This is a genomic window from Streptomyces sp. NPDC052773, from assembly GCF_044547145.1.
In the GTDB taxonomy this organism is placed as follows: Bacteria; Actinomycetota; Actinomycetes; order Streptomycetales; family Streptomycetaceae; genus Streptomyces.
In genome coordinates this window covers 55,832-112,868 of record NZ_JBITZX010000010.1, presented here as the reverse complement: position 1 = coordinate 112,868, position 57,037 = coordinate 55,832, and the positions used below count along the sequence as shown (strand labels likewise).

The 57,037-nt window shown below is 70.8% G+C and carries 53 protein-coding genes and 5 pseudogenes (2 of these 58 cut by a window edge); 22 read left to right on the top strand and 36 right to left on the bottom strand.

Annotation, left to right across the window (positions count from 1 at the left end; genetic code table 11):
• The 5 genes from ACIG0D_RS22630 to ACIG0D_RS22610 all read left to right on the top strand — a co-directional run.
• Positions 1-945: the 3' end of an iron ABC transporter permease gene (locus tag ACIG0D_RS22630; RefSeq protein ID WP_399803659.1), read on the top strand. It extends 1,122 nt beyond the left edge of the window; only the last 945 of its 2,067 coding nucleotides appear in the window; its start codon lies beyond the left edge, outside the window; its stop codon occupies positions 943-945.
• Positions 946-1,220: 275 nt separating this feature from the next.
• Positions 1,221-2,648, top strand: a complete 1,428-nt coding sequence (locus ACIG0D_RS22625; RefSeq protein ID WP_399803656.1) for a phosphatase PAP2 family protein — start codon at positions 1,221-1,223, stop codon at positions 2,646-2,648.
• 104 nt (positions 2,649-2,752) lie between these two features.
• Complete coding sequence (locus ACIG0D_RS22620; RefSeq protein WP_399803653.1) at positions 2,753-3,364, top strand: hypothetical protein; 612 nt, start codon at positions 2,753-2,755, stop codon at positions 3,362-3,364.
• Between the two features lie 119 nt (positions 3,365-3,483).
• Positions 3,484-4,734 carry an NAD(P)/FAD-dependent oxidoreductase gene (locus ACIG0D_RS22615; protein ID WP_399803650.1) on the top strand — a complete coding sequence of 417 codons (1,251 nt, stop codon included), beginning with the start codon at positions 3,484-3,486 and terminating at the stop codon, positions 4,732-4,734.
• A gap of 167 nt (positions 4,735-4,901) precedes the next feature.
• Positions 4,902-5,855: a sigma-70 family RNA polymerase sigma factor gene (locus tag ACIG0D_RS22610; protein ID WP_399804135.1), complete on the top strand. Its 954-nt coding sequence runs from the start codon at positions 4,902-4,904 to the stop codon at positions 5,853-5,855.
• Between the two features lie 103 nt (positions 5,856-5,958).
• Here the strand turns inward: ACIG0D_RS22610 and ACIG0D_RS22605 are convergent, their stop codons facing one another.
• On the bottom strand, positions 5,959-6,537 hold the full coding sequence (locus ACIG0D_RS22605) for a helix-turn-helix domain-containing protein (protein ID WP_399803647.1): 579 nt from the start codon (positions 6,535-6,537) through the stop codon (positions 5,959-5,961).
• Between the two features lie 129 nt (positions 6,538-6,666).
• Between ACIG0D_RS22605 and ACIG0D_RS22600 the strand changes: the two genes are divergently transcribed.
• The 4 genes from ACIG0D_RS22600 to ACIG0D_RS22585 all read left to right on the top strand — a co-directional run bounded on the left by ACIG0D_RS22600 (position 6,667) and on the right by ACIG0D_RS22585 (position 10,193).
• Complete coding sequence (locus ACIG0D_RS22600) at positions 6,667-7,503, top strand: EamA family transporter (RefSeq protein WP_399803644.1); 837 nt, start codon at positions 6,667-6,669, stop codon at positions 7,501-7,503.
• Positions 7,504-7,606: 103 nt separating this feature from the next.
• Positions 7,607-8,257: an FMN-binding negative transcriptional regulator gene (locus ACIG0D_RS22595; RefSeq protein WP_399803642.1), complete on the top strand. Its 651-nt coding sequence runs from the start codon at positions 7,607-7,609 to the stop codon at positions 8,255-8,257.
• A gap of 80 nt (positions 8,258-8,337) precedes the next feature.
• Complete coding sequence (locus ACIG0D_RS22590; protein ID WP_399803639.1) at positions 8,338-9,045, top strand: B3/4 domain-containing protein; 708 nt, start codon at positions 8,338-8,340, stop codon at positions 9,043-9,045.
• 266 nt (positions 9,046-9,311) lie between these two features.
• Positions 9,312-10,193, top strand: a complete 882-nt coding sequence (locus tag ACIG0D_RS22585; RefSeq protein WP_399803636.1) for an SDR family oxidoreductase — start codon at positions 9,312-9,314, stop codon at positions 10,191-10,193.
• 115 nt (positions 10,194-10,308) lie between these two features.
• On the opposite strand, the gene ACIG0D_RS22580 is transcribed toward ACIG0D_RS22585, so the two are convergent.
• From ACIG0D_RS22580 to ACIG0D_RS22485, 20 genes and pseudogenes are all read right to left on the bottom strand, one after another.
• The gene (locus tag ACIG0D_RS22580) at positions 10,309-11,784 is read right to left on the bottom strand and encodes a DUF6882 domain-containing protein (protein ID WP_399803633.1); all 1,476 of its coding nucleotides are present in this window, start codon (positions 11,782-11,784) and stop codon (positions 10,309-10,311) included.
• Positions 11,785-12,674: 890 nt separating this feature from the next.
• Positions 12,675-13,091 (bottom strand): lasso peptide biosynthesis B2 protein, encoded by a 417-nt coding sequence (locus ACIG0D_RS22575; protein WP_365762455.1) that lies wholly within the window; start codon positions 13,089-13,091, stop codon positions 12,675-12,677.
• Positions 13,092-13,208: 117 nt separating this feature from the next.
• On the bottom strand, positions 13,209-13,466 hold the full coding sequence (locus ACIG0D_RS22570; RefSeq protein ID WP_365762457.1) for a lasso peptide biosynthesis PqqD family chaperone: 258 nt from the start codon (positions 13,464-13,466) through the stop codon (positions 13,209-13,211).
• A complete protein-coding gene (locus ACIG0D_RS22565) occupies positions 13,463-15,334 on the bottom strand; it encodes an asparagine synthase-related protein (protein ID WP_399803629.1) in 1,872 nt (623 codons plus the stop codon). Before ACIG0D_RS22565 ends, ACIG0D_RS22570 begins: the two co-directional genes overlap by 4 nt.
• A 134-nt stretch (positions 15,335-15,468) precedes the next feature.
• Positions 15,469-15,576, bottom strand: coding sequence for a keywimysin-related RiPP (locus ACIG0D_RS22560; RefSeq protein ID WP_110635242.1), 108 nt, complete (start codon positions 15,574-15,576; stop codon positions 15,469-15,471).
• A 481-nt stretch (positions 15,577-16,057) separates the two neighbouring features.
• On the bottom strand, positions 16,058-17,386 hold the full coding sequence (locus tag ACIG0D_RS22555; protein ID WP_399803625.1) for a hypothetical protein: 1,329 nt from the start codon (positions 17,384-17,386) through the stop codon (positions 16,058-16,060).
• Positions 17,387-17,421: 35 nt separating this feature from the next.
• Positions 17,422-18,642 carry a gluconolaconase gene (locus ACIG0D_RS22550; RefSeq protein ID WP_399803622.1) on the bottom strand — a complete coding sequence of 407 codons (1,221 nt, stop codon included), beginning with the start codon at positions 18,640-18,642 and terminating at the stop codon, positions 17,422-17,424.
• A gap of 313 nt (positions 18,643-18,955) precedes the next feature.
• A pseudogene (locus ACIG0D_RS22545) lies at positions 18,956-19,165 on the bottom strand (IS5/IS1182 family transposase); the annotation flags it as partial.
• Positions 19,166-19,206: 41 nt separating this feature from the next.
• Positions 19,207-19,866 carry a hypothetical protein gene (locus ACIG0D_RS22540; RefSeq protein WP_399803619.1) on the bottom strand — a complete coding sequence of 220 codons (660 nt, stop codon included), beginning with the start codon at positions 19,864-19,866 and terminating at the stop codon, positions 19,207-19,209.
• 427 nt (positions 19,867-20,293) lie between these two features.
• A pseudogene (locus ACIG0D_RS22535) lies at positions 20,294-20,707 on the bottom strand (EF-hand domain-containing protein); the annotation flags it as partial.
• A 226-nt stretch (positions 20,708-20,933) separates the two neighbouring features.
• The gene (locus ACIG0D_RS22530) at positions 20,934-22,409 is read right to left on the bottom strand and encodes a serine/threonine-protein kinase (protein ID WP_399803616.1); all 1,476 of its coding nucleotides are present in this window, start codon (positions 22,407-22,409) and stop codon (positions 20,934-20,936) included.
• A gap of 264 nt (positions 22,410-22,673) precedes the next feature.
• Complete coding sequence (locus ACIG0D_RS22525) at positions 22,674-23,084, bottom strand: hypothetical protein (RefSeq protein WP_399803613.1); 411 nt, start codon at positions 23,082-23,084, stop codon at positions 22,674-22,676.
• 69 nt (positions 23,085-23,153) lie between these two features.
• Positions 23,154-23,921 (bottom strand): PIG-L deacetylase family protein, encoded by a 768-nt coding sequence (locus tag ACIG0D_RS22520; RefSeq protein ID WP_399804132.1) that lies wholly within the window; start codon positions 23,919-23,921, stop codon positions 23,154-23,156.
• Positions 23,922-23,932: 11 nt separating this feature from the next.
• Complete coding sequence (locus ACIG0D_RS22515) at positions 23,933-24,508, bottom strand: hypothetical protein (protein WP_399803610.1); 576 nt, start codon at positions 24,506-24,508, stop codon at positions 23,933-23,935.
• A 975-nt stretch (positions 24,509-25,483) separates the two neighbouring features.
• Positions 25,484-27,853: a methyltransferase, FxLD system gene (fxlM, locus tag ACIG0D_RS22510; protein ID WP_399803608.1), complete on the bottom strand. Its 2,370-nt coding sequence runs from the start codon at positions 27,851-27,853 to the stop codon at positions 25,484-25,486.
• 31 nt (positions 27,854-27,884) lie between these two features.
• A pseudogene (locus ACIG0D_RS22505) lies at positions 27,885-28,025 on the bottom strand (NUDIX hydrolase); the annotation flags it as partial.
• Positions 28,026-28,146: 121 nt separating this feature from the next.
• Entirely contained in the window at positions 28,147-28,578 is a 432-nt protein-coding gene (locus ACIG0D_RS22500; protein ID WP_399804150.1) for a hypothetical protein, read from the bottom strand.
• Positions 28,579-28,746: 168 nt separating this feature from the next.
• A pseudogene (locus tag ACIG0D_RS22495) lies at positions 28,747-29,030 on the bottom strand (methyltransferase); the annotation flags it as partial.
• 646 nt (positions 29,031-29,676) lie between these two features.
• Positions 29,677-31,713, bottom strand: a complete 2,037-nt coding sequence (locus ACIG0D_RS22490; protein ID WP_399803605.1) for an ATP-binding cassette domain-containing protein — start codon at positions 31,711-31,713, stop codon at positions 29,677-29,679.
• A gap of 948 nt (positions 31,714-32,661) precedes the next feature.
• Positions 32,662-34,383 carry a SpoIIE family protein phosphatase gene (locus ACIG0D_RS22485; protein WP_399803602.1) on the bottom strand — a complete coding sequence of 574 codons (1,722 nt, stop codon included), beginning with the start codon at positions 34,381-34,383 and terminating at the stop codon, positions 32,662-32,664.
• 731 nt (positions 34,384-35,114) lie between these two features.
• On the opposite strand from ACIG0D_RS22485, the gene ACIG0D_RS22480 reads away from it, so the two are divergent.
• Both ACIG0D_RS22480 and ACIG0D_RS22475 read left to right on the top strand, forming a co-directional pair.
• Positions 35,115-35,822, top strand: coding sequence for a hypothetical protein (locus ACIG0D_RS22480; protein ID WP_399803600.1), 708 nt, complete (start codon positions 35,115-35,117; stop codon positions 35,820-35,822).
• Entirely contained in the window at positions 35,819-36,469 is a 651-nt protein-coding gene (locus tag ACIG0D_RS22475; protein ID WP_399803597.1) for a WD40 repeat domain-containing protein, read from the top strand. The genes ACIG0D_RS22480 and ACIG0D_RS22475 overlap by 4 nt, the downstream gene beginning before the upstream one ends.
• Before the next feature lie 133 nt (positions 36,470-36,602).
• On the opposite strand, the gene ACIG0D_RS22470 is transcribed toward ACIG0D_RS22475, so the two are convergent.
• Positions 36,603-37,052: a winged helix-turn-helix transcriptional regulator gene (locus ACIG0D_RS22470; protein WP_399803594.1), complete on the bottom strand. Its 450-nt coding sequence runs from the start codon at positions 37,050-37,052 to the stop codon at positions 36,603-36,605.
• Positions 37,053-37,173: 121 nt separating this feature from the next.
• Between ACIG0D_RS22470 and ACIG0D_RS22465 the strand changes: the two genes are divergently transcribed.
• From ACIG0D_RS22465 to ACIG0D_RS22455, 3 genes are all read left to right on the top strand, one after another.
• Positions 37,174-38,091, top strand: coding sequence for an NADP-dependent oxidoreductase (locus ACIG0D_RS22465; protein ID WP_399803592.1), 918 nt, complete (start codon positions 37,174-37,176; stop codon positions 38,089-38,091).
• Positions 38,092-38,422: 331 nt separating this feature from the next.
• Positions 38,423-38,815: a DUF4267 domain-containing protein gene (locus ACIG0D_RS22460; protein WP_399803589.1), complete on the top strand. Its 393-nt coding sequence runs from the start codon at positions 38,423-38,425 to the stop codon at positions 38,813-38,815.
• A gap of 906 nt (positions 38,816-39,721) precedes the next feature.
• Complete coding sequence (locus ACIG0D_RS22455) at positions 39,722-40,255, top strand: hypothetical protein (protein ID WP_399803586.1); 534 nt, start codon at positions 39,722-39,724, stop codon at positions 40,253-40,255.
• 309 nt (positions 40,256-40,564) lie between these two features.
• Here ACIG0D_RS22455 and ACIG0D_RS22450 read toward each other — a convergent pair whose 3' ends face one another.
• On the bottom strand, positions 40,565-41,101 hold the full coding sequence (locus tag ACIG0D_RS22450) for a hypothetical protein (protein ID WP_399803583.1): 537 nt from the start codon (positions 41,099-41,101) through the stop codon (positions 40,565-40,567).
• 325 nt (positions 41,102-41,426) lie between these two features.
• Between ACIG0D_RS22450 and ACIG0D_RS22445 the strand changes: the two genes are divergently transcribed.
• The gene (locus tag ACIG0D_RS22445; protein WP_399803580.1) at positions 41,427-41,567 is read left to right on the top strand and encodes a hypothetical protein; all 141 of its coding nucleotides are present in this window, start codon (positions 41,427-41,429) and stop codon (positions 41,565-41,567) included.
• 920 nt (positions 41,568-42,487) lie between these two features.
• Here ACIG0D_RS22445 and ACIG0D_RS22440 read toward each other — a convergent pair.
• The 6 genes from ACIG0D_RS22440 to ACIG0D_RS22415 form a co-directional block, all read right to left on the bottom strand.
• Entirely contained in the window at positions 42,488-42,799 is a 312-nt protein-coding gene (locus ACIG0D_RS22440) for a hypothetical protein (RefSeq protein ID WP_399803577.1), read from the bottom strand.
• A complete protein-coding gene (locus tag ACIG0D_RS22435; protein WP_399803574.1) occupies positions 42,796-43,191 on the bottom strand; it encodes a hypothetical protein in 396 nt (131 codons plus the stop codon). The genes ACIG0D_RS22440 and ACIG0D_RS22435 overlap by 4 nt, the downstream gene beginning before the upstream one ends.
• Positions 43,192-43,299: 108 nt before the next feature.
• Positions 43,300-43,779 (bottom strand): MarR family winged helix-turn-helix transcriptional regulator, encoded by a 480-nt coding sequence (locus tag ACIG0D_RS22430; RefSeq protein ID WP_399803571.1) that lies wholly within the window; start codon positions 43,777-43,779, stop codon positions 43,300-43,302.
• 8 nt (positions 43,780-43,787) lie between these two features.
• Positions 43,788-44,849, bottom strand: coding sequence for an alkene reductase (locus ACIG0D_RS22425; protein ID WP_399803568.1), 1,062 nt, complete (start codon positions 44,847-44,849; stop codon positions 43,788-43,790).
• 79 nt (positions 44,850-44,928) lie between these two features.
• Positions 44,929-45,834 (bottom strand): NADP-dependent oxidoreductase, encoded by a 906-nt coding sequence (locus ACIG0D_RS22420; RefSeq protein WP_399803565.1) that lies wholly within the window; start codon positions 45,832-45,834, stop codon positions 44,929-44,931.
• 179 nt (positions 45,835-46,013) lie between these two features.
• Positions 46,014-46,151, bottom strand: coding sequence for a DUF6233 domain-containing protein (locus ACIG0D_RS22415; protein ID WP_399803562.1), 138 nt, complete (start codon positions 46,149-46,151; stop codon positions 46,014-46,016).
• A 265-nt stretch (positions 46,152-46,416) separates the two neighbouring features.
• Here ACIG0D_RS22415 and ACIG0D_RS22410 point away from each other — a divergent pair, with 265 nt between their 5' ends.
• The 4 genes from ACIG0D_RS22410 to ACIG0D_RS22395 all read left to right on the top strand — a co-directional run bounded on the left by ACIG0D_RS22410 (position 46,417) and on the right by ACIG0D_RS22395 (position 49,175).
• Complete coding sequence (locus ACIG0D_RS22410; protein ID WP_399803559.1) at positions 46,417-46,878, top strand: hypothetical protein; 462 nt, start codon at positions 46,417-46,419, stop codon at positions 46,876-46,878.
• A gap of 84 nt (positions 46,879-46,962) precedes the next feature.
• Entirely contained in the window at positions 46,963-47,529 is a 567-nt protein-coding gene (locus ACIG0D_RS22405) for a hypothetical protein (protein WP_399804129.1), read from the top strand.
• Positions 47,530-47,866: 337 nt separating this feature from the next.
• Complete coding sequence (locus ACIG0D_RS22400) at positions 47,867-48,292, top strand: hypothetical protein (RefSeq protein ID WP_399803556.1); 426 nt, start codon at positions 47,867-47,869, stop codon at positions 48,290-48,292.
• A gap of 610 nt (positions 48,293-48,902) precedes the next feature.
• Positions 48,903-49,175 (top strand): hypothetical protein, encoded by a 273-nt coding sequence (locus tag ACIG0D_RS22395; RefSeq protein WP_399803554.1) that lies wholly within the window; start codon positions 48,903-48,905, stop codon positions 49,173-49,175.
• 221 nt (positions 49,176-49,396) lie between these two features.
• On the opposite strand, the gene ACIG0D_RS22390 is transcribed toward ACIG0D_RS22395, so the two are convergent.
• Positions 49,397-49,540, bottom strand: a complete 144-nt coding sequence (locus tag ACIG0D_RS22390) for a hypothetical protein (RefSeq protein ID WP_399803552.1) — start codon at positions 49,538-49,540, stop codon at positions 49,397-49,399.
• A gap of 120 nt (positions 49,541-49,660) precedes the next feature.
• Here ACIG0D_RS22390 and ACIG0D_RS22385 point away from each other — a divergent pair, with 120 nt between their 5' ends.
• From ACIG0D_RS22385 to ACIG0D_RS22375, 3 genes are all read left to right on the top strand, one after another.
• Positions 49,661-51,145 (top strand): PP2C family protein-serine/threonine phosphatase, encoded by a 1,485-nt coding sequence (locus ACIG0D_RS22385; protein ID WP_399803549.1) that lies wholly within the window; start codon positions 49,661-49,663, stop codon positions 51,143-51,145.
• Positions 51,142-51,531: an STAS domain-containing protein gene (locus tag ACIG0D_RS22380; protein ID WP_399803546.1), complete on the top strand. Its 390-nt coding sequence runs from the start codon at positions 51,142-51,144 to the stop codon at positions 51,529-51,531. Before ACIG0D_RS22385 ends, ACIG0D_RS22380 begins: the two co-directional genes overlap by 4 nt.
• A 336-nt stretch (positions 51,532-51,867) precedes the next feature.
• Positions 51,868-52,233 carry a DUF4440 domain-containing protein gene (locus ACIG0D_RS22375; protein ID WP_399803543.1) on the top strand — a complete coding sequence of 122 codons (366 nt, stop codon included), beginning with the start codon at positions 51,868-51,870 and terminating at the stop codon, positions 52,231-52,233.
• 28 nt (positions 52,234-52,261) lie between these two features.
• Here ACIG0D_RS22375 and ACIG0D_RS22370 read toward each other — a convergent pair.
• The 6 genes and pseudogenes from ACIG0D_RS22370 to ACIG0D_RS22345 form a co-directional block, all read right to left on the bottom strand.
• A pseudogene (locus tag ACIG0D_RS22370) lies at positions 52,262-52,387 on the bottom strand (AAA family ATPase); the annotation flags it as partial.
• Between the two features lie 543 nt (positions 52,388-52,930).
• Positions 52,931-53,209: a GlsB/YeaQ/YmgE family stress response membrane protein gene (locus ACIG0D_RS22365; RefSeq protein WP_399803451.1), complete on the bottom strand. Its 279-nt coding sequence runs from the start codon at positions 53,207-53,209 to the stop codon at positions 52,931-52,933.
• Positions 53,210-54,211: 1,002 nt separating this feature from the next.
• Positions 54,212-55,020, bottom strand: a protein-coding gene (locus tag ACIG0D_RS22360; RefSeq protein ID WP_399803540.1) for an IS5 family transposase whose coding sequence is annotated in 2 segments (ribosomal slippage) — positions 54,212-54,681 and positions 54,681-55,020 — 810 coding nt in all. Because the reading frame shifts where the segments join, the coding sequence is not laid out codon by codon here.
• 98 nt (positions 55,021-55,118) lie between these two features.
• Entirely contained in the window at positions 55,119-55,607 is a 489-nt protein-coding gene (locus ACIG0D_RS22355; protein ID WP_399803538.1) for a hypothetical protein, read from the bottom strand.
• A gap of 436 nt (positions 55,608-56,043) precedes the next feature.
• Positions 56,044-56,499: a hypothetical protein gene (locus ACIG0D_RS22350; protein WP_399803535.1), complete on the bottom strand. Its 456-nt coding sequence runs from the start codon at positions 56,497-56,499 to the stop codon at positions 56,044-56,046.
• Between the two features lie 299 nt (positions 56,500-56,798).
• Positions 56,799-57,037: the final stretch of a hypothetical protein gene (locus ACIG0D_RS22345; RefSeq protein ID WP_399803533.1), read on the bottom strand. The gene runs 493 nt beyond the window's last position; only the last 239 of its 732 coding nucleotides appear in the window; its start codon lies beyond the right edge, outside the window — the gene reads right to left on this strand; it ends in the stop codon at positions 56,799-56,801.

Sequence of the window (57,037 nt, the reverse complement as noted above, 5' to 3'; positions counted from 1 at the left end):
GCCGTCTGCCTCGTCGGCGTGACCGTCGCCGCCGTCCTGCTGGGAGACGCCAAGCTGCTCCTGGGCGACGTGGTGAACTGGGCGCAGGGCCGGGCCGGGCAGACCGTCGCGTTCGTCCTCGACACCCGGGTGCCCCGCGTCCTCGCCGCCCTCCTCGCGGGCGCGGCCCTCGCCCTGGCCGGCACGCTCGTCCAGGCCGTCACCCGCAACCCGCTCGCGGAACCCGGCATCCTCGGCGTCTCCGGCGGCGCCGCGGTCGGTGCCGTACTGCTCGTGACGACCGTGCCGTCGGCCGGCTCGTGGAGCGTCGCGGGGGCGGCGTTCGCGGGCGCCGCGATCAGCTCGGCCCTCGTCTTCGGCCTCTCCGCACGCGGCGGCTTCCGGCAGAACCGCCTCGTCCTGGTCGGATTCGGCGTGGCGACCGGCGCAGCCGCCCTGATCAGCCTGCTCATCATCCTCACCGACCCGTTCAACGCGACCAAGGCCCTCACCTGGCTCTCCGGCTCCACCTACGGCCGCTCGCTGCCCGACGTGGTCCCGCTCGCGATCGCTCTCGCCCTGGGCCTGCTCCTCGCCGTCGCCCGGCGTACGGAACTCGACCTCGTCTCGCTCGACGAGGACACCCCGAGACTCCTCGGGCTCGACCTGGGCCGCGGGCGCCTCGGCTTCCTCCTGCTGAGCGTCCTGCTCAGCGCCACCGCCGTGGCCGCAGCCGGCACGATCGGCTTCGTCGGACTCGTGGCCCCGCACGCCGCCCGCGCCCTCGTGGGCCGGCGGCACGTCCGCGCCGTCCCGGTGGCGGTGCTCCTCGGCGCCACCCTCGTGTGCACCGCCGACCTGCTGGGCCGCACGGTGATCGCACCGGCCCAGCTCGGCGCCGGCCTGATGACCGCGGTGATCGGCACGCCGTACTTCCTCCACCTCCTGCTGCGCAGCCGCCGGTAAGGGGTCGGCAGGGGGGCATGGCGGAGGGGGGACGTGCCGCGCGGGGGCCCGCCGGTTTCCCTCGACTTCGTCGGAGGTGGCACCTCCGAAGGGCGGGAACCGTCTTCCCTGGCGGCCCGAGCCGTTTCCCGGAACGTCCCCCGAACGTTCCGGGGACGGCCCGGATCGTTCCCCGCACCGCTCCGCTAACATGTTCGAGCTCGCGAGGACACCCCCAATTGCCCACCCCTGACCGGAAAAAATTGGCCGAAGAATTGATATCCAGAGCATCGCGGGTGTTTTCGCGAACAAAAGGCAGAAACACCTCTCCCGCCCCGCGCCGGTCCCGAACGCTCCTGTGGGCCGCCGCCGGCGCGCTGACCCTCGGATTCCTCGTCGCCCTGGAGATCGCCGCCCGCCGCTACGGCGTGGCCGGACCGATCACCAACCAGGCGCGAGAGGTGCTTTATCCACCCAAATCGGGCGGACTGCTCTACGCCAGCATGGCGCTGATGATGGTGGTCCTCACCTGGCGGCAGCGACTGCTCGCACTCGCCGCCGCGATCGGCATCGACCTCGCCTTCCTCCTCGTCCGCTGGGCGGCCGGCATCGAGGTCACCGGGGGCCACCCCTTCGGCAACGGCGCGCTGTGGGTGGTGCTGGGCTGCGCGGTCATCGCCCTCACCCGCCGCACCGGCTCCGAGCGCGCCCTGCTGCTGAAGGGCGTCGGACTGGGCCTGCTGCTCATCACCGGCCGCAAGACCGGCGACACCTGGCTGCTCATCACCGCCGAGACCCGCCCGGACGTCCTCGACCCGTACGTCGCGATCGCCGACCACGCCCTGGGCGACCCGTCCTGGCTGGTGGGCCGGGTCGTCGAGGCCACCGGAGCCGTCGGCTACAACCTCCTCGACTTCGTCTACGGCCAACTCCCCGTCGCCGCCGTCATCGTCGCCCTGTACCAACTGCGCAACGTCGCGACCGAGCGCCGCTTCCCCCGCCACCACCTGGTGCGCAGCTTCCTGCTGATCGGCCTTCTCGGCCCCGCCGTCTACATGATCTACCCCGTCGTCGGGCCGATCTTCGCCTACGGCACCGGCACCGAGCACTGGGCCTCGGTCAGCATCTGGTCCGACACCTGGCCCACCCGTCAGTGGGCGGTGGCCGAACTCTGGCCGACCACACCCCCGCCGCTCACCACCCCCCACCCCATCCCGTTCGACGAGATCACCCCCCGCAACTGCATGCCCAGCCTCCACACGGCCTGGGCCACCGCCATCTTCATCCACACCCGCGACAGCCCGCGCCTCCTGCGTCACGCCGGCGCCTTCTGGCTGGTGGCCACGCTCTGCGCCACCCTCGGATTCGGCTACCACTACGGCGTCGACCTCATCGCCGGCGTCGTCTTCGTCCTCACCATCGAGGCGGGTCTCCGCTCGTTCGACCGCGGCTGGGACCGAGCGGGACTCCAGCTGGTCGCCTACGGCACCACCGTCTTCGCCGCGCTCCTGGCGTCGTACTTCTACCTGCCGACGGAACTGGCGCGGTATCCCTGGCTGTCCGGCCCCGTCCTGCTGCTGGCGATGGCCTCGGTCGTCTACGGCTACGTCCGGACCAACGCCGCCCGGGAAGCCGAAGCCGCATCGACTCAGGGCGGGGGACTCGCGATCGCTCAGGAGACACCCCGACCGCCCCTCGCCGACACCGCCGACGCCGGCCGTTGACGACCGTGGGCCGGACCGCGTACAGCTCGACCACGGGCGTACTCAGAGCACTCTGAGTACGCCCACTCATGATCGGCAAGCGGTCCACGCCTACCGTCGCCCTCATGGAAACGTCCCCGACCTCCACCGGCACCACCACCGCGACACGTACGTCGGTATGGCCCATCGGCTGCACGATCGCGGTGCTCGTCCTCACCGTCCTGGCCGGGCTGGGGGCCTGGGCGCTGGCCGAGCTGGAGAAGGGACTTGACGGGTACGGGCAACTGGAGCAGAGCGGAGCCTCGGGAAGCGTCGCGGACCCGCTCGGCCCCGGCATGACGGCGCGGTACGAAGACGGCCTGGAGATCACCGTCGGCGCACCGCGGCGGGAGCCCGACGGCACCTACCGCTTCACCGTCACCTACGACAACGGCACCGACGAGGACCTGCACCTGGGCGACGAGACGCCCCAGGGCAGCGTCTCCGCCTACGGTCCCGCACCGCTCGTCGTCCGCCCCGGAAAGTCCCTCGACGCCTACGTCACCGGCTTCGACCTGACGTGGCTCAACGAGGAGGCATCCGCCCGGGCGCTCATGCCCCCGCTCGCCGCGGACGACAAGCGCACGGTGCCCGTCCACATCAGTGCCACCCGCCCCGGAATCCCCGTCACGGTGGAAGTGGCCGTCCCCGACGCCGGCTACCGCGAGACCGCCTACTTCCAGCTCACCGCCGGTTGACCCCGCCCCGGCGCCCCTCCTGTCGCGCTGTGACACACGCCACACGCGCTTCCTGTCAGGAATCGAGGCGCTGTCCCGCTCAAGTGACCGGGAACAAGCGAACCGACAGGGAGCGACACATGAAGCACCGCATCGTCGTCCTCGGCGCCGGCTATGCCGGGGCCTACGCGGCAGGGAACCTGGCCCGGCGGCTGTCCCCGGCGGACACCGAGATCACCGTGGTCAACGCCGATCCGGACTTCGTCGAGCGCCTGCGGCTGCACCAGCTCGCGGCCGGCCGGGAGATCGAACCCCGCAAGCTCGCCGACGTCTTCGCGGGCACGGGGATACGCCTGCGCCTGGCCCGTGTCACCGCCATCGACCCCGACCGCCGGATCGTCACCGTGGCCGACGCCGACGGCACCGACGGCACCGACGGCACCGACGGCACCGACGGCGGCGTCGACGGGGGCGGCGAACTCGGCTACGACACGCTGCTGTACACGCTCGGCAGCCACGTCGCCGACCACGGCGTCCCGGGCGTGGCCGAACACGCCTTCGACGTCACCGGCCGCCCCTCGGCGCTGCGCCTGCGCGAGCACCTGGACAGCATGAGCGGGCGGGGCCGAGGCGGGAACGTCCTGGTCGTCGGCGACGGGCTCACCGGCATCGAGACCGCCACCGAGATCGCCGATTCCCGGCCCGGCCTGTCGGTGACGCTGATCGCCCGCGGCGAACTGGGCGCCCCGCTCTCCGCCGGAGCCCGCGGCCACCTGCGCCGGGCCTGCGACCGGCTGGGCATCACCGTCCTGGAGCACACCACCGTCGAAGCCGTCGAAGCGACCCGGGTGCTGTGCGCCGACGGCACCGCCCTCGCGTCCGACGCGACCGTGTGGACGGCCGGCTTCTCGGTCGACCCCATCGCCGCCGCGGGCGGGCTGGAGGTCACCGAGAACGGCCGGATCGTCGTCGACCGCACCATGCGGTCGGTCTCGCACCCGAATGTCTACGCCGCCGGCGACAGCGCCTACGTCATCGGCGACAACGGCCGCCCAATGCCGATGTCCTGCGCTTCGGCCGGCGACACCGCCCGCCAGGCCACGGAGGCGATCGTCGGACACCTGACGGGCCGTAAGGCCGCGACCGTCAGACTGACCTACGTGGGCAACCACATCAGCCTCGGACGGCGGGACGGAATCCTGCAGATGGTCGACGACGAAGGGCGGGCGAAGCCGAAGTACATGGGAGGCCCGAAAGCCGCACGCATCAAGGCGGGCATCCTCGCGATCTCCCTGTGGGCCGTCTCGCACCCGACCTTCGGCCTGCCCAGGCGCAGGCACCGCTGCCTGACCACCGCGCAGGTCGCGTCCACCGAGAAGGCGGTCGCGTAGCGGCACCGTCCGACGACAGACACCCACACGCACACACCCACCAGCCACTACGAGCGACGCGGACGCGGCCCATGACCCTGCCCAGTGCCCAGCCCGGTACCCCGCCCGACAACCCTTGCACGACCAGGGTGTTGCGCGCGGACACCACAGCGCCCGATCGCCTCGACATCGATCGCTTCGACACCGATCGCTTCGACACCGAACGGTTCGAGGCCGGCCGGAACCGGCTGGCCTCGCTGGCGTACCGGCTGCTGGGCTCCGCCACGGACGCCGAGGACGCCGTGCAGGACGCGTTCCTGCACTGGCAGTCCGCCGACCGGCAGCGCATCAAGGTGCCCGAAGCGTGGCTGACCAAAGTGGTCACCAACCTCTGCCTCGACCGGCTCCGCTCGGCCCGGGCCCGCCGCGAACGCGCCGTCGGCACCTGGTTGCCCGAACCGCTCCTCGACGGCGACCCGATGCTCGGCCCCGCCGACACCTTCGAGCAACGCGAGTCCGTCTCCCTGGCCGTGCTGACCCTCATGGAGCGTCTGTCACCCCTGGAGCGGGCCGTCTACGTCCTGCGCGAAGCGTTCTCCTACGGCCACGCCGAGATCGCCCGGATCCTCGACATCACCGAGTCCGCGAGCCAGCAGCACCTCCACCGGGCCCGGCGCCGCATCACCGCCGCGCGCCGCGACGGCGGCGAAGTCGACCCGGCGTCCGCCCGCAGGATCGTCGAGGAGTTCTTCGCCGCCGCCTCATCGGGCCGCACCGAACGCCTGGTGGCCCTGCTCACCGACGACGTGACCGCGGTCTCCGACGGCGCCGGCCTGACCAGGACGCTGCTGCGGTACGACACCCCGCAGCGCGTCGCCGCCGTCGCACGGGCCGGCTTCAAGTCCACACCCGCGAAACGGCGACTCGCGGGCGGCACCCTCGCCGTCCACTACGCGCACGTCAACGGCGCCCCCGCGATCCTCTTCGTGCTGGGCGACCAGGTCGTCGGCGCCGTGACGTTCGACATCACCGACGACAGGATCGCAACGGTACGCGGCATCGCCGCCCCGACCCGCCTGACCCGCCTCACCGAAGCCTGGCGCCGGCACGAACCCGGACCCCCGCTCACCTCCCAATGGTGACCCGCCTCCGCCCTCAGGCGCTCTTCTCGGCGGTCCGGCCGCGGCGGTCCGACCACGGCGGTCCGACCACGGCGGTCCGTCCGCGACGGCAAGGCCGCGACGCTCAGGCCGTGGGGCCGGGCGGCAGGTGGACGGTCATGATGAGGTGGCAGGTGTCGTGGCCGGCACCGCGGTAGGTGTGCGGCACGTTGGCGTCGAAGGTGGCGGTCTGCCCGGCCTGAATGGGATGTTCGGTGCCGTCGGCGACAAGGACCATCTGCCCTGAGGTGACGCTGATGGTCTCGACGACCCCGGCCTGGTGCGGGTGACTGGGGTATTCCTCACCGGGCTGGAGCCGCCACCGCCAGACCTCGACAGGGGCCGCGCCGGACGTGGTCAGCATGAGCCGGGCCTCGCTGCCCTGCTCACCGACCCACAGCGGCTCCACGGTGTCGGCGGTCACAACGCGTACGCGGCCCTCGGGCGGCCCTTCCAAGAGGGCGGACACGGAGACGCCGAGGGTGTCGGCGAGCCGGACCAGGGTGGCGAAATTCGGGTTCCCCTGCGCTCGCTCCAGGGCGACCAGCGCCCCTTTGCTGACGTTGGCACGTCGGCCGAGCTCGTCGAGGGACAGGCCCGCGCGGGTACGGGCGGCTCTGACGTTGTGCGCGAGCGTGCGCAGGGCCGCCTCTGTCTCGGCCACCTGATCACCGTCCTCCTGATCGATTCCTGACCCACTCCACTGCACCGTCCGGTCGTTTGGTTGACACAGGATGGTCGGTTCAATGTACGGTCTGGTCGTTCGGTTGCAATAGTAAGGGATGTACGTGCCGTGATCGCTGTGCTTCTTGCCCTGGGCAGCTCTCTCGCCTACGGCTGTGCCGACTTCCTCGGCGGCCTGGGCGCCCGCAAGGCCCACGTGCTGCGCACCGTGATGATCGCGGCCCCGGCCTCGCTAGCGGTCGAGCTGCTGCTCTGGCCCGTCCTCGGTGCCTCGTTCGATGCCGGCGCGCTCGGCTGGGGTGCCGCCTCCGGTGTCGCCTCGGCCGCCGCCTTCGCCCTGCTCTACCGCACGCTGGCGATCGGCCCGATGAACGTCCTCTCGCCCGTAACCGCCCTCGTCTCCGCCGCCCTCCCGGTCGGCGTCGGCCTTCTCCAGGGCGAGCACCTCGGTCTTGCCGGTCTGCTGGGCCTGCCGCTCGCGCTGACGGCGGTGGTGCTGGTCAGCGCCGGGCACGGCGCCGGCTCGGCCCGCCCGTCGAACACGGCGCTGCTGCTCGCGCTGGGCGCGGGCGCCGCCATCGCCCTCCAACTGGTCTGCCTGGACCACGCGCCGTCGGACAGCGGCGTGGCTCCGCTGATCGTCGGCCGGGCGGTCTCCTCGGCCGTCACCCTGGCCGCGGCCGGCCTGATGTACCGCAGGCTCGGACCGGAAAGGCCCGCGTACGCCGTGTCCGCCGCGGCCGGCGTGCTGGACTCGGTGGCGAACCTGCTGTTCCTCCTCGCCGCCCGCAGCGGTGACCTCGCCGTCGTCGCCGTGATCACGGCGCTCTACCCGGCCGGCACCGTCCTCCTCGCCCGCAGCGTCCTCGCCGAACGCGTCCACCGAGGCCAGCTCGCCGGCCTGGCCACCGCAGCCGTCGCCGTCAGCCTCCTGGCCCTCTCCTGACCGCCCCCTCCCGCAGATCCGCGTCCCCGCGCCCCACCCCCTCCCTCAGCACCGCGCCCCCGCGCCCCGCCCCCTTCCTCACCACCCGCCACAAGGAGCCCCCATGTTCATCCACCCCTGGGACGCGAGCCTGGACGAAGCCGAATGGCAATCCTGGATCGCCGAGGGCCACGACTTCGGCATCCTCAGCGTCAACGGCCCGGCGGGCCGGCCACCGCTGGCGGTACCCACCCACTTCACCGGCGCGAGCGGCCGTCTCCTGATCCACCTCGCCCGGCCGAACCCCGTCTGGAAGGCGATCGAGAACGACCCGAACGTCCTGTTCACCGTCTTCGGCGACTACGCCTTCATCCCCGGCCCCTGGCGCGCCCAGCCGGACATCCCGCCCACCGACGGCGTCCCCACCAGCTACTACACCGCCGTGCAGTTCACCTGCCACGCCACGATCGTCGACGACCCCGAGGCCAAGGCCGAACTGCTGCGCCACCAGATGGCCCACTTCCAGCCCGACGGCGACCACGCACCCATCGCCGCGGACCAACCCCCGTACGGACGCATGCTGCCCGGCATCCGCGGCCTGTACCTGGACGTCACCGAGGTACGGGCCAAGTTCAAGTACGACGACCACAAGCCGGTCGAACACCGGGCCGCCGTCGCGGGCCACCTCACCGAGCGCGCCCAGGGCCTCGACCTCCCCGCCGCGGCCCAGCAGCGCCGCCGCCTGGACCGCGTCGGCCCCTTCAGGCAACCCTGACACCCACCCAGGTACGCCCGCGGAACCAAGAGCACACCCCCTTCCCGCGCCCGCCCGAGGAACGAGAAAGCCCCCCTCCCATGACCGTCTTCCGCATCAGCCCCGCCGTCGCGGACGCCTTCCCCGACACCCTCATCGCCCTCGTCACCGCCACCGGCCTCGACGGCCGCGAGCCCTGGCCCGAGACCGCCGCCGCAGCGGAGAACCTGGAGCGGCAACTCGCCGACGGCGCCTGGCAGCCCGCCGACGAGACCGATCCGCGCATCGAGGCCTGGCACACCGCCTACCGCTCCTTCGGCACCAACCCCCGCCGCATCCGCCCCAGCGTCGACGCCCTCGGCCGCAGAATGGCCAAGAAGGGCACGCTGCCGCGCGTCAACCCCGCCGTCGACGCCTACAACACGGTCTCCGTCCGCCACGGCCTGCCCGCCGGCGCCTTCGACCTCGACCACGTCACCGGCGACGTCGCCATCCGGTACGCGGACGGCAGCGAGGAGTTCACGCCGCTCGGCGAACCCGGCACCGTGGAGAACCCCAAGCCCGGCGAGATCATCTACGCCGACACCACCGGCGTCCTCACCCGCCACTGGAACCACCGCGACGCCCACCGCACCCGCGTCACCGAGGACTCCGCCCGCGTCGCCTTCGTCCTCGAAACCCTCCGCTCGTCCCACGACGGCCACCTCCTGAAGACGGCGGCCGAGGAACTGCGCGCCCTGCTCACCCCGCACGCCGCCCACACCCAGGTGGTCCATCTCACCGCGGAGCAGCCTGAGGCCACCGTCTGAGAACGGGGGAGGGCGCGCCGTACCACCGACGACCGCCCCGAGGCGGACGGACCGATTCACCCTGCCGGGCGTGCCGACCAGCGTGGCGGCACTCGCAACGAGCAGCCGCGGTGATTGGCTTCACCACACGCCGGACGGCACAGCCCGCACCCGCGCGCCGGCCTCGGCAGGCCTGATCGACATCGCGGTGTCGTGGGTACTCGACCGCAGGCCGACGAACACCGGGAACCACACCGGTCGTACCCGCCGACAAGGAGGCTGACCCCGTGACCGAACAGCAGCAGGACCCCACCGAGCAGCACGCGCAGCCGGACTTCCCCGACCAGGAACAGCCGCACCCCGGCTGGACCGGGCCCATGGACCCGCCGCCGGACCACGGCGAGGAGTCGTACCGCGGCAGCGGCCGGCTGACCGACCGCAAGGCCGTGATCACCGGCGGCGACTCGGGCATCGGACGAGCGGTGGCGCTGGCCTTCGCCCGGGAGGGCGCCGACGTCCTCCTCACCCACCTCGAGGACGAGAAGGACGACGCCGCCGAGACCGTCCGGCTGGTCGAGGAGGCCGGGCGGCGGGCCGTGGCCGTCTCGTGCGACGTGCGCGAGGAGGACAACTGCCGGGCCCTGATCGAGCGCGCCGTGGACGAGTTCGGCCGGATCGACATCCTGGTCAACAACGCGGCGTACCAGATGTCGCAGCCGGACGGCATCGAGGCGATCTCCACGGAGCAGTTCGACCGCGTGATGCGGACCAACCTGTACGGCATGTTCTGGCTGTGCAAGTTCGCCCTGCCGCACATGCCCGAGGGCGGCAGCATCATCAACTCGACCTCGGTGCAGGCCTACAAGCCCAGTCCTCACCTGCTGGACTACGCGATGACCAAGGGCGCGATCGTCACGTTCACGCAAGGGCTCGCGCAGATGGTGATCGACCGGGGCGTACGGGTCAACGCGGTGGCCCCGGGCCCGGTCTGGACACCGCTGATCCCGGCGACCATGCCGGACACGCGTGAGTTCGGCAAGCAGGCGCCGATCGGCCGCCCCGCCCAGCCCGCCGAGATGGCCCCCGCGTACGTCTTCCTCGCCTCCCAGGAGGCGTCGTACATCACCGCGGAGATCGTCAACGCGACGGGCGGCATGCCCCTGCCGTAGCCGCGACGCCGCCCACACGCTCCCGGGCCGCCTGCCGATACGGACATCGGCAGGCGGCCCGTAACGTGCCCCGGCGGCCAGCGCCCCGGGAGGCCCCGGCCGTGCGGACAGCACGTCACATGGGCGCGCCCATCAGCACTCCGGGCGTGACCTGCGTGATGGTCCCGTCCGGCGCGAAGTACACCCGCACCTCGTACAGCCCCATCACGCCGCTGACGAAGTCCGGCTGCCCGTAGTGCCACACCTGCAGCCCGAGCCGCTCGAAGTACGACTGGGCCAGCGACCGCATGGTCTCGTCCCGGGTCTCCTGCTCCACCAGACCCTGAAGCCGGCTCGCACCGCCACGGATGTCCGTCACCGCCGCGTCGAGGTCGGTGATCCCGGTGTCGGAGAGGCGCTCGTCGGTGACGGCGAAGAAGTGGTTCCCGAGCGAGGTGAAGGTGTGGCCCGCCACGTTCGCCGCGGTACGGGCCAGCGCGACCGCGACCGCCTCCCGCGGCCCGTACACGGTCAAGTCCAGCTGCTCACCGCACAGTTCGGGCAGATTCCCGGCCTCCTCGGGGGCAAGCCCGGCCGCCTCCCGCAACCGGTCACGGATGTCCTCCGTCGCCGGTGCCCACCGGAACCAGCCCGCCTCGGCGTCGTAAGAGCCCAGCCGGCGTGCCTTCAAGCCCCCGCCGGGGAACCGCAACTCCCCGGCCTGTTCGTCCCACAGCGGCGGACGACCGTCGAACCCGAGGTGGTCGTCCGCGTACTGGACCATCGCCCGGGTCCGCAGGATCGAGAACGCCATCTCCCGCGCCGCCACGGCCAGCAACGGCCGCGGGAACGTCCGGTGCGGCGCGTCGGGGGAGAGCCGCGCCCCCTGCAACTCCTGTTCACCGGCCGTACCGCAGCGGGGCGCGCCCCCGCCGTCACCGGTCACCTCCACACCGACGACCCGCTCACCGCCCAGGGCCACCACGACCCGGTCGCCCCCGTCGAGCACGCCCTCCACCCGCCCGGGCCCGTACACCGGCTTGATCCCATGTCGTGCGAACCACCCCTGCACCGGCTTCAGCGCCGGACCGGGAAGCAGCGCGGCGCCGTTGCGCAGAGCCGTGGTGAGCCGGGGGACGCGCGGCTCGGCCCGCGGTACGGCGGGATCGTCGACAACCAGGAACAGCCGCCCGCGTTCGTTCACGGCACAGATCACCCCGCCCCGCGCGTCGAGCAACCCCATGCACATCAGCAGCAGATGATCGGCGGCCAGCCGTGGATCGGGGAAGTGGTTGAGGTCCGGCATCGGCTCGGTCAGCTCCGGCACACCGGCGCGCTCACCCAGCTCACGCAGCTCCCGCGACCGGACCGCGATGGCGCTGTCCCGGTACGACTCGTTGGCCCACGCCCACATCCAGGTGCCGTCCAGGGCGTACGTGCCGACGACGTGGGCGCGCAAGGTGATGCCCGAGCGCGTGACGGACGGCTCGTCCCGGTCGAACGACACCACCCCGGCCGGCACCAGGGAGTCGAAGAGGTCGAGCTGCTCGCACACCCAGGCGAGGTTCGGCCGGGCGAGGGCGAGGAGCTGGTCACTGAAGGAGGCGGTCATGAACGCTTTCCGGTAGTCGGTGGGGGCGGGCCGGCGATCGAACAGCCACGCGGCATACGCCCTGATGACTCCCGCACCGCCCCTCGCGGTTCCAGCCCGACGGCACAGCCGCCGTACGACACGGCACGCGGACGCCCGCACCTTGTGATGACCGCACAAAAGAGACGAGATTATACGTGTTAAATCGAGGTGGTCCGGCTGGAATTAGCTATTATTTCCGGAATCCAGTCGTTGTTTCCATCGGTGCGAGTCACCTTTCCAAGGGAGTGGGTAGCCGAGCAGTAGAAGGGGTGAAGATGGGTAACGCAAGAGTGGTCCGTTTGCTGGCGACCGGCTTCGTGGTGCTTCTGTCCGCCCTGGTCGCCCTGGTCGCCGCATGGGCGGCGCGGTCAACGGGAGCCAACTGGCCCGATGTTCTGCAGCGCGCGGGAACCACATTCGGGGGCAGCATCGGGGTGTGCGCTGCTCTGACCGCCCTGTACCGGGCCATCGGCGGTGGGGCTGATGAGTAGACGCAGACGCTGCGGCGCAACCTCGACGGCGAGCTGAGCACTCACCGGAGCCTGCACACCACCTGACGCCCCACGCGGGCGCCACGACGGGCGACGACTCCAGCATTCGAACGCGGGGACGCCATATGGGCGGGTGTTCTGATTGCGCGCTGTTTTCGACCCTCGAATCATCATCCGATTGTGTGAGCGCCGTATGCGGACAGCATGTCGTTTCGGAAGGCGGCCACACGAGCTGCATGAGCCGCGCCGAACCGCCGCGCGGCACGAATTCCAGGAGATGACCGATGCGTCGTGACTGCGGGGCCGGGAACACAGGGTTCCCGGCCCCGCGGCGTCGACCGATCGCGAAGGCCGTCGCCCACGCCGACGCGCTGCCGCTCAGTCCACCGTGATGAACCGCTGGAAGTAGTCGGCGGGAGCACCTTCGCCGACCAGGACGCCGTCCGCCTCCACCCAGGCGTGCGCGGCGAACGGCGGCTGGGTGCGGACACCGACACACCAGGTCGGCCACTGGCCGCGCAGCCGGCACAGCAGCACGGTGGCCAGGGACCGCGGCAGGCAACCCTGCTGCCCGCCGGCGGCCAGGCTGACGGCGAGCACGGTCTCCCGTGCCCGGGCGGCCTCGGCGAGGGTGGCGGGCCGGGCCCCCGGGCGCAGCCGCAGCAGGACCTTGCGGATGCGGGCAGGGGGCTGCCGGGCGAGCAGGTGGGCGCAGCCGACGACCAGCCGGGTCACCAGCCGCGGACCGAGGGGCACCGAACGGGGGTCGTGCGGGACGACTTGCGAGGTGGACATGGCGGCAATGCCTCCGTGACGGACATGACGGTGACGGGAGGGGACGGAGCGGACGGGGGAGGGGACGGAGCGGACGGGGGAGGGGACGGCGGCTCGCACGCAGTGCCCGGGCAGGGATCAGTCGGTCAGGAGCCTCGCGGCGCGCAGCTCGTGGAGGATGCGCGTGATGTCCTCCTCGACCTGCTCGGCGGTCACGTCGTACCGGTCGGTGAGCGCCGTCACCGCCTGCTCCCTGCTCGTGCCGTCCAGCAGGGTCCGTACGATCAGCGCGGCGGTGGGGTTGAGGGTGAAGTACTCGCCGCTGTTCTGGTCGAGCAGCGCCATGCCGTACTCGGTGTCGGCCGTCACCACTCCGGAGCGCAGGGTCATCGTCATGCCGTGATACCTCCTGTGTCGGTCTTGGCCGGCCGCAACGGGCCGCGGGTTCGTTCGCGGGCGCGCAGCCACACCTCGCAGCCGACGGTCGGATGCAGCAACGCGCTCTCCAGGTCGGCGGCGAGCGGCCGAACGCACCAGTCGCGCAGCGCCACCACGTCGACGAGCCCGAGCTCGGACAGCCGGGAGTCCTCCCAGAGGGCGAGCAGAGCGGAGCGGTGGCGGCGCAGCCCGGTCTCCTCCTCCAAGGCGGCGTGCGCCTTGGTGGTCCGGTGCCGGACGGCCTCGGGGACGACGCCTCGCATGGCCTCCTCGATCAGCGGCTTGTACCGCCACGGCGTCACCCGTTCCGCGGGGCGGACGGAGAGGGCGGCCTCGACGAGCAGATCGTCGTAGTAGGGCGCGGCGAAGGTCACGCCGAGGGGTTCGGACATCTGCTGGACGTGCCGGGCGAAGCGGGCCAGGGTGCGCAGGGTGGCCAACTCCCGGTGTCCGCCGTGGCCGTGGCCGAGCGGCTCGGCGTCCTGGATCTGCTCGTGGACCAGCGCGCGCACGGCCTCGACGGCTGACGGGGTGGCCCACGACGGCAGTCGCGGCGGGGTGCCCCAGGTGAAGAGCGGGACGGAGAGGGCGGGTTGCGGGAGGGTGAGGTCGCGCGCGACCTGGGCCAGCCAGGTGCCGTACGACCGGCGGTCCAGGAGCTGGGCCGCGGCGGTACGGCGGGACCAGCGGTGCCGGGACGTGAAGCCGCGGGCGAGCCGCCAGGCCGTACGGGGATGGCGTGGCAGCAGACCGTGGACGTGCGCCGAGGCACCGCTGAACAGCTCGTCGCCGCCCATTCCGCTCAGGTGCAGCGGGGAGCCGCGCTCCGCGGCCCGCTCGATGATGTGCATCCGCCGGTGGCGGTTGACCGCGTACAGCGACGGAGTGTCGAGATCGTCGTCGAGCGCGTCGACGCGGTCGAAGGTCAGGGGTACGGCGCTCGCGGGCACCACATGGTGCTCCACCGCGTCCAGCGCCTCCACCGTACGGCGCGCATAGAGGACATCATCGCCGAGGACATCGTGGACGGCGGCCGTGTAAGCGACAGTCTTCGCGCCGGCGCGGGCGGCGGTGGCGACCACCGCGGTCGAGTCGACGCCGCCCAGATCGGCACTGATCAGCTCACGTCCCGTGGTCCGTACGGCGACCGCGTCGGCGAGGCGTTCCCGGACCAGCCGGGCGCCTTCGGCGAGCGGCAGTTCGGCCGGTGGCGGGCTCCAGCAGCGGCTCGTACGGAGCCGGCCCTCGCGGTCGAGCAGGACGCGCCGGTCACCGGGGACGACATCGACCCCGCGCCAGACCGTCTGGGTGGTCAGCGGGTGCAGGATCCCGGGACTGAGCAACTGCACGGCCAGACGGCCCCCGTCCAGGTCCGCACCCGTCAGGTCGGCCAGGACGTCGGCCCGGTCGGAGACGACACGGGCGCCCTGGGCGCCGGGCACCCGGGTGACGAAGACGCTGCGGACTCCGGTGACGGTGCCACGGACCAGCGTCCTGCCGTCGAGAGCGGCGATCAGATGATGACTGCCAGGCCACTTCCTCGCGTACGCGTCGGCGGCCTCGGGGGATCCGGCGCGTGCCGCGCGCGCCGCCTCCTCCTCGGTCACCGCGTGCTGCCCGAGCACGGCCAGCCGGGCAGGTCCGCACACCGCTGTCGTCAGGACGCGGTCCGGCCAGCGGCCGATCAGCCAGGGTCGTCCGGACGCGTGCGGGATCTCCCGGGCCCCGCACGACCGGGCTCGCGCGGCGAGGGCCGCGACGGCATCGGTGTCCGGGAAGACCAGGAACCAACAGGCCCCGGCGGTGGACGACGGGCCGGTCACCATGGGCGGGTCCTTCCGGTCGGGGGACGGTAGCGGTGTACGACAGCGCGTGGGCGGCACCGACGGCACCACCCACGCACCTGACGAACCCTCTCGATTACATGGACATGCCAATCAGAGAGGATGGGGAAGGAAGGTCAGAGCAGGCTGTGGCCGCCCAGCAGGTCCGGGCTGCCCGTCCCGGCCAGGCCCGTGACCTTCTGGAAGTCGCCGACCTTGGTGAGAGTGGGACGCTCGTAAGCCATCGTCATATCCCTTCGTCGATGAACGTGCCGTCGATGAACGCGGGTCACCCCGCCTGTACCCGAGCCGGCGTGCCCCACCATCGAGCGGGGCGCCGACGCAGTGCACAAACCTAGGCGCGCCGTCTCACCCGTCACAACGGCCTCCACAAGCCATCAGCGACCCACCCGAGCACCGGCCCTCCCGTCACACCCGCCTCACTTTTCCCAACCTGCGAGCGACCGGTCATGTTCTGCGCGGCACGGGGTACCCACGACGACCGCACTGGGCAGCGGCATGTCTTTCGGCCAGGACGCGTCGCCCGTACGACCGGGCGATCGGCTACGACACGGCCCCCACCTGGGAGGACGCGGCAACCAGAATCCCGGAGAGCGGCATCAATCGGCCAACGACCGTCCTGCTGGCCGGGACGCCGTCCTTGCGGCGTCGATATCCAGTGCGCTGAGCAGGAGGCCGCACGCCTGCACAGGCAAACGCGCGCGCCTACACCCCTGTCGTGATTTCGATCAGCTCGGGACTCTGGAGAACGCGCAGGGAGAACCGCCACAACTGGCCCTCCCAGGTGCTGACGTAGACCACGCCATGGACGCTGTCCAGCGTGACGCCGAGCGGGGAGAAGCTGCCGCTGCGGGCCTTGACGGCGTCGCGCTCCTTGCCGCTGGCCAGGTCGACCCTGTACAGCATGTCGACCCAGTGGTCAGCGACGTATGCCGCGCCCGCGCCGTCCAGCGCGATGCCACCGCTCCGCCGCACGGAAGTCCTGGCCACCCAACGCGGCTCGCTGGGTGGAGTGGCCGAGAGGTCGACCTCCCGCAGGCTCCCCGTCTCGTCAGTGTTGCCGGTGTACGCCTTGCCCCTCCCGTCCAGGGCTACCGCCGAGGTGGACGTCCCCAAGCGCTCGACGAGCTGCCTGGGTTCCGCCTCCTTCGACTGCAGGTCGACCTCGAACAGTTTCCCGTCCCACGCAGTGACATAGGCCTTCGTGCCGGTCTCGTCCAGCCTGATGCCGCAGGCCTGCGTGACCCTGGCGATCTTTTCGGTGTGACCGGTCGACAAACGCACCCGGAGCACCCGACCGCCGCTCCTGTCGGTGACATAGGCGTTGCCGTTCCCGTCCAGCGCCACACCGCCGGGCGTGCCGAGGCTGCCGTCCAGGTCACCGATCGTCATCACCTGGCGCTTGGTGTGGGTGGCGAGATCCACCGCATACAGCTTGCCGCCTTCTGTGACGACGTACGCCTTGTCGAGCGACGGGTCCACCGCGACGTCCGGGGAACTCCCCATCCCGCCGGCAACCAGGACGGCGCCCTCGATCTGGTAGGACGTCCCCTTCAATCCCCGCTGGACGTCTTCGCTGATGCTCGGCTGGTCTTCGTCACTGATCTTCGCCGATTTCCTGAACGCCTCATCCCCGGCCGTGGATTGGGCAGCCGACGTTGCCATGCCGGACGTCGCCCCGGGATCCTCGCTGACTTTGCGCTGACCATCGGCGACCGTCTGGAAGTTCTTGAAATGAGGGCCGAGGAAGCCCTCCATGACATCCAGCGCACCATGTGCCGTCTGGCGCGGATGCCACGGGTCGCGGCCACTCTCCAGCCCGCGCACAAACGCTGAGACGTCTCCTGAGACACATTCCTCTTCCTCGTCCCAGTACCCGTCCCCGGCGCCGGGGGTACCTTTCCCGATCTCCTCGGCGGACCTTTCGGCGTCACCGGCTCGATCTTTTCCGCTGCTGAAGACGTTGCCAAAACCAGAGCTTTTGGCGGCACCGCCTTCACTCTTACGCCCGCTGGGGCCGTTGTCACCAGACATGAGCTTCCCTCCTCGTTCCCCCGCTGGACGTCAGATCAGCTCTTGTAGAAGGGTGCCTCCTTCTTTTCGATGCCGTCGCTGAGCTCAAGTTTCTCGAGTTCGAAGACCTCGGCCTCCCCGGCGAGAACGGAGACAATCTCAGCCTCTCCCTTTTGGGTGAAGTATTTCTTGCCGTCCTTGATCAGTTCGAGAACGTCGACCGCCCGCGCAACGACTTGACAGTATTTTTCAGGTTCAGTGCTGCCGCTCTGATCCCGAGTCTGCGCACGTTTCCGTGTCTCGGCGTCCTCCACCCCCTCGATATTCTGAATACTGGCGTACTCGACCGGCTCATCGTAATAGAGCGCGACAAACCCACCGAAGGTGATGGGAAGCTCATAGTCGAACTTGCTGACCTTGCGTCGTTGTGTGGCCCTGACGACTGATCGGCTGTCCACTGTTCCGCTGAGCGAGAACGAACCCTTGAACTGGGTTGTGAACGAACCGCTGACGGAAGCACTGATCCCGAGCATCAGTTGCGCCGACAATTCCCCGGTGCCTGTGGCGGTGCCCGTGGCTGACGTCGTGCTTGTCGCCTGAGCCTGAGACTCGACGTCGACGCCCTGATTGTCTTTGCTGTTCTTCAGAGTGGTCTTGTGCGACTTGTTCATCGCCATGCTCTGCTGCAGTTGCTGCTGCAGTGACGCGGTGGTCTTGGCCCCGAACGTGAGCTGCACCTGCCCTTGGAGCGACCAGCTGATCGTGTTCGAAACGGAGAACTCGAAACCGGCGGTCCATGTAACCGGCCGAGGGTCGGTTCGGTTCACGAACGTATTCTCATAGATCACGTCGGGAGGGGGTTGCTGAATGTCGCTTCGTTCCTCGATCAGCGGTACACCCATGTTCATATAGGTGTTCCACCCGCGCTTGTGTGCCGAGTCCCCTGGGAAGGTGCCATACGTCACCTTGTTGATGGAGAACCCCACCGGGGCGATCCATCGGTCAGGCTCGCTGGGTGAGTCCTTCTTGACCTTGGCCTTCACTTTATTCCATTTTTGCTCTACCGTGCTCCACTCCTGCGGCTTTTCCTCCATCCGACTCATGTCTTCCCACTCTTTCCACTTCCTCAAAATGGCAGGGGGCTCGCTGGTCAGAATATTGAGCTCCCTTTGGTTTTTCCGTGTCAGCGGGTGACGCATGAACCGTGTCGGCTTGTAGGTCTTACCGACTACGTGCTCGCTGCCGGCGTCGGTCCCGGTTGCCGAAGAGGTGCCCATGACTCCATGCCTCCTTGTGTCGCAGTGGTCGCGATAGCACAAATGGGAAGAATGAGAAAATGAATCACAGCAGCCTGCTGTCCCGATCCGCAGAGCTTGCTGCAGTGATCTGTTCCGGCGCATTGCGCTCGACTCAAACGGCCCTTGTTTCGGGCTCTGCGCCTTTATCACCAGCTCGTCGAATACGGGCTACCCGGCCGCACGAGGTGCCATTCGCCAACGCCCGTCATGTCGAGGGGCGCGCAGAAGCGGGAAGGTGTATCGGCAGCACTCAGGAAGTTTTCAGATTGTCTGAAATGCTATTGAGTCTGCAGTCCGGGAGTTCGCTCCGGCCGCGCTGTCGGCGGTGCGGGATGACGAGTCCGGTTCCCGGGTAGCCGCCGTCGGCGATCGTGAGGGTCTTTCGGATGGCGGCATCGGACCGCTCGGCGATGGTGTGGTCGCGGGTGAGAACCAGGGTGCCGTCAACGATGAGAACGGTGTCCTTGGCGAACCGCTTGCGAGGCCGGAGCGCGAGCAGGGGGCGACCAGGGCAGGAGCCAGTCTCATGTGCGGGGCAGACGGTCAGCCCGGGGCGATGAGGACGCCGGGAAGGTCGCCGGCCTTCACGGCGTCCTGGTCGATGGCCACGCCCGTGTAGGCGCCCACGGCGGCGAACACCAGCTCGGGCAGACGCTGGCCATACTCCTCGAAGTACGCGACGACCTCGGCCTCACTGGCCTCAGGCATCGACGGGAACACCGCGCCGGCGGCGCCGAGGGCGGCATCGAGGGCCGACCCCTGCCCGGTGTCGGTGCCGAAGTCAGCCCGGTACGCGGAGGCACCGGGCGCATGGATGATCACAGCCGGGGGGCTGAAACGGTTGGCGGTCAGGCAGAGGATCTCCTCGCCCTCGCAGGGAAGCATCGAGTCGACCTTGCCTTGGTAGCCGGTCGCCCAGGTTGCCATGCCCCAGTCCTCCAGCACGTACGTCCACTCACCCCACGAGCCGTACATGGCGCGGTTGACGTGGGAGGAGGGCCGGCCCGGCTGCCCGACCGGTGCGCGCAGCTCCCTGCACGGCGTGCGCGCGGCCGGCTCGTCGAGGTCGGCGCCCAGTTTGATGAGGAACTCGTCCGTCTCCACGCCGCGGGCCAGGGTCAGCGAGATACCGCCGAGCATGCCGGGCACGGCCGACGGAGGGGTGTGGTGGTGTGTGCCTATCCACGCGATGCCGTCACCCATGCCGGTCAGACTATCGGCCGGTACTCGCTTCCCCGGCAGCTCGCTGGAAGCCGACCCCCTCGACGACGCCAGAACTCCAGGGCAGAGCGAGGCTGGCGAACCCGTACCCGGGAACTGGCCTGGCACTCCTCTTGAGCACTGCGCGGGCTTGCTCTGCTGAATGTGCGATCTTCGCCCGTCTGGCTCATGGTGGAGTTTGTCCTTCTGCTTCACGCCACGTCTGTGGCACCGGTGTCAGGGGGCGTCATGGTGCTGTTGGCACTGCTCGTCCCTCTGGTGCTCGGGGGCGTGATGTTCGCGCTGGATGCGTTCGAGGGGTTTCTGTTCCCTCCTTTGGCCTCGGATCCCGATACTCCGTCGGGGGAACGTGGCAGCTCGCCTGATTCGGAAGGGTGACACCTGGGACAACCGCTCTCACCCGGCCGGGTCATGCTTCGGCGAGGAGGGGGTCGTAGGGGGTGGTGCGCAGGCGTCCGGACATGAAGGTGAGGAAGTCGTCGGTGAACGCGCTGCGGCTGTACGTTCCGCCGGTGCTGGTGGTGTCGCGGTGGAACGCGGTGCGGAACAGGGCCCGGTACTCGTCGGCGTCGATCTGCTGGTTGCCGTCCTTGTCGGTGACGTCGAAGAGGACTTCGGCGACCCTGATCAAAGCGGGGCCTGCCAGGGAGGCGACCGCGCTCGCGTACTCGTCGGCGCTGACGCGGCCGTCCCCGTCGGCGTCGAGGGCGGCCTGGAGCTCGCGCCACCAGCTGGCGTAGGCGTTGTACAGCCGGGTCTCCTCGGGCTCGTCCAGGTCGCGACGGCTGGACAGCTCCCGGGCCATGGCGGCGAGGTCGGGCCAGGTCGTAGCTGATCGAGCCAGTGGCCGACTGCGTCACCTCGACGACGAACAACAGGAAGTCAGGCTTGGTCCGAACGTCCTGGAATCCGTCAGGGAACAGCTCATGGGCGGTCGGGTCGGGCTGCGGCTCGCTGATGACGGAGAGGCAGAAGGCGGCCGTGGTGATGGCATCCGCCATCGCAGCCCAGTGGCCCTGTGATCCGCCGGACAGACACGCATGGACGTCCTAGTCCGAGTTCCAGTTCTCCTTGGGGCCCTTGCTCCGGTGGGGCTTTTCCGTCGTGCGGGACTTCTCGGGGTGTTCACCGGAGGTCTGCGGAGCCGTCTTGGCAGGCCCCTGGGTCTTGGACGGCTCCGTCGAGGCGGATGTGGACGTGAAGGCGGCCCGACCGTGCGGTGTGCCGGTTGCGGTGGTGTGTGATGGCTCCCGGCTCGGGGCGGGGGAGGTGAGGCCGGGACCCTGGTCCGGGGCGGGGGCATGGAGCTGTCGCGTGGGGGCTTCGAGGGTGGATGCCTCGCGGGTGGACAGGTCGGAGGGCGGCACGGTGGCGCGTCCTTCCTCGTTCCCGGCACGACTCGTGCCCGGCGGCTCGACCTTCGCGGAGGGGCTGCCGGCAGCCCGTGTCGTGTTGTCACCGCTGCCTTGCTGCGGGAATCCGTCGGTGACGGCGAGCGTCGCTGCCATGGCAGCGGCCAGCGCGGCGGCTCCACCCGCGGCCAGCAGCCGTCGGCGGGCGGGTGGCGTCTTGGTCGTGGCGGTGTCCGCGGTGTGCGGCGGACGCTGGTGCGTGAGGTCGGCCCGTGCCGGTGTCTGCCGGGGGACCAGGTTCGTGACGTTCGTGACGTCAGCCGAGTAGGGGACAGGGGCGGGTCCGGCCGTGTCGGCCAAGGCGGCCAGTGTCCGGGCGCAGTCGACTGCCGTCGGGCGGTCCTGCGCCTCCAGGGCGGTCATGTCCCGCAGCAGGGCCGCGAGCTCTTCCGGCAGGGAATCGGGCAGTTGGGGACGCCGGTGGAGCCGCGCGATCGCGGCCTCCAGGGGAGCACCGTCGTATTCGAGCCTGGTGGTGAGGCATTCGAGGAGCACCAGGCCCAGCGCGTACACGTCGGCGGGCGGACCCACGGGCTGGCCGAGCACCTGCTCGGGAGACAGATAGGCGGCCGTGCCGACGAGTGTGCCGGTAGCGGTGTGGGTGGTGGCGTCGAGCAGCCGGGAGATGCCGAAATCGGTCAGGTGGGGGCGGCCTGTGGCGTCCAGGATGATGTTCGAGGGTTTCACGTCACGGTGGACGATCCCTGATTCGTGTGCGTGAGCCAGGGCCTCGGCGAGATCGGCACCGAGGGCGGCGGTCCCGCCCGGAGTCAGGGCACCCGCGCTGATGCGAGCCTTCAGCGTCGGGCCTTCGATCAGCTCCATCACCAGGTAGGCGCGGCCGTTGTGCCGTCCGGCGTCATAGACGGTGACCAGGCCCGGATGCCGCAACCTGGCCAGGATCACCGCCTCGTTCTGGAAGCGTTCCTCCATGTCGACATCCGTGCCGACGCGGAAGACCTTGACGGCGACCCGGCGTTTGAGACGCAGATCGAAGCCGCGGTGGACATCGCCGGCGCCACCCGAACCGATGACTTCGTCCAGGCGAAACCGTCCACCCAGCACTTCCGCGGAACACCGGGACAGGGCCGAAGCCGACTGGCGGAGCCTCATGTCATCTCCCACTGCTTCAAAAGGTGCTGCCCACAGGTACGCCCGACAATCCGGCGCTGCACACGCGTACCCCCGAGAGCCCGCAATACCCCTGCAACGCGCTCCGTCGGCTGGGCCTCAGCGTGAGAACTCAGTCGACGGCGTTCGCTTCACGGGTTGCGCGTTGCGCGTCGATGGCCGTGTCCGGCAGACCGTGCTCCTGGGGCCACCCGGGCGGCCACGTAAGGTCCTGGCACACGTCGTACCCCCGTCGGCCGGCGATGCTCAGCAGGGCGCCTCCGACGGGGTGCCGGGAGGGAGATGCTCCAGTTCCTCCTCGGTGAAGGCGCGGCCCATGTTCGCGCAGAGGTGGTCGAACCAGGCGTTCGGCCGCAGGCCGAACACGGAGCGCAGGCCCTCGCTCTCCATGAAGAGCCGCGTGCCTCGGAAGACCGAGGTGGAGTAGGTGTGGTGGGGAATGGTGCCGATCCGGACGCCGTCGGCGTCCCACAGCTCGTAGCCACCGTCCCCCTCGGCCGTGATCACCGTTCCGCTCTCGGTCGTGCCGACGAGGCGGTCGCTCGTCCGGAGCCCGACCGGGCCGCCGACGATTCTCCGCCGATCGGTGAGGCGGCCCCCGTCGAAGACATAGCCGGCCGTGGCGTACGGCCACTGCGCCCCGGGCAGGCCGAACACCGCTGCCGTCTCTCCGATCGGTGAGTGGTCTCGTGGGCGGTGAAGGGTGTCGGGCACGGGGGCGGGGCGTCAGCTGGTCAGCTGGGCCGGTTCGCCCTTTGTGGGGCCGGGGGTGAGGCGGGTGAAGTGCTCTGTCTGGATGATCCGGGTGCGGTCGGCTTCGGGGAGGCGGGCGAGGATGCCGGGCAGGGCCCGTTCGCGTGCGACCTCGCCGCGGTGCGCCAGGATCGCGCGCCACTTCACGTCGGCCCAGGGTGTGACGTCGACGCTGGTGGTCACGTACGAGTCCGGTACGGCGAGGACGCTCTTGCCCACCCCTTCGAGCAGCGGGCGGAGCAGGCCGACGCCGGACTCGGGGTGCGTGGCGGCGTACAGCGCGGCCGGCTGCCAGGGCGGTCCCGCTTCGGGATACAGGTGGGCGAGGCCGGCCGCTTCCACGGCGAGCAGGGTGATCTGGTGCGTGCGTACGTGGTCGGGGTGGCCGGTCAGCTGGCCGAGGGCGTCGTGCCCGACGACGATGTCGGGTCGGAAGTCCCGGATGTGGGCGACGAGGCGGCCGACTGCTTCGTCGAGGGGAGCGTCGACGAGCCGGGGCCGGCCGGGGGCGGCTTCGGGGTTGCGGGCGTCGTTGTAGCCGAGCAGGCGTGGGACACCGGCGCCCAGGACGACCAGTGAGTCGGCGAGTTCGGGAGCTCGTCGGCTGTCGGGGGCCCAGGTGGCCGTGACGACTGCCGTGCGGGCCCCGGCGGCGTGATGCTGGGCGAGGACGCCCCCGGCGAGGAGGGCCTCGTCGTCCGGGTGTGCGAAGACGGCGAGCAAGCTGGGCAGCACAGGGATCTCCAGGGCGGTCACGGTACGGGAACGGGGGTGCCGGTGAGGTGCTCGGCGCGGCGGGCGAGGTGGGAAGCGAGCTCCGGGTGGCCGCCGCGCCCGGCGACCTGGAGGAGCTGGGCGAGCGCGACGAGTTCACCGGCCCGTCCGGCGGGCGTGTCCAGGACATGGGCGAACTCATGGCGGACCCGCGCGGCCGTGGCCGGCCGGGTGAGGCTGTACGCGTGCAGGAGCCCGATGTCGAAACCGACGGGGACCAGGCCCCATCCCTCCCAGTCGAGCATGACCAGCGGCGGACCGGTGAGGTTCGCCCAGTGAAGATCGCCGTGCCCAGTGGTCCAGGCACCGACCTGAAACGCGGGGATGCCCAGGAACCGGGTGAGGTTGTTGTCCACCCACCGCCGCCGTACGGCCTGCCGGTCGGTCACGACGGTCGACGTCGCCTCCAGAGCCAGGCGGAGATCGGCCCACCACACGGACGGCAGATCGAAGTCCGCGGTGAGGACCGGGCCGCCGGTCTGGAGGGCGGGCAGCGGCACGTACTCGGACAACTCCGCGCGGAAGGCGTGGCCGTGTGCGGACCAGTCGAGCACGTCATGGAGCCGGGGCCTTGGCACGGTCGGAGGCAGCGCATGGTGGGCCGTGGCCGTTCCCTCCCACAGGCGGAGGTTGCGCTTGTCCTGCGGCGCGCAGACCAGGCGGAGCCACCACTGGCCGGCCGGCGGCCCAGGGTGCGGCCCTGCCAGCCCCACACGTCCGGGCCGGTGGGCGTCACCCTGAACGTCCGGGCAGCGGCCGCGTGGGCGTGACGCATCCGGACCTGGTCGTCGCGGTCGTGCGGCGGTGCGAACACCGCCGAGGTCGAGGAACCGGCCGCGGGTCCGGTCGCCGTGTTCACGACCACGCTCCGCGCGTTGGGCCCGGACGGGTCGTGGAGGGGTGTCGGCCGCCCCTGCCGAGGGTCGGGACGGCGTCGATGGTGAAGGTCATGCCTCGGGTGCCTCCGGTGGTCGGGGCCGTGCGGGGGCCGGGAGACGCAGGTGATCGAGGGCCGCTTGAAGGGTTTGCTCGGGTGTGAGGGCGCTGGTGTCGACGACGTGGCCGTCGGCGTGCATCCACTCGGTGGCGGCCCGGTGGTAGTCGGGTGCGCGCCGGCGGCGGTAGGCGCGTACGGCCTCGCTGCGCTCGGCGTCGCCGGGAACTCCAGGCCGGCCGCGATCCGCTCCTGGAGTGCCGCCGGAGCGGCGTGCACGACGAGGTGGTGGAAGCCGCCGGCCTGGTGGAGCGGGTGGAGACCTCGGCGGCGTAGGCGGGGTTGAGGACGGTCATCGGCACGATGACGGGACCGCCCGTGTGCCGGACCAGGCCGGCGATGAAGACGCCGGTCAACTGCCGCCACAGGGGCAGATCCTGGTAGTCCCTGGGCCGTCGGTCGTGGCCGGCGAGCGTGCCGCGCCGCAGGTCGCCGACGACCTCCGGGGCAGCGATCATCGCGCCGGGCAGAGCGCGGCACAGCCCGGCGGCGAGGGTGGTCTTGCCGCCGCCGAACGGGCCGTTCAGCCAGACGGTCATGCTGCTCCCGTGGCCGCGGCGATCGTGTCGGTGTGCCGCGCAGGGGCTGGGAAGTGTCCGTTCCGGCCCGGCCAGCGGAACACCAGGCGGGAGTGCTCCTTGTCCAGGACGTCCCCGGCGGGCAGCAGATGGTCGGGCGTGCCGGCCGGGTGGACGGTCAGGACGGGATCGGCGTGCTCGTCGTTGTCGTCGGTGCGGACGTGGCGGTCCCAGGCCCGTACCGTGGCCGCGAACTGTTCGGCGAGCTGCGATCCCCGCTCGCCGAAGGCGTGGACGACCCATTCCCACTCCTTGTCCTCCGGGCGCTCGCCGTGCCGGGTTTGGACGTGCGTCAGGTAGGCGAGCGAGGCGTCGCCGACGACGGCTGGTGCGTCACGGTCCTTCGCGATGGCGGTGACACCCGTGGCCTGGTGGGCGTGCAGGCGGCAGAAGGCCGGCAGGGTGGTGGCCGCGTACAATTGCAGGGAGCCGAAGTAGACACCCGCCCCCATGGTGATGCCGGTGGCGACTTCGTGCCGGGGCCCGCGCAGCGCCTCCTCCAGGCCCACTGCCGAGGCGGCGTCGCCGTTCTCGAAGCGGAGCGTCAGCTCCCCGTCGAGGAGACCGATGACCGGAATGGCGCGGGCCTGCCGTCCTTGGTCCCGGACGAAGCCGCAGTGCGTGAAGTGCCGGGCCTCCAGCACCTGCCCGCGCCGCTCGAAGGCGATCGCCCGGGTGTAGCCGCCGATCTCCAGCGGCAGGACCAGGCGTCCGCCCTCGACCAGCTGCTCCCGCCAGGCCGGGGAGATGTCCCAGCAGTTGTAGGTGATCACGCTGCCGTCGAAGCCTGCGCGGGGCACGAGGTGGGCGGGGGCGCCGAGGGCCGCGTCGGCCTCGACGGCGGTGACGCGTCCGCTGCCGGCCTTCGTGAGGAACCGCCGGGTGCGGCGTACGACCCACGGGTCGATGTCGACGGTCACCACCCGCCCCCCGGGGCCGACGACGTGAGCGATCAGCTCGGCGTTGTAGCCGCCGGAGCCCGCCTCGAACACGATCGCGCCCGGCGTCAGGCACAGGCTCTCGACCATGTCCGCCTGAAGCCAGGCCGCGGACACCGAGCTGATCGCCGCTCCGGTCTCGTCGCGCCGGGTGACGACGGCCCGGTCCCCGCTGTCGTACGCGACCGCCAGGTTCGCTTCCGGGGCGAAGCGGTGGCGGGGCACGGTCCGCAGCGCGTCGCGGACCGGCTCGGACCGGGCCCAGCCGCCGTCGATCACCGTCTCGGCCATCGCCTGGCGCAGCCGGACGGCTTCGGCCGGCTCACCCGGCACGGGCGGCTGCTCGACGGCGATGGGGTAGGAGGCCACGGGCGGCAGGCCCGGGATGACACCGGGCCACACGGCATCGAGCGCGAGCGCGGCCGGCACGAACACGTCTCCGACGCATGCCAGAGTGTGCAGGTCGAGGAACTCCCAGCGGGCGAACCTGTCGGGCTCGGGGCTGCACAGCGTCCCGGACCAGGTGGTGATGCGTACGACCGCGGTGAGCCGGGGCACCTCGCCGGCGGCGTCGGCGAGCATCGTCACCACGTACGCGTTCTCGACCGCGGCGGCGAGCCCGGTCTCCTCGGCGAGCCCACGCACCGCAGCCGCCTCGAACGACTCCGGACCGCGGGTCTTGCCGCCCGGGAGTTGCCACATGCCACGGTGCGAGCGACCAAGCAGGACCCGGCCGGCCTCGTCGGTGACGACCGCGAGCGCGGCGGTCGCCGCCGGACCGGATGCTGGCCGCCGCTCCACTGCCCTGGTCTTGGCATGACACGGGCCACGCAGGATCAGGACCGCGAGCTGGTCGGCATCGAACCGCTCCGTGCGTTCCCATCCGACCGTCAGCAGACCGATCTCCTCCTCGTCGAGCGCAATACCCCGCCGCTCCTCAGGCGTGTGCGCGGCCACCGGGGTGATGACGACGAGCGCGCCACCGGGCCGCAGCCGCTCCCCGAGGCCGTGCAGAATCCGCGTGCGGTCGGCGAAGAACGGATACACCAGCCGCAGCACGACCAGGTCGTACCCGTCTTCGTGCAGCGGGGCCGGGTCATCGCGCTCGATGTCCAGATGCAGCCAGCGCACGCCCGTGACGCCGGCGTGCTCCTCACGGGCCCGGTCGATCGCGCTCTCGGCGAAGTCGCACGCGTCCACGGTGTAGCCGAGGGAGGCTAGGCAGGCGGCCATCTCACCGGTGCCGCAGCCCACGTCGAGCGCCCATCCGCCGCCGTCGGGGGCAGGGGTGTGCTCGGCGAGCAGTTCCCGCTCGCCCACTCCGACCTGCCGGAAGCCCTTGCCGTCGCTGTAGTGCTGCTCCCACTGGTCGCGGGCGATGTACGTCAACGTGCTGCCTCGTGCGTAGGTGCGGTGGCGTTCAGGGGTGCTGTGCGGCGCGGAGGCGTGCGAGGGTGCGGTGGCCGCGCTGCACCAGCTCGGGGTCGCCGTGGGCGGCGCCGTAGGAGATGCCGGAGACGGCGTCCAGGACGTAGGGGACCGTGGGCCGGGCCTCTTCCGCCGGGTGACGGGTGCGGCTGTTGGGGCACGGGTAACTCCTGTCTGCCGTTCGGCTGGTAGGGGCGATGAAGGAACGCCGCCAGAGGAAGCGGCGCCGGCAGGCGGCGGCGAGCGGCGGCACGTCACGGCATCTGCGGGGGAACGGCGGCGAGCGGCGGCAGCGTCCAGCTCAGCGCCGTCCGCCCGGGCCCGGAACTGACGGGCTGGGTGCCGGTGCCGTCGGTGAGGCCGACTCGGTACGTCTCCGGTCGGCCTGCCTGCTCCCAGCGGGCGTGGAGGTCCTCGAGTTCGGCCCACACATCGCGCGGCCCGTGGACGCGGACGGTGCCGTCGCCGGGGCCGGCCACGGCCCAGGAGTCGTCCTCGGGGGCGACGATCGTCATCGTCTCGGCCTGGAAGTCCCGCACCAGTCCCGGAGCGAGGTAGGCCACGGCGAGCCAGAAGCCGTACGCGTCGTCCGGTGGCGGCGCGAGACGGGTGGGACGCGGCCTGCCGGGGTCCGCCTTGATCTGCGCTCGGTGATCGAGGGCACTCAGCCACCGGTAGCCCAGCATGGGCCGGTATCCCCGCGGCCGACCCTGGAGAACGGCCTCGATCCGGCCTGTGCCGGTCCGGGTGACCAGGAGCCGTCCGGGCCAGCTCGGCGTCCGGGTCGCGAGCGTGGTCAGCAACCGGCCGCCGGGCGCGAGCTGTTCCACCCACGCGGGCGGGACGCACGGCACGCCGATACCGGAGTGGATCCGGTCGTACGGCGCCTGGCCTCGTGTCCTTCGAGCGCGTCGCCTTCGATCACCGTCGCGCCGATGTGGAGCACGTCGAGGTTCCGCTGGGCGAAGGCCGCCATGTGCCCGTCCCGCTCCACGCCGGTGGCGAGTCCGGGGCCGGTGATGGTGGCGGCGAGGGCGAGGGAGACGCCGGGGCCGGGGCCGAGCTCCAGGTAGCGCTGACTCGGCGCGAGCCGCACGGTTTGGAGGGTTTCGCAGGTGGCGGGGGTGTAGGTGGACATGGAGGTCATGTGGCCGCCGGTCACCGGTCCGCGGGCGAGCGCGTCGAGGGGTTCGCCGTCACGCTGGAGCAGGATCGACTCGTCGCTGTGGATCAGGTCGAGCCACTCCTGACGGTCGTCGGGGTGGGAGCCGTCGAGGAGGCGCCAGTCGATCGGATCGGCGCCCGGGCCGCTGACCCGCACGTAGGCGTGGGGCAGCAGCACCTCGCGGCGAACGCGGAGCAGGGCGTCACGCAGGTGGGGGTCGGTGAGCACGCCCGCGGAGGTGAGGCGGTCGACCATGGCGGCGCGCAGGCTGCTCAGCGTTTCGGCCCGGAGGTCGAGGGACATGGGGGCTTCCTTCACGGGAGCGGGTGTGGGCATGACGGTCAGGCGGCGGACGGGGGAAGACCACGGCAGGCCGGCCGGGACCGGGCAGAGCGCGATGCCGATGAGCAAGTGCCGTGTGGACCGAGAAGGTTGTGGCGATGCCGTCGGCGGTCAGGAGCGGCCGGCCGCAGCCCGGCCAGGGCGTCCCCGCTCGTCGGCATGGCGGCCGAGATACGGCTCGACGGTCTTGCGGATCGAGAGGTACTGGGAGGCATGGGCGTCGTCTCGCCTTCGACGTAGGGGCCTGCGGGCCGGGCTGCGGAGGCCGCGCGGTGGGTCAGCCTGCCGTCTCGTGGTCGGACGGCTTGATGCCACGGGGGCCGGGAAGCGTCTCGGCCGCGGGCGCTACCCCGTACTGGGCGGCCTGGGCGGTGAACATGCCCTGGTACAGGCCACCCGCGCGGGCCATGAGCTGATCGTGGGTGCCGTCCTCGACGACGCATCCCTGGTCGAGGACGTAGATGTGGTCGGCGTGCATGGTCGCGGCGAGCCGGTGGGTGACGAGGACGACCGCGTGCCCTTCGTCGGCCAGTGACCACAGGCCCTGGAACGAGGCGATTTCCGCGTGGGGATCGAGGGCGCTGGTGGGCTCGTCGACCAGTAGGAACGGCGCCTGCCGGTACCGGGTTCGAGCGGTCCCCAGCTTCTGCCACTGTCCGCCCGAGAGCTGGACACCGCGTTCGTAGCCCTTGAACAGGATCGAGTCCCAGCCGTGCGGCAGGCTCTCGATCAGGTCGAGCACGCCCGCGTCCTCGGCGGCCTTACGGACGCGGTCCATGTCCCGGGGGCGGTCGCCGGCTCCGATGGCCACGTTCGCGGCAGCCGTCATCTCCCAGCGCGGGAAGTCCTGCGCCAACAGCCCCACGGCGCGGAAGACCTGGGCACGGTCCGCCTCACACAGCTCGACCCGCTCGCCCGACTCACCCACCCACCACACGTTCCCTTCGGAGGGCAGCAGCAGCCCGGCCAGCACCTTCGTGAGCGTGGTCTTCCCCGAGCCGTTCGCACCCACCAGCGCCGTCACCTTCCCCCGGCGCACCCGCACGCTCACGCCCTTCAGGGACGGACCGTCGGCCCCCGGATACGCGAAGGACACCGCGTCCGTCCGCACCTCCCGCACCGGCGAGGGCAGCGGCGTGCCGGAGGACGGGATGACGTTCTCGCCGGCCACCTTGATCGCGTCCTCGGTGTCGGTGAGGAACAGCAACTCCTCGTACAGCCGGTTGACCTGCTGCACCAGCGACGTGAGCCGCGCCGTCGAGGTACGGATGGCGATCACCGCTGTCCCGCCCACGGCGAGCGGCAGCCCACCGGTCGACAGCAGCCACCACAGCACCCCGTAACACGCCAGCGACGCCACACCGGCGAACGCGCCCGCGGCCAGATCCGTGGAAGCCTGCGCCCGGGCCAGGCGCCGCTGCTCCGCCTCCGTCTGCCTCGACATCTCCTCGTAGCTGGCCAGCAGCTTCGTGCCGGCGGCGTGCACGCGGATCTCCCCGGCAGCGTGCGGGCGGGTCAGGTACGCCAGCAGCGAGGCGATCGCCCTGCGATGGTCGACCCAGTTCAGACGGGAGAGGTACTCACGGCGAGCGGAGCGGACCGCTCCCCATCCCTCGGGCAGGGCGATCGCCAGCAGCATCGGCAGCAACGCCCAGTGCAGCGACGCCAGCACGATCGCGGCCGCCACCATGCCGATCACCACACTGCCCACGCCCACCGACAGCCGCAGCATGCTCCTGGCCGAGTCCGTGCCGAACTTCCCCGCCTCCAGGACCCGCTGGACCTCGGGCCGTTCCGTCGCCTCCACCTCGACGTGGGTGACGGCCGTGTAGTACCGGGCGGACACCACCCGCTCCACCTGCGGTTCCAGCCGGCCCGACATGGCCGTCGACCACGCCGACAGCAGCGCGGTCGCCACCGCCGCGACCGCGAGGACGGTCAGCGACGGCAGAGCGTCGCGGAGCTTGTCCGCGGTCGGGCCGTCGGCGAACAGTTGCGTGAGGACGCTGTTGACCGCCACCAGGCCCCAGCCGGCCGTCACACCCTGCCCGAGCTGGGCCGCCACGACCCCGGCGAGCGCCCGCCGGTCCGTCTGCCAGCCGGTGCGCAGCACCATGCCCACCATGCGGGGCAGCGCTGCGGCCATGTGCCCGAACCCCAGCCGGGTCAGCGGCCCTTCGTGCCGGACGTAGGACAGGTCGTAGCGCAGCCGTCCACCGTACAGCTCACGCTCCGCACCAGAGATCGAGTCCGTCGCCTCCCTCTTCCTCACGTTCTGGGTTTCATCGCTGCGTGATCCGGCTGATGTCAACATGCCCCCTTTTTCTGGGAAGTCGTGGTGGTGTCGTCGTGTCCAACGACGCCGCCCGGATTTCGAACACCTGTCTTTCGGTCGGGTTGTGGACCCCGGGATTGAGCGGTTCGCTGAAGGTGTGCACTGCACGGACCCTTGTCGCGCATGAGCACACGGACGACGCCGGATTGGCCGAAACGCCGACAGTTGGTCGGTGTCCAACGGGGGCGGCGGAGCGGAAGACACCGAACGGGGTCCTGCGGCTGTTCTACGTCGAAAGGGGATTCCGGCGGTGATACGGCGATGACCGATCCGAGGCGCGGAGGAACAGGTGGCTCACGATGAGATCCGGCACCCGGCCGGGGTCCGGCGCCGGCCGGCGAGCCGTGGCCGGTGATCGGCGTACGGATACGACGCACGGACCGAATCCCGCAGGCGGTTTCCTGGGGGCCGGCTCCGCACACCATGCTGGAGCACGTCCTGCTGCCGTGCACCTGGCGCACCGACGGCTCGTGCTGTGCCTACGAGGAACTGCCGGGGCGTACGGGTGGAACGCTCCCTGGCCACCGCCGCAGAGTTCCTGACCGCCCGCATCCGCGACACGAAGCGACACGTCTGCGGCGAGGTGGTGCAGAGGGCAACGGCATCGACGCGTGCGGCGGCGGACCGTTTGCGGGCGACCGGGCCGCCACATCCGTCGTGGCGGCCATGGCCGCCGTCGTGGCCACCCTGCTGATGCGCGGCGTGCTGGACGTGCCGGTGTTCGCCCCGCGCCGGCCGGCGTCTGGGGCGATGCCACCACCGGCTACCTCGCCGCCTGCTCCGCTGCTGCCGCACTGGTGGCCACCGGACTGCTCCACCTGCAGCTGGTCACCGCCGCACGCTCCCGTGCCTTCTTCCCTTGGATCGCCTCCCTGGCGCGCTGTCCGCCACTTTTCGCCCGGGCGGACGAGAGCCTGGACCGGCATGTCACGTTCGGCCGGGTGTCCGCAGGGCGAGGAGAGCGACGTCGTCGTCGTTGGCGGCCGGGCGGACTCTGCGCAGCAGCTGGTCCGTGAAGGAGGCCAGGGGGCGGTGGGCGAGGGCGGCGGCGTGCCGGCGCAGCCGGGACAGGCCCTCGTCGAGGGTGTGGCCGGGTTCTTCGATCAGTCCGTCGGTGTACAGCACGAGAGTGGACCCGGGCGGCAGCAGGACGCTCGCGTCGGTGCGCCCTCTGCCGGATCCGGTACCCAGGAGGAGGCCGTGACCGTCGGTGAGATAGCGGGCCAGGCCGTCGTGGCTGATCAGCAGGGGTGGTGGGTGGCCGGCGTTGGTCCAGGACAGCATCCAGTGGCCGTGGTCCGTCTCCTCGATACGGGCGAGGATCATGGTGGCCATGGCGACCTCGGTGATGTGCATGACCGCTTCGTCGAGCCGGTCGACGATCCGGCTGGGAGGTTCGCGCAGAGCCCAGGCGTAGGCGCGGAGCATGTTCCGCACCTGTGCCATGCCGGCCGCGGCCTCCAGATCGTGGCCCACGACGTCCCCGACCGCCAGCGCGGTGGCGCCGTCGGACAGTGAGAAGGCGTCGTACCAGTCGCCGCCCACCTGTGAGGCGTCGGGTGCCGGCAGGTAGCGGACCGTCATCTGCAACCCCGGCACCTGCGGCATCTGGGGCAGCAGGTGGTTCTGCATGGTCTCCGCGACCTTGCGCTGACGCTCGTAGAGGCGCGCGTTGTCCAGCGCCAGCCCGGCGCGGCGCGCGATGTCCTCGATCAGGGGCAGATCAGCGGTCGTGAACTTCCCCGGATGCCCGGCGCGGCCCAGGGTGAGGGCTCCGAGGACTTCCCGGGTGCTGCGGATGGGGGCGATGGCCGCGGAGTGGATGCCGGTCGCGTCGAACAGCCGGCGCTGCTCCACGGCGATCCCGGAGTCCGGCTCCCGCTGATAGGTCTCGGGCCCGGCCACCGCGGAGGCGACCCCGCGCAGGGCCTTGGACAGTGGCATCGGGGACTGCTCCGGGATCGGCGGCATCGGGCCCTGAAGGTCCTCCAGCTGCACCAGGGTGTCCCCATCGGCGTGGACGACGAGGGCGCGCCACACCTCGTCGCGCTCGGTGATCAGATCGACGACGGCCCAGTCCGCCAGCCGGGGCACCACCAGGGTCACCAGCCGACGCAGCGCCTCATCGACATCGAGGGTGGAGGTGAGCTGCGTGGTGGTCTCGGCCAGCAGCGCCAGCCGCTCGAGCTGCGACAGCGGCGTGGCCGCCGAGCCCGGCTGCCGACCCGCCTTCTGCGCGTGGTCAGAGGTGTGGAAGACGACGAGCGTCCCACTGCCGCCGCCGATGTCGTACGGGGTGATCAGCCAGGAGATGGGCAACACGGAGCCGTCCCCGCGTGCGAAGTAGTCCGCCTCCCCCTGGGCGGGGCGTCCGGTGTGGAAGGCCTGCCGCATGGAGCACTGAGTCCGCGGCAAGCGCTGGCCGTGGGCGTCCCGGTGCAACAGATCGTGCGCGTCACGGCCGAGGAGTTCCTCGGTGGGCCGAGCCAGCAACTCCTCGGCGCGGGAGTTGACGGCGATGATGCGGCCTTCCGGGTCCACCACGTAGGCACCGGTCCCGATGGCTTCCAACGCCCCGGTCAGGGCGGCGGCAGGTGCTGTTTCGGACTGCGGTCTGCTGTGGGGGGTCATCTGCTCCAGCCCTGCCATTTCTCTTCCCAGGCTCGTCGGCCACTGTCGCGCCGACCGACGGCACGACGTTCGACGGCATGTCTTCTCCGGGTACCCCGCTCACCCTCGCACGCGTCCCAGGAACCCCGACCGTCACTGTGCGTAGGAGCGAAGTGGCGCCCAGTCCCGTACGCGATGCGCGCACCACCGGCTGGGGAGTGGCGGCCACTCGGTGGGCACCACCCGGTGGGGGAGTGCGGTGCATCGTGGACAACTCATCGCGCGGTGCGCGCTTCGGCGCGCACCCACGCGCCGCCCGCCACGGCGGGCCGGTACGGCGGGCCGGTACGCGCGGTGCCGACCGGGTGCAGGATCAGCACACCTCGGGCCCCCGGCACCCGTGACTCGGGCCGGGCGCACTCACAGCGGGTCGTCGTAACGGTCACGACGAGCGGTCCGAGACTCCGGGTGGTGCAGCCCGGGGGTGCGCCCGGGGGTGCGCCCGGGGGTGCGCCCGGGGGCGCGGCCGTCACCGGGGGGGGCGCGGCCCCCGGTGACGGCCGCACCCCCGCCGCACGTCCGGCAGGACGCGGATCAGCAGTCGAGGCAGGCCGCGTGGATCCAGACGCCGGTGCGGCCGCCCCCGACGTCACCGTGCACCCGGTTGCCCTCCTGGGCCGTGCGCGTTGAACTGCTGCCCTTTGTGGACCTGCCCGAGGACCGGGTACTCGGGGCGGCCGGGGCCGCCGCGGAAGTTGACGCCGTTGTCGTTGACCACGAAGAGCACGGCTGCAGAGCACGGCTGCCGCTCGCTGCTCCGCCTGGGCCGGTGCGGCAGCGGCGCGGGGTGCGAGGAGGGCATACCGGCCAGGGCGAGTCCGCCGGCGAGGAGGGCCGCGCTTTCGGTTGTTTGCCGCGCTGCTGCACGCCGCGCGGACCCCCGGCAGCCGCTGCCGCGTCGCCCTCGCCGTACGGTCCGACTTTGCGACCTGCCCCTGCTGTCGGACGCGCTGCTGGAGACCTGGCACCGTCGCCGGGGCAACGCCCTCACCCTCGCCGGATTCCAGGCGGCCGGCGGTCTCGAAGGCGGCCTCGCCCAGACGGCGGAGGCCTTCTACGTGGGCCTGAGCGAGACACAGCAGCACCTCACCCGACGGCTCCTGACGCGGCTCGTCGCCTTGGGCGAGGGCACCGAGGACACCAAGCGCCGTGTCGCCCGCCGGGAACTCGACGACGCCGCCTACACAGTGCTCGTCCTGGAACAGGCCACCCGGGCACGCCTGCTGACCGTCGACCGCGACCACGTGGAACTCACCCACGAGGCCCTCATCCGCTGCTGGCCCCGCCTCGGCGGCTGGCTGGCCGAGGACCGCGACCAGCCGCGCCTGCGCCGCGCCCTCACCGAGGCCACCGCCGTATGGGAGTCCCTTGGACGCGACCCCGACACCCTCCACCGAGGCTGCGCCTCGCCGCCGTGAAGGACCTGCCGAGAGACGCCCTCACCACGCGGGAACGCGCCTTCCTCGACGCCAGTGAGACCGCGGAGAAGGAGGAGGCACAGCGGGTTCGCCGCCGCGTCCGCCGGCTGCCGCTCGTCGTCGCCCTCGTCGCTCTGCTCGCCTGTGCCGCCACCACCGTGGGCCTCGCCGTGCGCTCCCAGCAGATCGTCACCGCCCAGCGCAACCAGGCCCTCGCGCTCAAGGCCGTCGGCAGCGCGGCGGCGCTGCGCACTGACCGCTCGCGCCGCCCCCGGCCGCTGGCCCAGCTCGTCGGCCCCACCGGCATGGTCACTACGGTGGCGTTCGCCCGCGACAACGGTACGGCGATCACGTCGGGCCGGGACGGTACCGTCCGGGTCTGGGGGCTGGCCGACCGGACGCGTCCCGCCGGACAGGCCGCACTGACCGGTCTGTCGGGCGGGATCGCGGCCGTGTTCTCCCTCGGCGCGCCCGGCGCGATCGTCACGCTGAGCCATGACCGCACGATCGAGATCTGGAACACTGACCCGTCCTGGGCGCTCGCTCACGCCTGCCGGCACGTCCGGGCCCCTCTCAGCCGTGCCCAGTGGTCCCGCCACTTCCCCGACCTTGACTACCGTCCGCCCTGCCCCGCCGGCCGCGACTGACCCGACTCCCTGGAGGAAGCACGAGGACGTCGCCGATCGCGGCGCGGACCTCCTCGTCCCGCGGGTTCGCCCGGTGGTCGCGGTGTGGGGGGCCGGCCGCCGGTCGGACGTCCGCACCCGCATCGAGGCGGGTTCAGTGTTCGGCTGCCACGCGGTGGTGTTCCTCGCGGTGGGCGAGTACTTCGCTCATGTGTGTTTCGGCCCAGTCCTTGAGGCCGACCATGACACGGTTCAGGGACAGACCGAGTTCGGTGAGCTCGTAAGTGACGGTGACGGGCACGGTGGGCGTGACGGTCCGGGTCACCAGGCCGTCGCCTTCGAGGGAGCGCAGGGTCTGGGTCAGCATCTTCTGGCTGGCACCCGCGAGCCGACGGGACAGTTCGGAATAACGCATCGGCCGGGGCCCGTCTTCGTGGTCGACCCCTGGACGGTGCGGGCCGTCGCTGCCGAGCGCCGCGAGGATCAACGCGACCCACTTGTTGGAGATCCGTTCGAGCAGCTGGCGGCTGGGGCAGCCCGCCATGAACGCGTTGTAGCTCGTCTTCTCCTCGGCCCGCTGCTGGGCCGCCGTCCGCGTCGACATCGATCGCTCCTTCGGTACCCCAGGGGGCTTACGCACTTCCAAGTGCCTTCTTCTAACGGGAGGTTAACGAAACCAGCATGGAGTTCGGAAGCGATCACCTCACCGCAAGGGAACAAAAGCCATGAGTGCTGCCACATTCCGCGCCGCCGTCGTCCGCGTCCCGAACGGGCCCGACTCGATCGAGATCATGGAGGTGCCCGTCGCCGAGCCCGGCCCCGGCCAGATCCGGGTCGCCATCGCCGCGGCGACGGTCAACCCCACCGACCTCGGCGTCGCAGCGGGATTCTTCCACGCGATCGGGCTGGTCCAGCAGCCCGAACACACCGGCCTGGGCTGGGAGTTCGCCGGCGTCGTGGACGCGGCGGGGCCGGGCGTCGAGCTGGCCGTCGGCACCCGGGTGGCCGGCATGGTGGCCGGCTTCGACCGGGACTACGGAACCTACGCCGAGCAGATCGTGGTCGCGGCGGCCGATGTCGCCCCGGTGCCTGACGGGCTGGACCTGCCGGCCGCGGCCACGGTCCCCCTCAACGGGCTGGCCGCTGCGCAGGCCGTGGACCTGCTCGGCGATGCGCCGGCGGGGGCCGGCCGGCTGCTGGTGACCGGCGCCGCCGGGGCGGTCGGGGCGAACGTCACCGTCCTCGCCCGGGAACGCGGCTGGCAGGTGACCGGGCTCGCCCGCGCCGGCGACGAGGAGTTCGTTCGCGGCCTCGGGGCCGACTTCACCACGCACGCCGCGCCGGGATGGGACGCGGTCGTCGATCCCGCGCAACTCAATGACCAGGCCCTGAAGCTGGTCCGCGACGACGGCGCGTTCGTCGGCCTGCGGCCCGGCCTCGAACCCGCTACCGAGCGCGGAATCTCGGTCACCTCCGTGGTCACCGCCTTTGACCGCACCCGACTGGCCGGCCTGCTCACCCGCGCTGCTGCGGGCGAACTGCCGGCCCGCGTCCACGCGGGCGTCTCCCTGGACCAGGCCGCCGACGCCCACCGGGCCACCGCCAAGGGCGGCCTCCGCGGCCGCTACATCATCTGCCCCTGACCACCCCGGCGCCCAGGGCGCCGCCGATCGCGCTCACCGGTACCTGCCCGCCGAAAGCCTCGAACGCCGGGGGCCGGTCCCTGCCGCGCACCCGGCACCCGGCTCGGCCCCGACATCGGCGGCATCGCCGAGACCTGCCAACCACAGCAGCCACAGCCATCACGACGCCCGGGTCGGGACAACGCCGAGCCGTCCGGGGCAACAGACCAGGCCTCGGCCCACTCCCCGCTGTCCGTGACGCGGTCGCGTCGCCTCGCGCAGGCCATGGCGATGCCCGCCGCCGATCCCGCTCCGTTCTGCCTTCCCATACGACACCCTCAGGAGACCCGTCATGACCATGAAGCGCCTCGCCACCGTCCTCGCCCTCCTCGGCGGCCTGTTCCTCCTCTACATCGGCGCCCTCTTCCTCCTCGCACCGCAGACGTCGGCCGAAGGGTTCGGGCTGCCGACCTGGCCAAAGGGCCAAGGGGAGGGGTTCCTGACGGTCAAGGGCATGCGCGACATCGGCTACGGACTGGTGATACTCGCGCTGCTGCTGGCCGGTCAGCGCAAGGCGCTCGGGCTGGCGATGGCGGCCATGGCCGTCGTCCCGGCCGGCGACATGGTGATCGTGCTGACCGAAGGAGGCCCGGCAGCGACCGCTTTCGGCGTCCACGGGCTGACCGCGGCGGCGGTCGCCGTGACCGCGTGCCTGCTGCTGCGCGAGCGGCCGGCAGCTGCCTGAGGTCCGCACGAAAGTGGATCTGGTCCGGGGCGGCCGTCGTATGGGACGGGAAGCGGCTCGGCCGAGTGTGTCGTCGGTCTGGTCCTCGTGGACAGCGTCCGCCTCGAAGCGGCCGCAATCTGTGGGTGGTCGAGGGTGGTCGGGCGTGGTCGGGTGGTCGGGTGGTCGGGATCGGTGAGGATGTCGGGCCCGGTGATGGCTGTCCCGGACGTTGATCGACAAGACCGATGCAGGTCGGTCTCCGGCGGACGAGACAACGCCGGGCGTGCCGTTGACCAGTGCCACACGCGCGTTCGCCGCGAAGCGGGCGAAGCCGATCGCTTGCGACGCCACGTCGTCCGCGCCGCGCCGCGCCGCAGATACTCGGCACGAGCGTGCCGCCGTCGGAACGCGCGACCGCGTCGGGGCGGAGAACGGCCAGGAGCGCCTTCGAGTCGCCGCCGCGGGAGTCGTTCGCCCTGGCGCTCGGTGAGCAGCTGGGCAATGGAGCGGACGTGACCGGTCAGGGCGTCCGGTTCGGGGCAGTCAGCCAGGACGGCCTGGCTGATAAACCCTCAGCCGGTGCCTAGGCTGCCGATACCTCTGCCGGGTACGCGGCGCAGACACGCGCGCGACGTCGCCGCGGGTACGCGGGCCCGCAGGAACCAGCAGGGCGTGTGAGGGGAGACGACCAACGGCACGCAGTGCCCGGCTGGCGCGACCAGGCTGCGTGCCTCGGCAAGGATCCCGAATTGTCTTCCCGATCTTCGTCCCGCCGGCGGTGTGCCGGCGCTGCCGCGCCCTGCTCGCCTGCCGGAGCTGGGGCGCCCATGCCGCCCAGGCCGAGGCTTTCCGGCGGGTTCTGACCGCGCGGGAGGAGTCCGACGGCGCCCGGCGTTGTCGGTCCCCGGTGCTAGCGTCGCCACCATGGCAAACCGTTCGTATCTCTACTCCGCAGACTCCATGCCGAACGAGGCAGAGATCCCCAAGCCGATCCGATGCATATCGGAACACAACTGGGACATCCCACTCGCGCACAAGCTCATGGTGGGGCGCGGAACGACGATCGTCCCGTCCATGATCTGGAACCCTCCGATCGGCATCGCCGCGGACTACGCCGACGGGGCGGCCCTGCTGCGCGACCTGCTGCGCGCGGTCGGCAAGGGCCTGGAGGGCGACGCCGAGTTCGCCGAATGCGTTGCCAGGACCACGGCCCACCTCGAGAAGCAGCAGGCGAAGTACTTCGTCCTCGAGACCGGGGAGATCGTCTCGATGACGGGCGAGGATCCGGCAGCGAGCGTGCGGCGTCTGGCGTCCGAGGACATCCCCGACGCCGTCGCCAAGGCCGAGGCGGCGATCGCCGGCCAGAACGACGACTGGCTGGCCTCGGTCAGAGCCGACTGGCAGAGGCACTTCGCGTCCTTCTACAGCGAGGCGCTCTACTTCTCCTTCCCCAGCTGACGGGGTCCGCGGCGGGGTACCGGGCGATTCCTGCACGGAGTTACCGATACGTCGGGCCGGTCGAGCCGAGCACAGCAGTCCGGCCCGGGCCGGCGCCGAGCACACCCCGCCCCACACGCCCGCCCCGCCGCCGAACCGCGGCCGCCCACCCCAGCAGCCGGGACGCCTCCTGCTGTCAGCCCGCCTCGTCGCCCGGCCCGCGGACGTCTGGGGACCACGCTCGCGCGGCGGTGGACAGGAACACGGGGATCCGTTGGGTGACCGGCCCCTGAGATGGACGGCAGGGGCCCGGTCGCCTCTCCTGTCTCGTCAGGGGTGGCTCTCGAAGAAGGGACGCGCGACGTTCCTCGCAATGGAGAACGGGCGGAATTCACCATCGGTGAGCACTCGGCAGATGAATTCCGAGGTGGCCATGTCGAACCGGTGCCATTCTTCGAGCGGATCGGTCCGCGCGACGACAGGCCATTCCTCCGAGTCCTTCGACGCGTCGGCCAGCCAGTAGTACGAGGCTTCGGTCACCGACTCGCCCCAGAGGATGAGGCCACTGGCCTCGAACACCGCATAGGGCTCGAAGAGAGAACGTACCTGCGGCCGGTCCCACCGCCTCTTCAGCGCGTTCCATCTCCCCACCAGACTGTACGGATCGGTGGCATCCACCGGCAGCAGCAGTTCCAGATACCCGCAGAAACTGCCACGGCCGAACACTTCGCAGATCTCCTTGAAGTCTGCGGGAAGCGGTGTACCGAACTCACGCTCGGTACCGCTCCACTCCATCTCCTGCCGCTCTGCCTGCCGGCCGGTCAGGGAGACGAGGTCAGTCACCCATTCCATGATGTCCTGTTCCATTTCCTTCCGTCAGCCGGAGCCGGCGATGTCGGTCCACGCCCGCCGGACAGCCGCCCAACCGATTGGCAGCTGGAGCCCCCACACCATCAAGGAGACCGGCCTCAGCTCCGACCGACGCCGTTCTCGCGCTGCCCACCAACACCAGCGAAGGTACGCCTCTTCGAACTCGACAACGGCACCATGTCCAAGGCCCGCCTCGCACGTGAGGTCCGGGACTCGAGCGCTACGCCGGACACCGTGTCTGGGAAGGAGCCCGCGGCACGATCGGCGGCACGTTCCCCATCTGGCAGAGCCACCGCTACACCCCTCCCAGACCTTCCCGGCAGTGCACATCGCCCTGGCGGGCAAGGACGAGAACCTGCTCGACAACCGCCTCAAGACGCTCGCCGACGACATGAAGGGCATCACCACCGTCGCGGCCCGAGTGAACACCCTGCCCAGGCTGCAGCGCGGCGAGCCCTGGTAGGACATCGGCGTCGACGACCCGGACCGGCGCCGCCGGCGCTACCCCGAACCGCCCGGCCGCTGCGGCAGAGCTGCCGCAGACGACGATGCTCCCCCACGTTCACAGCCGCGGGGGGAGGGCCCTCGTTGACCACGCCGCGCCGGTCAGGCCGGGCCGCCTGCTTCGCCAGCGCGGCGAGTGGGGAGCGCCGGCCTTTCTCCACCGCCACCGCGTGCAGCTGCTCCCAGTCGACCTCCAAATGCGCGGCAACCACTCCGTCGACGCAGGCGGTGGTGTAGAGCGCGACGTCGACTATGGATGCGACTGATTTCCCCGACGGCCTGGTGCAGACACAAGCCGCCTTCAACGCCACCTACAAAGCCCTCACCGCCGTGACACCACCGCCCTGCGCCGCCGCATGCTGCGCCTGTCGGTGCGGCTGTGCTGGCACCCGTACGGGGAGTCCACCCGCTCGGCGCCGACGGCCCGCACCGAACTGCGGCAGATGGTTCGCACATGGGGAGCAACGCGGGCGGCGTGAACACCCGTGCTCGCCAGCCGCCCCGGTTGCGACAAGGGCGCCTGCTGTTGCGCGGCGGGATGGGCGGCGAGGCCGCGGCCGGGCACCGGGGCACGCTCAGCCGGTTGCCGTCGGTCGGGGCCTCCGCGCGTGCCGTCGTCACGCGGCGTCATCAGGGGACGACTCGAAGTTGGCGCCAACGTGACGTCGCCGACGCCGTCCAGCGGTTTGGGCGAGTAACCCCCGCAGGCACGGGGACGACGGCCCGGTCTCCGGCTCCTCCCGCCGGCCCGAGCTATCCCCATTATGCGCGGGGACGACCAGCGCCTGCCCATGACTCTGGGCCCGAAGGGGGAGCAACCCCCGCGCCGGCGAAGACGCGCAGTTCACCGCCTTGCCGGAAGCGGGGCCGCTGCACACTTCAGCCGCCGGGTCCCTGCGGGTAGGTATGGACGATGTACGCCCAGCGTGCTGCGCCGACGGTCAGAAAGATCAGTGACGGCGCCAGCCACCAGCGGCTGAGGGTACGCCGCTGCACGGGGACCAGGGCGAGCAGGAAGGTGATGGCGCCCAGCACGATCAGCAGCGCTGACGCGAACTCGATACCTGTCAGCGCCTGTTCGTCCCAGGCTCCTTGTGGCTGAGTCACCAGTGCACCATAGGCAACGTAGGTGTTGAGCAGGTTTGCGAGGATGAGGATCACTGCCCATGGTCCTCGCAGCAGGCCGGTCACTTCAGGGCACTCCTTCCCGCTGCACCTCTGTCAGGTTCGCCGGATCGTATCCGAGGACCTCGGCCGCCCTTCTCACCTGGATGGCGATGGGACCGAAGGACGTCTCGTCTGGCGAGCCACCGAGCCGCCCGGGGGAGGCTCTCCGGGGCGTCGGACAGCCAGCCGTCCCGGGCGAGTCCGCGGATGGTGTCGACACCGTCGTCCATACAGCCCCTTTGCCCGCCCACCTCCTGCCAGGCGATGCCGGCGACCATGTCGGGCGGCAGGCCGGATCGTTGTGCGGCCGCGGCGATGATGTCCTTGTTCGCCGCGATCCACTCGCGACGTTCCTCAGCGTTCCTCGGCACGGCCCAGTAGGCATCGGTGGCCTCTGAAAACTTGGTGAGGCGCATCCTGATGTCCATCAGGGACGGCGAAACGTCGTCCTTCCCCACTGCCTTGGTGAACTCGGTCTTTTGATCCGTACTTCAGGCCGGAACCGGGGTGCAAGCCTAGGGGAGTTACTCCGACTCCTCCTGCGGAAGAGCGCTGCTGCTGATCGCGTCAGCGATGGCGTAGGCGATGCGGACGAAGGATTCCGCCTGCTGTGCCGACAGGTTCCGCGCGGAGGTCTCCTCCAGGGCCCGCCACATCGCTGCCAGGGACTCACGCATGGCACGGCCCTTGTCGGTGAGGTGGACGACCATGACACGCCGGTCGTGTTCGGCCGGTTCGCGGACGAGCAGGCCGGCTTCCTGCATGCGGCGCAGGGACTTGGAGACCGTGGAGTGGTCCAAGCCGACGCTGTCGAGCAGCTCGGACTGGGTCTGGCCGTCCCGGTCCAGCAGTTGCATCAGCAGCAGTTCCTGGCCGGGGTGCAGGTCCATCTTGCGGAGCATGGCGGCGGCGCGGGCCCGATGAGCACGGGCGAGCTGAAAGATCGCGTAGCTCATCGGCCCCTCGCTGGCCGTGCTGGGGATGCGGGGTGTCGGGACGGACATGCGGTTCCTCAGACGGTGTAGGTGGGGTAGTCGGTGTAGCCGGCCACTCCGCCCCCGTAGAAGGTCGCCGGGTCGGGGGTGTTCAGCGGCGCGTCAGAGCGTAGCCGCTCGACCAGGTCCGGGTTGGCGAGCGCGAGGGCGCCGACGGAGACAAGGTCGGCCGTGCCGTGGTCGATGTCCTTGGCACGGGTAGGCAGGTCGGTGCCGGCCCGGTTGAGGATCAGCGTGGTCGGCCACAGCTCACGCAGGGTGCCCAGCAATTCCTCGTCGCCCGCGTGCATCACGTGGAGGTAGGCCAGACCGAGCGGGCTGAGGGCGCGCAGGAGCGCCGGATACAGCTCGGCGGTGTCGGACTCGGCCATGTCGTTGTACGGATTGCCGGGGGAGATGCGCAGGCCGGTGCGCTCGGCACCGATCTCGTCGGCCACGGCAGCGGCGACCTCGACGGCGAAGCGGATGCGGCCCTCGAGGGAACCGCCGTAGCGGTCGGTGCGCTGGTTGGTGTTGTCGGACAGGAACTGGTGCACCAGGTAGCCGTTGGCGCCGTGGATCTCCACGCCGTCGGCGCCTGCTGCGACGGCAGCCGCTGCGGCGCGGCGAAAGTCGTCGACGGTCGCCCCGACCTCCTGCGTCGACAGAGCACGGGGTGTCGGCATCTCCTGGGGCCCGGACGCGGTGAACATCGTGCCCTGCGGCCGGATCGCCGAGGGGGCGACCGGCTGGCGCCCGTGGGCGGTGTTGTCAGGGTGAGCGATGCGTCCGGTGTGCATCAGCTGAATGACGATCCGGCCGTCGGCCGCGTGCACGGCGTCGGTGACCTTGCGCCAACCGGCGATCTGCTCGTCATTGTGGATGCCGGGAGTGAGGAGATAGCCCTGGCCGTCGGCGTTCGGCTGGGTGCCCTCGGTGATGATGAGCGCGTGCGAGGCCCGCTGGGCGTAGTACTCGGCGTTCAGCTCGGTCGGTACGCCTTCAGGGGTGGAGCGGTCACGGGTCATGGGGGCCATGACCAGGCGGTGCGGGAGGGAGAGGGCACCGACGGTGGTCGGTGTCCACAGGGCGTTCAGCATGGATGGTCCTTCGGTGCGGTGATGAACAGGAGGTCATTGGGACAAGCGGCGGGTGTGGTGGGTGCAGCGGCGGGCGTGATCAGTCGAGGGTGAGGACGAGCTTGCCCCGGACATGCCCGGCGTCGCTGACCTGCTGGGCCGTGGCGGCCTGGTCGAGCGGGTAGGCGGTGACGGTGGTGACGACCTTGCCGGTCGCGGCGTCCTGCGCCAGGGCGGCCAGGCGGGCGGCCGAGCGTTCCTGGGGACCGTTGGCGAAAGTGATGCCGAGCTGGTGCGCGCGGAAGTCGGCGATGGTGACGATGCGCTCGGTGCCGCCGCGCAGAGTGATGGAGTCCTCCAGCGCTCCCTTCCCGGCCAGGTCGAACACCGCGTCCACGCCGTCGGGGGCGAGCGCCCGGACCCGCTCGACCAGGCCCTTGCCGTAGAGGGTCGCGGTGGCGCCGAGCGAGGCGAGGTAGTCCTGGTTGGCGGGGCCGGCGGTGCCGATGACGCGCGCTCCGCGGGCCGTGGCGATTTGGACCGCCAGAGTTCCGACCGCTCCGGCCGCGCCGTGCATCAGCACGGTCTCCCCGGCGGTGACGCCCAGCAGGTTCAGGACCCGCTCGGCCGTCTCGCCCGCCACCGGCAGCGCGACCGCATGCTGCCAGTCGAGGCCGGCGGGCTTGGGGGCCACGACGGTGGCCAGCGCGTACTCGGCGTACGAGCCGGTGTCCGACCAGCCCAGCACCTCATCGCCCACCTGAACGTCCCGCACGCCCTCACCCAAGGCGTCCACCACGCCGGCGAGCTCGTGACCGGGGACGGAGGGCAGCGACGTGGGGAACACGGCCTCCAGTGCCCCGGAGCGGATCTTGCCGTCCAGAGCATTCAGCCCGGCCGCCTTGACGCGGACGCGGATCTGCCCGGGGCCGGGCTGCGGGACCTCGATGTCCGCCTCGTGCAGCACTTCCGTGCCTCCGAAACGGTCGAACAGGATGGCTTTCATGACGTCTCCTCTCGTGCCCCCACCCATTAGGTGGCTGGCCACATAATCACCGTAACAGCAAACATGTGGCTAGCCAAGTATTTGCTCTTTTCGCTGCGTAGCCGACCGCCCTTCGCAGCCACGCACACGTCACGGCCCCGGCCGACGCCCTCGCCGGCCGGGACCGTCGCGGGTTCTGCTCACGCAGCCCATGTCACGGTTAAGTCGAGGATGTGCAGCTGGACGTCGGGCTGGCAGTGGCCGCACGCGCGCACGCCGGAGCTGAGGAGGCGGCGGGCTTCGTCCCGGCTGTCGGCGCGCAAGCGGGGGCCGGTCATGTGGCAGCCGCCCGCGTGGATCTCGGCGGGCTCTCGCCGGCGCCGATGCCGGAGGTGGCGACCCAGTCCGGTGGTGCGGGCCGCCGCCGGCGGCCCCGTTCTTCCTCGGCCTGCCGCTGCCGGACTGCCGCGATCTTCCGGTCGAAGAGCTCGAGCCATATGGCGTGCCACACCTGCACGGTGAGCAGGCGCTCCAGATCGGGCGGACCGCCTGCCGGAGGAGGCCTACCGCCCGGTCCTGGAGGAGCCGGCAGGCCTGTCCGCCGTGGCGCAGGCCCTCCCGCCCACCGCGGCGCTGGTGGCCCTGACCGGCGCCCTGCGCTACCACGGCGCCACCGCGCACCGGCTTGGTGAGGTCCTGCGGATCCGCACGCTCTCCCGCCACGGCACCGACGTTCGGGTCGGGATCGGCTCGTCCATCACCGTCGCCGCCGCCACCGCCTCCGCCCAGATCCCCCCGCCCGGCGGCGTCCTCACCATGACCCGCGACCAGGCCGCCGATCGGCTCGCCCGGCTCCCGGTCGGCGCCCTCCACGGCATCGGCCCCCGCCAGGCCGCCGTACTGCGCGACTACGGCATCCACAGCGCCGGCCTGCTCGCCGCCGTCCCGCCCGCCACCGTCCGGCGCCTCCTCGGAGGACGCGCCGGACGCCTCGCCGCCGACCGCGCCCGCGGCATCGACCCCCGACCCGTCGCCCCCGCGCCCTGCCCGCCTCCGCCACGGTGAGCTGCTCCCTCGACGGGCGCACCCTGGACGGCGCCGCCCGTCCGTGCCGCCCTCCTCCACCTCGTCGTCCGCCTCGGCGTACGCCTGCGCCGCCGCGGACAGGCCGCACGCGCCCTGACGCTCACCCTGCGCTTCGCGGGCGGCACCTCCCGGGAGAAGACCCGCCGCCTGGCCGAGCCGTCCGCCCACGACGACGACCTGCGGCAGCTCGCCCACCAGCTGATGGACGCCGCCGGCCTGCACGTGGCCGTCTCACCGGGATCGCCCTGCGTGGCGAAGACCTCGTCGACGCCGACCGGGTTGCCCAACAGATCAGCCTCGACGACGACGCCCGCGAGGGCCGTCTGCTGGCCGAGCAGGCGATGGACCGCCTCCGCGGCAAGTCCTGCCCCGCCGTCATCGGACCGGCGGCCGTCTTCCGCCGTGCATCCTGACCAAAGTGCTAGGCAGCGACGTCAGGCGGGAGGGCTGCGGGGCAGAGGTCGGACCGGATGTGATGAGTCCAGAACAAGAAAGCGAGCTCCCGAGCTCCCGCTGGCCTCGGCGAGCGGCCCGGCGGCGCAGGTGCAGTCCCACGGGAGTTCGGCGCGACGGGCTGCCTGGCCGCGTGCATCCCGAGGATCGAGGCATACTTCCGGTGTTTCTCCTTGACCACGCCCGCTACCGGCCCGGCGATGGCACACAGTGGCCCGCGATGCGTTTGTCCGGAGGGGAGAACTCTCCCTCCCGCACCGTCACTGTCACGCTGGCACCACCGAGTGGGAGTGGAGTCCACCGTGCGCACGGGTGGGGGAGTGGACGCCACTCTGGTGCGCATCAGGCGCGCAGTGGAGTCCACTCGGTGCGCACCATCGGGTGGGGAGTGCGGTACATCGTGCGCAACTCATCGCGCCACGCGCGCACTGGTGCGTTTCCGCGCGCCGCCGTTCCCGGTGGTTGGTGCGCGTGGCGCGCGGCGGCCGCCAGGCGTCGGCTCTACGACCCGCGCGTGGGACAGACCCCGGCGCAGAAGGCCGGGAAGGCGGCCAGCGGGCAGCAGCCGAAGAAGCGGCCCGGCAAGGCGCAGCGCGAGGCGATCAAGCGAGCGCAGGCGGCGAAGAAGAAGGCGGGCGGCGGGAAGCCGACCGTGGAGAAGGCGGCGAAGAGGGCGGTGCCGCTGCCGCGCGGCTCGGTGCGGGCCGCGTACGGCGGCACCTGCCCGGCCTGCTTCAAGGACTACGGCAAGGACAAGGTCATCACGAAGGTGGCCGAAGGCTGGGTGCACCCCGGCTGCGCGCCCCAGCAGTTGTCGGCAGCCGAGCGGGAGTTCGCCCGGGACAAGGCCGGAACTGAGGCCGGTGAGACGTTCCGCGGTCAGAAGCCCTCGGACTGGCGGCTCGGTTCCTCGCCGTCCAGCACCCGTCCCGCCCGCTGAACTCCGCCCCCGCCTGTGTGGTGGCGTCGGCCACGGACAAACCCACCCGTCAAGGGGGTGGTCAAGGCGAAAACGGACACTCCACGGCTCCGGTCGTCAGACCGCGGACAAGGGGTCCCTCCCCACGGTGGCTCCGGCCCGTGCGCACATTCGCGTGCGGGGCGGACGACCGCCGACCCGGCCAGCAGGCCGGAGGAACGAGGGCACCGTGCCCACACCCGACCGCCTCGCCCCCTTCCCGCCGCTCCGAGCGGCCGCCATCGGGGAGCTCCACCCACCGCGCCCACACCGCCGTCTCTGGCCGCGCGTCTCGCTTTGACTGCGCCGACCGTTCACCGCACGTAGGCGTTCCCGCCGTCATAGGCACCGTGGCCTTCGCCCTGCCAGGTAGTGCGACGCCGACGCCGACGCCGAGCGGCTCGGCCATGCGGACGGCGCCCTCGCAGGGCGTGGCGGGGTCCGGTCCGCCCGCGCCGCCGGAGATCGGCGGAGTAGGCATCGCGGCGCGGAGGGCGTCGGCGTCCAGCGTCTCCACGTCGTCCGCTGGGGATGGAACGAGACGACTGCGGCACAGGGCGGCGTTCTCGGCGGACGCGTGCCCGTCCCGATCGTGGACGGTGAGCATGACAGGCTGGCGAACACGACGCCGGCCAAGCCGGATAAGTCGGAGATCGCTTCTCGTCCGGGCGCTGTACGACGCCATCGCCGGATCGGCAAGATCATGGTCACGGCATGCGTCACCGGACATCACATGCCTTGGGAACGCCAACACCAGAACCTGCATTACCTGTCGACGCAGTGGATCGAACATCGGCAGGTCGACGGCAAGACCACCGGCCGCTACATCATCGACCACAACGGCACCGTCAGCCCGGCTCCGTAGCACGGCCCAGCCTCGGCCGCGAACGGCCAACAGCGAACCGTCTTGCACCTCTGACCTGCTGCACACCGCTCAGAGCCGGGGCAGGGCGCGCGTTGCACCCCGCGTTGCACTTGATCGCCAGCCAGGTGCGACAGCAGCAGACCCCGGGCGTTGCCATGACGGCCCGGGGTCCTTCCGCACACTGGTGCGTCCGCCAGATCGGCGACCCGTGGTCTGCGGCGTCACGCCCACTCCGTGCTCAGCGCCCGCAGCGCGCTCGCGTCCCGTTCGGAGGGCGGCTCGTACTGCTGGATGAGGTCGCAGGTGCAGACGGCGCCACCTCGCTCCGGCGGCCGGAGTGCCCCGCCCCAGGTCGCGTTGATCATGGTAGGGGCTCTACCGCAGCAAATCCGGCATTTAGGGCGGCATTGGCGTTCGGACGGCTCTCGATCTAGGCTGCGTCGGTTCGTGGCGCTTCTGGCGGCCCACCGAGGAGAGGAAAGCCGATGACCGATCAGGCCTCGGCCACCGACCCTGCGCCGGGGCGGCGTCCCGAGCTGGTCCCGGACCCGGATGTGGAGGCGGCCCGTATTGCGGCGGTACGCCGCTACGACATCCTCGACACTCCGCCGGACGGGGCGTTCGACCGGGTGGCTGCCATGGCCGCCCGTCTCTTTGACGTTCCTGTGGCCACGGTCACGATCGTGGACATCGACCGGATCTGGTTCAAGGCGGCCCATGGCCTGGCGGGCGTCAAGGAGATCGGCCGGGATCCGGGCCTGTGCGGCTCGGCGATTTTGCGCGATGACGCGCTGGTCCTCCCCGACACCCTTCGTGACCCGGTGGCGGCGGACAATCCGCTGGTCACCGGAGAGATGGGGGTGCGCTTCTACGCCGCCGCACCGATCACCACCTCTGACGGCTACCGGCTGGGCACGGTCAACATCCTCGACACCAAGCCGCGCTTCATCACCGAGGATGACATCGCCACACTGGCCGACCTCGCCGCGATCGTCATGGACGAGATGGAGCTGCGGCTGTCGGCGCTGCGCGCCCTGCGCAACGAGCAGGAACGGCGGGAAGCGGAGAGCCGTCATGCCGAAATGGAAGGAGCGCGTGCCGAGGCGGAACGGGCGGCGCGGGAACAGGCGGAAAAGGACAAGGCCGCTATCGCCGCGTTCGCCTCCACCCTCCAGCGCACCCTGCTGCCCCCGGCCCTTCCCGTAGTGCCCGGCCTGGAACTGGCCTGCCACTACCACACCGCCTCCGTCCACGATGTGGGCGGCGACTTCTACGACGTCTTCCCCGTCGACGGCGGCCGGTGGGCGTTCTTCCTCGGTGACGTGTGCGGCAAGGGCCCCGAAGCGGCGACCGTCACCGCTCTTGCCCGCCACACCCTGCGCGCCGCGGCCCAGATCGACCCGGACCCGGTCACCGTTCTGAACACGCTCAACACCGCCCTGCTCACCGACGTCACCGCCGGAAGCCGCTTTTGCACCGCTCTCTTCGGCCTCCTGGCACCACAGCAGGACGGCGGCTTCACCATCACGATAGCCACCGGCGGCCATCCGCCGGTCTACCACGTGCGCCCCGACGACAGCGGCGCGGTATGGGTCAAGGCGATACGCCCCAAGGGCGGCATGCTCGTCGGCGCCTTCCCCCAGGCGCCCTTCGCCCAGACCACCTTCTCCCTGGCCCCCGGAGAGAGCCTGTTCCTCTACACCGACGGGCTGACCGAAGCCCGCACCGCCCGGGGCGCCATGCTCGGCGAGGACGGCCTGACCGGCTTCCTCCACCAGCGCACCAGGCCCGTGACGGCCACCTCCCTGGTCGAAGACACCGTTGCACTGCTGACCTCGCTGCCCGACGGAGCCGGCGACGACGTGGCCTTGCTGGCCCTGTCCGTGACCGGCCCCGAAACCGCCCCGGACACCGGTATCGCCGCCACCGTCCGCACCACCGCCGCACCCGAACACTTCGGCCAGGAGTGACGACCGACGTGACTCACACGCTTCACCTGACCGTTCAGCACCCCCGCCCCGGCCACGCGATCGCCACGATCGTCGGGGATGCGGACATGCGCACCGCGCCCACCCTGCGCTCCGGAGCCCTGGAGATCATCCAGCAAGGGCACCCGCGCCTTGTGCTGGACCTGGCACAGGTCGGCTTCTGCGACTCCGCCGGCCTCAGCGCGATCATCGGCATCTGGCACGCGGCCCAGGAAGCCGGCGGCGCACTCAGTCTCGCCGGCGCCCCCGACCGCTTGATGCGCATGCTCAGCCTCACCGGCATCGACTCACTCCTGCCTGTCCATGCCACAGCTGCCGACGCAGTCGCCACCATGACCGACACGCCCTCCACATCCGCAGGCAGGTAAACAACTGTGTCACCAGCCCCTCCACCGGGGCGACGCACCACACATGTCCCGGCCTCCACGAGGACGGCGGGGGCGCCCGCGCACCTTCGCCCAGCGGTCGTCGGTGACAGCCTGGTCGGCGATGACAATCGCGGTGGGAGCGTGGAGAACGGGGCTGACCTCGAACAGATGGCTTCGTTCACGTTTGGCGGCAGCACTTCTGCCTGAGTTCCGGAGGCAGTTGGTGATCACTGTGTCGAGAGTGTTCTCGAGTTCTGACGGCATCGCCGTGCCATCGTCGCGTTGTGTGATCAATTCGCTGTGCCTTGGCACAAGCAGCGTCCGTACGGTCTGCGCATGACGGATGAGAGGGAGCGGGCCGTGCAGGCAGCCATCGATGGGGAGATGCGGCTTCTCGATCCCGAGGTGCGTGCTTCCCCGGCCCGTGTCCTGGAGCTTCTGGATCCGGAGTTCACCGAGATCGGGGTTTCTGGGCGCCGGTGGGATGTGGAGTCGATCCTCACGGTAACGAGCGGCGGCTCGGTGTCCCCGGAGTGTCCGGTCAAGGTCAGGGAAATGTCCGGAGTCGTCCTCGCTCCGGGCGTCGTTCATCTGACGTACTTCGCCGACAACCAGGGCCGTCGGGCGTGGCGGAGCTCTGTGTGGCGCCTGACGGAGACGGGCTGGCGGATGTACTTCCACCAGGGCACTTTGACCGGTTGAGTGGGTGGCACCGCCGAATCGGGCGGTTTCAGCTGGCCGTGGCTGGCGCTTCCGCTCGCGCGCGGGTGCTGGCGAGTCGGTAGGAGTCGGTGCCGGTCTCGATGATGGGGCCGTTGAAGGTCAGGCGGTCGACGATGGCCGCGCAGAGGCGGGGAAGGGGTCGGCTGGATGGGCGGCACGGCCGCGGCCGGGTGTCGGGGCACGCTCAGCTGGTTGCGCGTCGGCTGGGGCCGCCGTGCCGCTGTCAGTGAGGCGGGGAACGACGGCGGGGGACAGGTCAGGGCGGGCGCGGTACCAGCGGGCGCCGGTGACCTCGCCGGCCGGAGGCGTCGCGGGCGACATCGACGCCGGCTTTGCCCCGCATACGCACACCGCTGACGCCCCTGTGCGTCGGGCGGGTCGATCCCTGGCTGCCCTTGCTGCCCCGTGGCAAGCCGGCTTCGGTGAGCAGCACTATCAGGTCACCGCTATCAGGCATTTCAGTGACACGCCAGTCGCTGCCCACGAGAAGCACGATCATGCCACCGGGCAGCACAGGCATCCGGTCGGACGGGCGGGCAGGACGTGGTGGACGCGGGCGATGGCAACCGGTGGGTGGGCCACTGGGTGGCCCGGTCGTACACGCTGACGGCTCCCGTCCTGCGTACAGGGAAGGGAGCCGTCCAGGTGTGGCCGGAGGTGTTATGCCTTCAGCGGGTCATGCGTGTCGGTGCGAGTGCCGGTTGCCGGTGACGAGGCGGTAGAGGGCGAGCAGGATGACGGAGCCGGCGATCGCGGCGATCCAGGTGGAGAGCTCGAAGAACCCGTCGATGGAGTCGACGCCGAAGATGACCTTGCCGAGCCAGCCGCCGAGCAGACCGCCGGCGATGCCGATGAGCATGGTGATGATGATGCCGCCGGGGTCCTTGCCCGGCATCAGGGCCTTGGCGATGACGCCGGCGAGCAGGCCGATGATGATCCACGCGATGATGCCCATGGTGCCTCCGCTTCATATAAAGGCTGTGTCAGCTCATCGTCTGCACCGATCGCGCCCGAACAAACGTCTGGCCGTGCCGGTTCCTGTCCGTGAGGAGCGGGCCAAGAGGGGAGAGCCGCGGTCAGAGAGCGGGAATTCCCTGCTCTGCAGGCCCCGGCCCTGGCCGCGTGCGAGCGTGGAAACCACGTGCGTGCGGGAGCCGGCGGCCAGGGGTCAGGGCGCTATCCCTTGATCGCGGCGGCACGGGCGGGACGGGCGGCGCGGACGCCCCCGGGGGGGCAGGGGTGCGCTCAGCCGGTTGGGCGTCGGCCGGGGCCGCCGCGCCGTGCCGCTGTCAGTGCGGCGGCGACGTCAGGCGGGGAACGTCGGCGGGTGACAGGTCAGCAGCGTCCGCGGAGCGGTCAGGGAGCCGGTTGAGACTGATAGCAAGAGTAAGTGGATTAACTACTATCAGGGGTATACATGGTAGATCGCGCGCAGCTGTGGAAGCGTAGCGGCCTACATCAATTCCAGATCGTCCAGTGTCGGGTCACCGAGCATCGGGATCGTTTCGGAGTCGAGGTGGAGTTGTTGTCGCCTGTAGCTGGAATTCCAGCTTTCATTGACTCTGTACTGCTTGCAGAGGAAGGTTCGGAAGTAACGCCTGACGACTATCCTGAAGTCGGGAGTGTACTCGATGCGGTCACTCTCGATTTCATGCCGTGGGGGGAACTGCGGTTGTCCGCTAGGCCCTCCTCGGTTTCCAGGCAGCGTGAAGCCGACAGGCGGTAAAATTTACCGTCTTTGTATCGGTGGATGAAGGGTCAGAGCGGCGGGCACTTACTGCCCGACTTTCCCGCATCCGCTGGTCATGAGTGGGACGATCTTGGTATGACCGGTGTGGTCACGCATCCTTCGTCCTGTACAGGGCTGTCCCTGGCGCCCGCACCCTACTCAGGCTGGATTCCGGCGGAGCGGCGAGTCATCCGCCTGGTCGCTGCGCACTGGCTCTAACTGATCTTTTCAGAATGAGGTCCGAAGGCGGCGGAGGCATATGAGGCTGCAGGCCAGGTCGAGCAACCCCTGGTGGAGGTCGGCGCGGCGTTCGTAGCGGGTGCGGAGCCGTTTGAACTGGTGCAGCCAGGCGAATGCGCGCTCGACCACCCAGCGGACCTTGCCCAGTCCGGAGCCGTGGGCGACGCCCCGTCGGGCGATCATGGGTTTGATGCCACGTTTCCACAGCAGGCGGCGGTACTTGTCGAAGTCGTAGCCCCGGTCGGCGTACAGGCACCGGGGTTTGCGGCGAGGGCGTCCCCGAGCTCCCCGAATCGGCGGGACCGCGTTGAGCAGGGGCAGGAGCTGGGTGACGTCGTGCCGGTTGCCGCCAGTGAGCGTCACGGCGAGTGGGGTTCCGTAGCGGTCGACGATCAGGTGGTGCTTGGAGCCGGGGCGGGCGCGGTCGACGGGTGAAGGGCCGACGTGATCCCCCCTTTGAGAGCCCGGACGTGCGATCCGTCCACGGAGCAGTCGCCCAGGTCCAGCAGGCCGGCGCCACGCAGCTCGGTCAGCAGGGCGGCGTGCAAGCGTGGCCAGATACCGACCTCGGTCCAGTCCCGCAGCCGACGCCAGGCCGTCACGCCGGAACAGCCCACAGTCTCCGCCGGGACGTCCCGCCAGGCGACACCGGTCCGCAGCACGAACAGGACGCCGGCGAGTGCTGTTCGGTCAGGAACACGCAACCGCCCGGGGTGCCGGTGGCGTCGTTCGGGAGGGGGTGGCAGCAACGGGGCCACCCGCTCCCACAGGTCGTCCGGAACAAGATCAGTACGCACCCGGATACCTTGCCGACCGAGATCGTCGAGTACAAGACCCGCGGCATCTCATCGTGATTTGAGCGCAGGGTCTGGCGTCAGCTCGCCAGGTCGAGCGCTCAGCCTGAGGCGCCCTCCAGGGGAAGGTGGTCTCGGAAGTACTGCGACTCCAACCACTCCTCCTTCACGAAGAGCGGACGTGTCAGGCGCGCTGCCCCGACCTGCTGCGAGCGCAACAGAACCCCGAGATCAGCCAGGGAAAGCGAGCCATCAGGCGTGTAGAGCAGACAGTTCCCATGCTCCGCAGCGTGGTCCAGTAGGAACTGCTGGCACTGCTCCGGATCGCTTCCCGCCAATGGGAAGCCAGACAGGAAGACCTGCGGACCGGTGACCGCATCCAGCGCAACACAGGCGAGCTTGCCCGCGTCGTAGAACGCTTTCACCCCGTGCGGGAAGTCCTCCTGCGCATACGGACCGCCAACCCGTTCCTGCGGTCCAGGGACCACAAGTGCCTGGGCGACCTCGGTTGGAGACATTCCGAACTGCAACGGCCCCACACCGGCTCCCGACCGCAGCTCCCAGCACTCCCGCTCCGCATCCACGCCCATCCATCCACTCCTACGTTCCGACCGGTCCGGACCAAGCCGCATGCACAAGGCCATGGGCCAAGGTGCCAACTCAGCTGTACAAGTGCCAACAGGATTGCTGCTCTCGGCCGGAGTCATTCTGAAACGATCAGTAAGGCGACACTCCGTCGGCGGTGGCGTCCGGCCAGAGCGAATGAACGGGTGACTGTGCAACCGTCGGCCGGGCGGCTACCCCCGCCCGGCCGCAGCCTGGCGTTGCGCGGTGCCGTCAAGGGATGGACTTGGACGGCATCGTGCTCACCGGCCAGTGGGTGGATGAACCTGTGATGCCCACCGAGGCGCGCAGTGGCGTCCACCCGCCAGGGTGCGGGAGTGCATGATGTGCGTCGTCCGCCGGATGGGGGCTCTGCGATGCGCGCATGGGACCTGGAGGGCGTCGGTTCGGCCGCCGCGCCGGCTACTCGCCTCCGGTCGTGGCCAGGTAGCTGCGCAGGGCGGCCTCGATCTGTGTGGAGTCACCTGTTGCGGGCAGCGGCCAGGGGGTCTCGTCGCCGTTCTCCATGGCGAAACTGCTTATGGAACGCACGCTGGCTGGTGAGGGGACGTACGAGTCACGGAGCCACTGGGCGAACAAGGCCGCCGTGTGCGCGGTTACGTCGATGATGGTGACGTGGGCGTAGTCCGGGGTCGGCATGGCGGCCGTCCCGGTGACGAAGACGCCCTGTTCCACTTCGATCTCGAAGTCCAGGACAGGGACGTCGCGCAGGCTGGAGGTGTTGATCTCGAGGAAGGCGTCGGGGAAGGACCGCTCCAGCGCAGTGCGGAACGTTTCCAGGCTCGCCTGCCAGGCGGCTGGGCTGTCCTCGGGCGGAGCGAAGACGAAGTTCGACCGAAGGTTGTGCTCGAGTACCACAGAAGTCCTTCACTCTCAGGGTACGTACCGCGCGGAACCGGTGACGCCGTTCATCGCCGCAACCGACTGGATCGCAGGACAGACACACAGCCGTTGAGAGTTCGGGCAACCGGCGGGGGCATGGTCGCCGGGTGGGGCGGTCGTCTCAGTGTGCGTGGTCGTGGTCAGAGCAGGGCCGTGGGCCGACACGCATCGATGCGTGCCTCGTTGTCCCAACGTCCGTCCTCCCAGCGGCCGACCAATGCCGGGGGAGGATACGACACACCACTATGGCATCCGAGACCGCCGGTGGCTCCATCTCAATTGAGTGCGGGCGGGCCTGCCACGGAGGGAACGTGCCTGTCGCTGCACCTTGTGGCCCGCTGTCTCCCTGAATGGCGCTGTGTGCCTGTGGGGGGGCACTCCTGTCCCAACTTCGCCTCGCCCACGTGGTGCGTCACGGGGACGCCATGACGGTTGGTTGCGCGATCAGCAACCGTGACGGTGACCGCTTGCGCCATGGCCTCGGGCACACCTACTCGTTGACGCCCCGTCGGCC

Coding starts and splice junctions, on each gene's coding strand:
- ACIG0D_RS22575 (WP_365762455.1), bottom strand. CDS start 13,091: ATGTCCACCTCGCAAGTCGTCCCGCACGACCCCCGTTCGGTGCCCCTC.
- ACIG0D_RS22560 (WP_110635242.1), bottom strand. CDS start 15,576: ATGGCTTACGAGCGTCCCACTCTCACCAAGGTCGGCGACTTCCAGAAG.
- ACIG0D_RS22420 (WP_399803565.1), bottom strand. CDS start 45,834: ATGAAAGCCATCCTGTTCGACCGTTTCGGAGGCACGGAAGTGCTGCAC.
- ACIG0D_RS22435 (WP_399803574.1), bottom strand. CDS start 43,191: ATGCGCCTCACCAAGTTTTCAGAGGCCACCGATGCCTACTGGGCCGTG.
- ACIG0D_RS22555 (WP_399803625.1), bottom strand. CDS start 17,386: ATGTCTGGTGACAACGGCCCCAGCGGGCGTAAGAGTGAAGGCGGTGCC.
- ACIG0D_RS22580 (WP_399803633.1), bottom strand. CDS start 11,784: ATGACCGCCTCCTTCAGTGACCAGCTCCTCGCCCTCGCCCGGCCGAAC.
- ACIG0D_RS22460 (WP_399803589.1), top strand. CDS start 38,423: ATGACCATGAAGCGCCTCGCCACCGTCCTCGCCCTCCTCGGCGGCCTG.
- ACIG0D_RS22540 (WP_399803619.1), bottom strand. CDS start 19,866: ATGGGTGACGGCATCGCGTGGATAGGCACACACCACCACACCCCTCCG.
- ACIG0D_RS22490 (WP_399803605.1), bottom strand. CDS start 31,713: ATGTTGACATCAGCCGGATCACGCAGCGATGAAACCCAGAACGTGAGG.
- ACIG0D_RS22390 (WP_399803552.1), bottom strand. CDS start 49,540: ATGATCAACGCGACCTGGGGCGGGGCACTCCGGCCGCCGGAGCGAGGT.
- ACIG0D_RS22470 (WP_399803594.1), bottom strand. CDS start 37,052: ATGTCGACGCGGACGGCGGCCCAGCAGCGGGCCGAGGAGAAGACGAGC.
- ACIG0D_RS22620 (WP_399803653.1), top strand. CDS start 2,753: ATGGAAACGTCCCCGACCTCCACCGGCACCACCACCGCGACACGTACG.
- ACIG0D_RS22355 (WP_399803538.1), bottom strand. CDS start 55,607: ATGGGCGTGGATGCGGAGCGGGAGTGCTGGGAGCTGCGGTCGGGAGCC.
- ACIG0D_RS22365 (WP_399803451.1), bottom strand. CDS start 53,209: ATGGGCATCATCGCGTGGATCATCATCGGCCTGCTCGCCGGCGTCATC.
- ACIG0D_RS22595 (WP_399803642.1), top strand. CDS start 7,607: ATGTTCATCCACCCCTGGGACGCGAGCCTGGACGAAGCCGAATGGCAA.
- ACIG0D_RS22385 (WP_399803549.1), top strand. CDS start 49,661: ATGACCGATCAGGCCTCGGCCACCGACCCTGCGCCGGGGCGGCGTCCC.
- ACIG0D_RS22415 (WP_399803562.1), bottom strand. CDS start 46,151: ATGACCGGCCCCCGCTTGCGCGCCGACAGCCGGGACGAAGCCCGCCGC.
- ACIG0D_RS22590 (WP_399803639.1), top strand. CDS start 8,338: ATGACCGTCTTCCGCATCAGCCCCGCCGTCGCGGACGCCTTCCCCGAC.
- ACIG0D_RS22550 (WP_399803622.1), bottom strand. CDS start 18,642: ATGGGCACCTCTTCGGCAACCGGGACCGACGCCGGCAGCGAGCACGTA.
- ACIG0D_RS22375 (WP_399803543.1), top strand. CDS start 51,868: ATGACGGATGAGAGGGAGCGGGCCGTGCAGGCAGCCATCGATGGGGAG.
- ACIG0D_RS22425 (WP_399803568.1), bottom strand. CDS start 44,849: ATGCTGAACGCCCTGTGGACACCGACCACCGTCGGTGCCCTCTCCCTC.
- ACIG0D_RS22530 (WP_399803616.1), bottom strand. CDS start 22,409: ATGAGGCTCCGCCAGTCGGCTTCGGCCCTGTCCCGGTGTTCCGCGGAA.
- ACIG0D_RS22430 (WP_399803571.1), bottom strand. CDS start 43,779: ATGTCCGTCCCGACACCCCGCATCCCCAGCACGGCCAGCGAGGGGCCG.
- ACIG0D_RS22500 (WP_399804150.1), bottom strand. CDS start 28,578: ATGCTGGGCTACCGGTGGCTGAGTGCCCTCGATCACCGAGCGCAGATC.
- ACIG0D_RS22485 (WP_399803602.1), bottom strand. CDS start 34,383: ATGGCAGGGCTGGAGCAGATGACCCCCCACAGCAGACCGCAGTCCGAA.
- ACIG0D_RS22450 (WP_399803583.1), bottom strand. CDS start 41,101: ATGGAACAGGACATCATGGAATGGGTGACTGACCTCGTCTCCCTGACC.
- ACIG0D_RS22455 (WP_399803586.1), top strand. CDS start 39,722: ATGGCAAACCGTTCGTATCTCTACTCCGCAGACTCCATGCCGAACGAG.
- ACIG0D_RS22570 (WP_365762457.1), bottom strand. CDS start 13,466: ATGACGATGACCCTGCGCTCCGGAGTGGTGACGGCCGACACCGAGTAC.
- ACIG0D_RS22615 (WP_399803650.1), top strand. CDS start 3,484: ATGAAGCACCGCATCGTCGTCCTCGGCGCCGGCTATGCCGGGGCCTAC.
- ACIG0D_RS22565 (WP_399803629.1), bottom strand. CDS start 15,334: ATGGTGACCGGCCCGTCGTCCACCGCCGGGGCCTGTTGGTTCCTGGTC.
- ACIG0D_RS22465 (WP_399803592.1), top strand. CDS start 37,174: ATGAGTGCTGCCACATTCCGCGCCGCCGTCGTCCGCGTCCCGAACGGG.